Origin of the sequence: Shewanella denitrificans OS217 (assembly GCF_000013765.1) — a bacterium.
In the GTDB taxonomy this organism is placed as follows: domain Bacteria; phylum Pseudomonadota; class Gammaproteobacteria; order Enterobacterales; family Shewanellaceae; genus Shewanella; species Shewanella denitrificans.
This window is the reverse complement of the sequence record NC_007954.1, coordinates 1,325,514-1,383,184: the sequence shown is the minus strand read 5'-3', so window position 1 is coordinate 1,383,184 and position 57,671 is coordinate 1,325,514. Positions and strand designations below refer to the sequence as shown.

The 57,671-nt window shown below is 42.9% G+C and carries 36 protein-coding genes and 2 pseudogenes (2 of these 38 cut by a window edge); 10 read left to right on the top strand and 28 right to left on the bottom strand.

Annotated elements, in window-relative coordinates; translation table 11 throughout:
* The 4 genes from SDEN_RS06185 to SDEN_RS06170 form a co-directional block, all read left to right on the top strand.
* On the top strand, positions 1-483 hold the 3' portion of the coding sequence (locus SDEN_RS06185) for a YjaG family protein (protein ID WP_011495636.1). It extends 114 nt beyond the left edge of the window; 483 of the gene's 597 nt are visible here — the last part of the coding sequence; its start codon lies beyond the left edge, outside the window; the stop codon is at positions 481-483.
* A 99-nt stretch (positions 484-582) separates the two neighbouring features.
* Positions 583-1,581, top strand: coding sequence for an AEC family transporter (locus tag SDEN_RS06180; RefSeq protein ID WP_011495635.1), 999 nt, complete (start codon positions 583-585; stop codon positions 1,579-1,581).
* Between the two features lie 304 nt (positions 1,582-1,885).
* Positions 1,886-3,823: a DUF1800 domain-containing protein gene (locus SDEN_RS06175; protein WP_011495634.1), complete on the top strand. Its 1,938-nt coding sequence runs from the start codon at positions 1,886-1,888 to the stop codon at positions 3,821-3,823.
* A 32-nt stretch (positions 3,824-3,855) separates the two neighbouring features.
* Entirely contained in the window at positions 3,856-5,202 is a 1,347-nt protein-coding gene (locus SDEN_RS06170; protein WP_011495633.1) for a DUF1501 domain-containing protein, read from the top strand.
* Between the two features lie 127 nt (positions 5,203-5,329).
* Here SDEN_RS06170 and SDEN_RS19745 read toward each other — a convergent pair whose 3' ends face one another.
* From SDEN_RS19745 to dnaK, 5 genes are all read right to left on the bottom strand, one after another.
* Entirely contained in the window at positions 5,330-5,968 is a 639-nt protein-coding gene (locus SDEN_RS19745) for a helix-turn-helix domain-containing protein (protein ID WP_011495632.1), read from the bottom strand.
* A gap of 340 nt (positions 5,969-6,308) precedes the next feature.
* The gene (gene dinB, locus SDEN_RS06160; RefSeq protein WP_011495631.1) at positions 6,309-7,385 is read right to left on the bottom strand and encodes a DNA polymerase IV; all 1,077 of its coding nucleotides are present in this window, start codon (positions 7,383-7,385) and stop codon (positions 6,309-6,311) included.
* 73 nt (positions 7,386-7,458) lie between these two features.
* Complete coding sequence (locus tag SDEN_RS06155) at positions 7,459-8,856, bottom strand: DEAD/DEAH box helicase (RefSeq protein WP_011495630.1); 1,398 nt, start codon at positions 8,854-8,856, stop codon at positions 7,459-7,461.
* Between the two features lie 111 nt (positions 8,857-8,967).
* Positions 8,968-10,101 (bottom strand): molecular chaperone DnaJ, encoded by a 1,134-nt coding sequence (dnaJ, locus tag SDEN_RS06150; protein WP_011495629.1) that lies wholly within the window; start codon positions 10,099-10,101, stop codon positions 8,968-8,970.
* Positions 10,102-10,226: 125 nt separating this feature from the next.
* Entirely contained in the window at positions 10,227-12,143 is a 1,917-nt protein-coding gene (gene dnaK, locus SDEN_RS06145) for a molecular chaperone DnaK (RefSeq protein WP_011495628.1), read from the bottom strand.
* 284 nt (positions 12,144-12,427) lie between these two features.
* Between dnaK and SDEN_RS06140 the strand changes: the two genes are divergently transcribed.
* On the top strand, positions 12,428-12,769 hold the full coding sequence (locus SDEN_RS06140; RefSeq protein WP_011495627.1) for a hypothetical protein: 342 nt from the start codon (positions 12,428-12,430) through the stop codon (positions 12,767-12,769).
* A gap of 190 nt (positions 12,770-12,959) precedes the next feature.
* Here SDEN_RS06140 and proB read toward each other — a convergent pair whose 3' ends face one another.
* From proB to SDEN_RS20805, 6 genes and pseudogenes are all read right to left on the bottom strand, one after another.
* The gene (proB, locus tag SDEN_RS06135; RefSeq protein ID WP_011495626.1) at positions 12,960-14,072 is read right to left on the bottom strand and encodes a glutamate 5-kinase; all 1,113 of its coding nucleotides are present in this window, start codon (positions 14,070-14,072) and stop codon (positions 12,960-12,962) included.
* Between the two features lie 162 nt (positions 14,073-14,234).
* A pseudogene (locus SDEN_RS21015) lies at positions 14,235-14,387 on the bottom strand (transposase); the annotation flags it as partial.
* 32 nt (positions 14,388-14,419) lie between these two features.
* A complete protein-coding gene (locus tag SDEN_RS06130) occupies positions 14,420-15,742 on the bottom strand; it encodes a hypothetical protein (RefSeq protein ID WP_041405707.1) in 1,323 nt (440 codons plus the stop codon).
* Between the two features lie 123 nt (positions 15,743-15,865).
* The gene (locus tag SDEN_RS06125) at positions 15,866-25,279 is read right to left on the bottom strand and encodes a non-ribosomal peptide synthetase (protein ID WP_011495623.1); all 9,414 of its coding nucleotides are present in this window, start codon (positions 25,277-25,279) and stop codon (positions 15,866-15,868) included.
* Positions 25,276-30,141, bottom strand: coding sequence for a non-ribosomal peptide synthetase (locus SDEN_RS06120; RefSeq protein WP_011495622.1), 4,866 nt, complete (start codon positions 30,139-30,141; stop codon positions 25,276-25,278). Before SDEN_RS06120 ends, SDEN_RS06125 begins: the two co-directional genes overlap by 4 nt.
* A gap of 174 nt (positions 30,142-30,315) precedes the next feature.
* Positions 30,316-30,432 (bottom strand): annotated as a pseudogene (locus SDEN_RS20805) (IS5/IS1182 family transposase); the annotation flags it as partial.
* Between the two features lie 423 nt (positions 30,433-30,855).
* On the opposite strand from SDEN_RS20805, the gene SDEN_RS06115 reads away from it, so the two are divergent.
* Genes SDEN_RS06115 through SDEN_RS06105 form a run of 3 tightly spaced genes read left to right on the top strand, consistent with a single transcriptional unit; the run spans position 30,856 to position 33,022 of the window.
* Positions 30,856-31,242, top strand: coding sequence for an acyl carrier protein (locus SDEN_RS06115; protein ID WP_011495621.1), 387 nt, complete (start codon positions 30,856-30,858; stop codon positions 31,240-31,242).
* 2 nt (positions 31,243-31,244) lie between these two features.
* Complete coding sequence (locus SDEN_RS06110; RefSeq protein ID WP_011495620.1) at positions 31,245-31,640, top strand: GNAT family N-acetyltransferase; 396 nt, start codon at positions 31,245-31,247, stop codon at positions 31,638-31,640.
* Positions 31,641-31,645: 5 nt separating this feature from the next.
* Positions 31,646-33,022 (top strand): sulfatase-like hydrolase/transferase, encoded by a 1,377-nt coding sequence (locus SDEN_RS06105; RefSeq protein WP_011495619.1) that lies wholly within the window; start codon positions 31,646-31,648, stop codon positions 33,020-33,022.
* Positions 33,023-33,485: 463 nt separating this feature from the next.
* On the opposite strand, the gene SDEN_RS06100 is transcribed toward SDEN_RS06105, so the two are convergent.
* The 17 genes from SDEN_RS06100 to SDEN_RS06015 form a co-directional block, all read right to left on the bottom strand.
* Positions 33,486-34,610 (bottom strand): ISAs1-like element ISSde9 family transposase, encoded by a 1,125-nt coding sequence (locus SDEN_RS06100; protein ID WP_011494935.1) that lies wholly within the window; start codon positions 34,608-34,610, stop codon positions 33,486-33,488.
* Between the two features lie 69 nt (positions 34,611-34,679).
* Complete coding sequence (locus SDEN_RS06095) at positions 34,680-36,047, bottom strand: serine hydrolase domain-containing protein (protein WP_011495618.1); 1,368 nt, start codon at positions 36,045-36,047, stop codon at positions 34,680-34,682.
* Between the two features lie 44 nt (positions 36,048-36,091).
* Positions 36,092-36,673, bottom strand: a complete 582-nt coding sequence (locus SDEN_RS06090) for a pyridoxine/pyridoxamine 5'-phosphate oxidase (RefSeq protein WP_011495617.1) — start codon at positions 36,671-36,673, stop codon at positions 36,092-36,094.
* A 108-nt stretch (positions 36,674-36,781) separates the two neighbouring features.
* A complete protein-coding gene (locus tag SDEN_RS06085; protein ID WP_011495616.1) occupies positions 36,782-37,555 on the bottom strand; it encodes a hypothetical protein in 774 nt (257 codons plus the stop codon).
* 51 nt (positions 37,556-37,606) lie between these two features.
* A complete protein-coding gene (locus SDEN_RS06080; protein ID WP_011495615.1) occupies positions 37,607-39,307 on the bottom strand; it encodes an Sden_1168 family B12-binding radical SAM P-methyltransferase in 1,701 nt (566 codons plus the stop codon).
* A gap of 27 nt (positions 39,308-39,334) precedes the next feature.
* On the bottom strand, positions 39,335-39,988 hold the full coding sequence (locus SDEN_RS06075; protein WP_011495614.1) for a thymidylate kinase-like protein: 654 nt from the start codon (positions 39,986-39,988) through the stop codon (positions 39,335-39,337).
* Positions 39,982-40,821, bottom strand: coding sequence for an aspartate/glutamate/uridylate kinase (locus SDEN_RS06070; protein ID WP_011495613.1), 840 nt, complete (start codon positions 40,819-40,821; stop codon positions 39,982-39,984). The genes SDEN_RS06075 and SDEN_RS06070 overlap by 7 nt, the downstream gene beginning before the upstream one ends.
* The gene (locus tag SDEN_RS06065) at positions 40,822-41,913 is read right to left on the bottom strand and encodes a 2-aminoethylphosphonate--pyruvate transaminase (RefSeq protein ID WP_011495612.1); all 1,092 of its coding nucleotides are present in this window, start codon (positions 41,911-41,913) and stop codon (positions 40,822-40,824) included. It lies immediately after the preceding gene.
* Positions 41,910-42,794, bottom strand: a complete 885-nt coding sequence (locus SDEN_RS06060) for an Sden_1164 family protein (protein WP_011495611.1) — start codon at positions 42,792-42,794, stop codon at positions 41,910-41,912. The genes SDEN_RS06065 and SDEN_RS06060 overlap by 4 nt, the downstream gene beginning before the upstream one ends.
* Positions 42,778-45,006, bottom strand: a complete 2,229-nt coding sequence (locus tag SDEN_RS06055) for an FAD/NAD(P)-binding protein (RefSeq protein ID WP_011495610.1) — start codon at positions 45,004-45,006, stop codon at positions 42,778-42,780. Before SDEN_RS06055 ends, SDEN_RS06060 begins: the two co-directional genes overlap by 17 nt.
* Before the next feature lie 8 nt (positions 45,007-45,014).
* The gene (gene aepY / locus SDEN_RS06050; protein ID WP_049762955.1) at positions 45,015-46,151 is read right to left on the bottom strand and encodes a phosphonopyruvate decarboxylase; all 1,137 of its coding nucleotides are present in this window, start codon (positions 46,149-46,151) and stop codon (positions 45,015-45,017) included.
* Positions 46,148-47,785 (bottom strand): phosphoenolpyruvate mutase, encoded by a 1,638-nt coding sequence (gene aepX / locus SDEN_RS20660; RefSeq protein ID WP_011495608.1) that lies wholly within the window; start codon positions 47,783-47,785, stop codon positions 46,148-46,150. The genes aepY and aepX overlap by 4 nt, the downstream gene beginning before the upstream one ends.
* An 81-nt stretch (positions 47,786-47,866) precedes the next feature.
* Complete coding sequence (locus tag SDEN_RS06040; protein WP_011495607.1) at positions 47,867-49,027, bottom strand: hypothetical protein; 1,161 nt, start codon at positions 49,025-49,027, stop codon at positions 47,867-47,869.
* A gap of 266 nt (positions 49,028-49,293) precedes the next feature.
* Positions 49,294-49,437 (bottom strand): hypothetical protein, encoded by a 144-nt coding sequence (locus tag SDEN_RS20500; RefSeq protein ID WP_157599839.1) that lies wholly within the window; start codon positions 49,435-49,437, stop codon positions 49,294-49,296.
* Between the two features lie 372 nt (positions 49,438-49,809).
* Positions 49,810-50,574 (bottom strand): efflux RND transporter periplasmic adaptor subunit, encoded by a 765-nt coding sequence (locus SDEN_RS06030; RefSeq protein WP_011495606.1) that lies wholly within the window; start codon positions 50,572-50,574, stop codon positions 49,810-49,812.
* The gene (locus SDEN_RS06025) at positions 50,574-53,627 is read right to left on the bottom strand and encodes an efflux RND transporter permease subunit (protein ID WP_041405702.1); all 3,054 of its coding nucleotides are present in this window, start codon (positions 53,625-53,627) and stop codon (positions 50,574-50,576) included. The genes SDEN_RS06030 and SDEN_RS06025 overlap by 1 nt, the downstream gene beginning before the upstream one ends.
* A gap of 824 nt (positions 53,628-54,451) precedes the next feature.
* Entirely contained in the window at positions 54,452-55,330 is an 879-nt protein-coding gene (locus tag SDEN_RS06015) for a hypothetical protein (RefSeq protein WP_011495604.1), read from the bottom strand.
* A gap of 361 nt (positions 55,331-55,691) precedes the next feature.
* Here SDEN_RS06015 and mtgA point away from each other — a divergent pair, with 361 nt between their 5' ends.
* Both mtgA and SDEN_RS06000 read left to right on the top strand, forming a co-directional pair.
* Complete coding sequence (gene mtgA, locus SDEN_RS06005) at positions 55,692-56,381, top strand: monofunctional biosynthetic peptidoglycan transglycosylase (RefSeq protein WP_011495603.1); 690 nt, start codon at positions 55,692-55,694, stop codon at positions 56,379-56,381.
* Positions 56,382-56,451: 70 nt separating this feature from the next.
* Positions 56,452-57,671, top strand: the 5' portion of a protein-coding gene (locus SDEN_RS06000) for a B12-binding domain-containing radical SAM protein (RefSeq protein ID WP_041405699.1). The gene runs 715 nt beyond the window's last position; the window shows 1,220 of its 1,935 coding nt (coding positions 1-1,220); the start codon lies at positions 56,452-56,454; its stop codon lies off the right edge, out of view.

Sequence of the window (57,671 nt, the reverse complement as noted above, 5' to 3'; positions counted from 1 at the left end):
GAAGTCTGTGAGTTTGGTGAGCCAAAAGTATTATCTACCGCCTTAGAATTGTTATGGCAGTCTCAGTACGACAAGAAACTTAAGTTTAATATAGACGTGCATCTACAGCGCCTCGAAGACAACACCCCTGATCCGAGTCAATTTGAAGCTTATGGTGTCTATCCCGCCATGGATGCTGCGGTCGGTATTGGTATGTTGATGGCCGCTATTGATGGCAAAAATGAAGAAGACATCATTAATATCAGTAAATTATCATCGAGCACTGTGGCCAACTATATTGAAGCCATTAGCGATGTTAGCCTAGCCGATGATGCCTTGGATGACTATGTGTTTGCCCACGAAGTGATGCAAGAAGAAAAAGAACTGCAAGATGCCTTATTAGCTATCATAGAAGCGAATCCTGATATCAATGCCGAGCTTGTCAAAGGCCTGCGCAAAGATGTCATCGAAGCGGGTGTGTCTAATATCGGCATCAGCTTATAACGAGCACAGGGTCTAGTTAACTCGCTATTCCATGAGGTGCATAACTGGCTTATGCACCTCACTTAATCGAATTGGTATCATTTTAAGCAGGACCTAGCAATGAGCCCAACTCTCACCCCCATAGCCGCAGTTTTTGGCATTATGCTACTTGGGGCCATAGTTCAAAAAAGTAAACTGCTCCCCAGCGACAGCGACAACATACTCAATCAATATGTGTACTATGTGGCGTTTCCCGCCATCATGTTTATCGCCTTAGCCCAGACCCCGTTCGCCTCCATTACTCAGTGGGGTTTTATCTGCGCCTTAAGCCTTAGCATGGTGTTCACCTATGTGATTGCCCTAGGGCTATCTTATTGGGCCAACCCTGAAAAATCGGCACTTGCCGCGATCCGGGCCCTGAATGCCACCTTTGGCAATACCGCCTTTATTGGCATTCCCTTACTGGGCATGTTATTTCCCGATGACAAAAGTGCCTTAGTGGCTGCCGCTATCGCCAGTTTATTGTCTGTTGTCATGTTTGCCTTTGCCTTAGTGAGCATAGAAATCGCCACCAGTAAGGCATTAACGGGCAAAAAAACTGACCAACATCAGATCCAAGCCTCCCATCCTTTAATGATCATGCTGCACGCGCTAGGCTCAAACCCCATAGTGATTGCCAGTGCCTTGGGGGTTGGAGTCTCTGCAGCCGCCCTAAATCTCCCCGAGAGCCTCAGCCAGATGTTGCACCAAGTGGGTAACACTTCAAGCCCTTGCGCCCTCTTTGCCATAGGCATGGTGCTTACCAAAGCCATGCACAGAGACTCAGGTAGCCTTCGCTGGGATAAGGCATTCATCATAGAGCTTAATCTGATTAATTTTCTTAAGCTCATCCTTCAACCTTTAACGGCCTATGCATTACTCAGCCTATTTAAGGTTGAGGGTCAATGGCTCACCATGGGAGTGATTTTAGCGTCATTGCCTACAGCGGCGAGCGTGTATTTATTGGCTCAGCGCTATCAAGTTCACACATCCCAGAGCGCCTTTGCCATCTTGATAAGCACAGTGCTAACCTTCATCAGTTTGCCTATCATTGAAAGCCTGTTATCTAAGGGGTTTTAATTCACCTTCTCCAAATTCAGCCGCCTATGACGGACTGATAAGCCAATTTGCAAACTATTATTTAACTAAATTAAAAAAAATTTCCCCCTGTGTCAGCCCTTTGGCTGACGTCAATAACTTGCTCGTTGAGCTATTCCACTGAGTCACATCACTTTTTAACACAATTTTAACACGCCTTAATCCTCGACATTGAAGTGTCAAAAAAGTGTCTGAAAAATCTTTTTTTATGCCATTGCAAAATGCTCAATTGACCACCAGAATCATTGCCATATGACAAATACGTCAACTAAAAGTGGTAGCAAACATGGCATCTAACTCCTATTCATATCAGCTTTTATTCAGTGCAATGCTACTGCTCAGTGCATGTGGTGGTGGCTCGGATGATAGCGCATCTGAACCAAATTCTGCCCCCATCACCCCGCAGCCAACAGCCCAGGCTCCTGTAGTGAATGTCATTCCGCTGGCAAGCCCAGCTCGCCAAGGTACGGCGATTACCATCAGCGTTACGGCAAGCGATGCCGATGGCATCAAGAGTTACTTATGGCAACAAATTGCAGGACCAAGCCTTGTTTTGAGCAAGACAGATGAAGCGAGTTTAACCTTCACCCCAGTGGTGACTGATGTCATTCGCTCAGATCAGTACAGTTTCAGGGTGCAAGTGACAGATAATCAAGGCAATAGCACCAATGCTGATATTGACGTAGAAGCCAAGCGCGCCATGACAGATAAACAAGCGGGACGTTTATTGCATCAAGCCACATTAGGCCCCACTAGTGCTGACTTAAATCACGCCACCGGCATTAGTGAACACGAATGGATAGCCCAGCAGATAGCCCTGCCCGCTAGCCTACATTCGCCTTTGTTAGAAAACTACCCTGGCAAGGATGCCCCCGCGCAAATTAATCGTCTCGATGCCTGGTGGAAAGCCTCACTCACGGCGCCGGATCAATTGCGTCAGCGCGTGGCGTTCGCCTTAAGTGAAATTTTTGTGGTCTCAGATGCGAACAACGCCTTGAAGAGTGAGCCTGAGGGCATGACAGGCTATTATGATTTACTGCTTCAGCACGCCTTTGGCAATTACCGCGATTTACTCGAGGCGGTGACCTTGTCCCCTGTGATGGGCAGTTATTTAAGCCATTTAGGCAATGAAAAAGCCAATACAGAACTCAATATACGCCCCGATGAAAACTTTGCTCGCGAGGTCATGCAGCTCTTCACCATAGGCCTTAAGCAATTAAATCTCGACGGTAGCCCAATACTGTCAAGCACAGGTGAGCCAATAGCCAGCTACAGCCAAACAGAAATAGAAGGCTTTGCCCATGTGTTTACCGGCTGGACGTTTGCCGCCAGTGCCCGTTGGAATAGACCCAGCCGTAATTTCGTTCTGCCCATGGAGCCTTGGGAGGATTTTCATTCCCAAGAAGAAAAAAGTTTACTGAATGGAACTGTCCTTGCGGGCGGGCAAGCGGCCAAACAAGATTTAACCCAAGCCTTAGATAATCTGTTTGACCACCCCAATGTGGGGCCTTTTATCGGTCAGCAGCTTATTCAACGTTTAGTCACCTCAAACCCTAGCCCGCAATATATTCAAAGAATTGCCCAGGTATTTAATGATAACGGTCAAGGTGTTCGCGGTGATTTGGGCGCCACCATTAGCGCTATCTTGCTCGATGATGAGGCCCGTCAGACCATTGGAAGCTTGCAATATTTTGGTAAAATTCGTGAGCCTTTACTGCGTACAACCCACCTGTGGCGCGAGCTTAACGCAGCAAGCCCCAGTGGACGTTACTTTACTTGGTCCTTAGATGACAGCCACGGTCAGACGCCGTTAGGCTCACCTTCAGTGTTCAACTTCTTTAGGCCCGATTATCAAAGTGCCGATCTCCTGCCGTTAGATTTAGTCGCCCCAGAGCTTCAAATCGCCAATGACGCTGCCTTGATTGGCCAATTCAACAGCCAATACGGTGGGCTTGTGTGGAACATCAAGGAGCTGAGTCAAAATCCTAGCGAAAATCGCATTATGGTAAGCCTGCAAACTCACGTGGATATCTTGCAGCAACAGGGGCTTGAAGCACTGCTCAACCACTATGACAGGGTGTATTTCAGCTCCTCTATGACGGCGGAGTTCAAGGAGCGTTTAAGGCAAATCCACGATATTTGGAAATCATCATCTCAGTATCAACAAGTGGCTTACCTCTTGTTTACCATTACGATTTCACCCGATTATCTAGTGCAGTACTAATTTTGAAAGATCCACAGCCCCTTGGAGCTAGCATGAATAACTTTACCCGACGCGATTTCCTCTCACTCTGTCTTAAAGGTTCGGTCTCCATGGCGGCCTTAAGCAGCCTGCAACTGCAGGCCATGACTGGCATGGTCAATAGCGGTCAACTTAACGACTACAAGGCGCTAGTCTGTGTGTTCCTGTTTGGCGGCAGTGATTCATTGAATATGCTTATCCCGTTAGAAGGTGAGCCCCTCAAGGCCTATTTAGCCAGCAGGCAAAACCTAGCGGTAAGCTCCCCACTGGCGTTATCTCCCACAAGCCCTGTGGATGGCGGCATTGGTTTTCACCCCGCCCTCGCCCCCTTGGTGCCGATATTTAATCAACAGCGACTGGGGGTCGTTCCCGCTGTGGGCAGTTTAATTAGTCCCTTGAGCCTGAGCCAATACCAACAAGGCGGCGCACAAGTCCCTAAGTTTTTGTTTTCTCACAACGATCAGCAAGCCACTTGGATGCAAGGCCGGGAAAAATCTAGCCTAAATTACGGGTGGGGCGGCCGATTACTTGAGATACTAGAGCAAAACACTAACTTTGCCGCCAATATCTCCCTTGGAGGTAATAACTTGTGGCAAACTGCGCCCAACACCCGCCCTTTTGCCATGAGTCAGTCTGGGGTCACTAAGATACATGCCTTTAATGGCGGCGGGAATAAAACCTTAGCGTTTAGAGCACAGCTGGAGCAAATGCTGGCCGCGGCTAGCCATCCATTGGGGGCCAGTTACAGCGACAAATTAAGTCAATCTATCACCAATACTGAGATGCTTAACCTAAGCCTAGCCAATGCCACTAATCTGGATAATCTCTTTAGTGATACGTCACTATCGAATCAACTTAAAGCCGTGGCTAAGACCTTATCTGTGCAGCCACAGCTTAATGTCGGCAGACAAGTGTTTTTCGTGACAATGGGAGGGTTTGACACTCACGACAACCAAGTCACCACGCAACCGGCCCTCTTAGGACAGCTCGCCCAAGGGTTAGCAGAGTTTGATGCCGCCCTCAGCCAGCTTAATTTACAGGACAGTGTAACAAGCTTTACCATGTCTGATTTTGGCCGCACCTTAAGCTCAAATGGCGATGGTACAGATCATGGCTGGGCGGGCAATCAACTGGTGATGGGCGGGGCGGTAAAAGGCGGCGAGATCTATGGGCAAGTGCTGCAGCAAGCATTAAAGAGTCAATATGATGTGGGCGGTGGCAGGCTTATTCCCCAAATAGCCAATGAGCAATACTTTGCTACCTTAGCCAATTGGTTTGGTGCATCCAGTAGTAGCCTGAATGATCTTTTTCCTAATCTAAGCAACTTTAACCAGCAAACACTGCCCATATTTGCCAGCTAGTGATAAATAATCATTCAGACGAGCAAAATTTACCGGTATAAAGAAAAGCAGCTAACTCAAGTTAGCTGCTCCACTGGCTTCATCCATGGGTTGGATTGAAAAAGTCGGTATGACTCCTTCATACTTTTTACTTGTGCATCGTCTTGCTAAACATGCCTTTTCTTGTGATGGCATCATAGATAACACCCGGCAATAGGCAAGGCAGCCCCACGGCTATAATTAACAGGATGAAACTGATCTTATCTAATCGTGTTTGGGAAATCGTGCTGCTAAAAATGGCATCACGTAAGTGATGAACCCATTGTATCGCCTCACTGTCCACCCATAATAAATATAGGCCCAATGACAATATTGGCACTAATAGGCTTAAGTGGATGATATTGGCCTGAGTGCTGCTTTTTTTAAACCAATGCTTCAACCAGTTGTTTGCCCCGCTGTTATCAGTGCTTGGGTTACCCATAAGGTCATCGCCAGTGTTAAGCGTCGAAGGAGACTTAAGTCCACCTTGTGAGTCAGCACTCACATTGCTTGCTGTAGGCTCATCGATATCCGCCTTAAGCTCATCAATGCTCATTTCAAACACAGAAGCTAAAGATTTAACCGACTCCAATGAAGCCGTTCCTGATTTTTCAATCCTCTGTATAGTGCGTAAGCTTAAGCCCGTGACTTCCGCCAAATGACTTTGACTCCAGGCCCTGGCTTCGCGCTCTGCGATAAGTAGATCTTTTTTTAATTCCATATTCACTATTACATTATCTGAATTCATTAGTTGGCACTCTATTTAATAATAAGTGCATGAATAATAAGTAAACAACCCACACTTGGGATACGACAAACCTATGACATACCTGCGCAATAACTATGACATACCTGGACAAACCTGCGAAATAATCCTGTCATCGCTATGACAAAAACGGCAGAACCATCAACTCATCATAAAATAGGGTTCACTTAGGCCATTGTCATTTGGCGCGCAGAGGCTAGGTAGTTATATTCTGCAAGATATAAAGCTGTAGGTATTTGCCTCACTGACTCTAGCCTGTTTAGCATTAGTGAACAAGTTGAAAACGTTAGATTATTTTAAAAAAATCGATGAATGATAACCCTTACAGACCTAAATCAAGCTGGGCGCCGTAAAAGGAAGGCGCGTGCTCATTGACTTGGTTATCACTCAGGCCCACACTCACCCCCAATAAGCGAATGCCACGGCCTTGACTGCGGGCTAACGCTTGGGACAGTAACTCGTAAAACAAGTTAATGTTTAGCTCATCACTTCTGTGCTCTATGGTGGTTTGCTTAAAGTCTGAAAACTTAAGTTTCACCACTTGCTTGTGAATTTGCCTCTGTTTAGCGCTCTTAGCACAGCGGCTGCCCAGCTCTTGAATAAGCCCTGGCAGAATTTGATGGCATTGCTCTAGGCTATAAATATCTTGGGCTAAGGTGGTTTCTACCCCTACAGATTTTCGCAGCCTATCCATACTCAGGGCCCTAGGGTCTATGCCATGGGCGCGATCGATTAACACAACGCCAAACTTACCAAAGGCATGGATCAGTTTATCTTTTGGGTATTGCTGCACATCTTGGCAATTAAGCAGGCCCAAGGCTTCGAGTTTGGCTGCGGTGACCTTGCCTACCCCAGGAATTTTAATTAAGGGTAAGTCTTTCACGAACGCCGGGATTCGTTCTGGGGTAATCAAGTATTGGCCATTGGGTTTATTTAAATCTGAGGCAATTTTGGCTAAAAATTTAATCGGTGCTATGCCGGCTGAAGCCGTGAGCCCTGTGAGTTCGAATATCTCTTCACGTATGGCCTTCGCCATCAGGGTAGCGCTGCCTTTACAGTGAGGGCTGTCTGTGACGTCCAGATAGGCTTCATCCAAGGACAGGGGCTCTATGATGTCTGTGTAGCGGGCAAACACGCTACGTATTTGCGCTGAGACTGACTTGTAGACGTCCATCCGACCTGGCACTAATACCAAGTCAGGGCAAAGCTGCAAAGCCTTGTGGCTCGACATGGCCGAGCGCACCCCAAATTTTCTTGCCTCATAATTACAGGTACTGATGACACCTCGGCGATCACTTCGGCCACCCACGGCCAAAGGTTTTCCTTTAAATTCAGGAAAGTCACGCATTTCAACGGCGGCAAAATAGCAGTCCATATCGATATGAATGATCTTACGCATAGGTTAATCACAGTAATGAGGGAAACTCATATTACTGTATAAAAAAACAGTGATCAACTGCTATCGTGCCGAGTTACTTTTTGCTTTGAAAGTCTTTAATGCTCTTCTTGTTCATGCTGCGTCGATTAGCCTGTTTATCCCTTGGGGCACGCTTAGGTTTGTCGGTATGACGAGCATTAGCCGCCGTTTCTGGGGCAGGTTTATCTGTGACAGGAAACCCTGCTAAAGCATCGAGCCTTAGCGGTCTTTGAGTAAAGGCTTCTATTGCCTCAAGGTATTGAGACTCCCCATGGCACACCAGCGAAATCGCTAAGCCTTTAGCCCCTGCACGGCCGGTGCGGCCAATACGGTGCACGTAGGTGGCCCCAGACTCTGGCAAGGCAAAGTTAATCACTTGGGGCAACTCTGACAAATGTATCCCTCTTGCCAGTAAATCTGTGGCCACTAGCACTGTGACTGTGCCTTGCTTAAATTCTGCCAGTGTTTGCTCACGGATGTTTTGCTCTTTATCACCATGGAGGGCTTTGGCATTCAGCCCTGCCTTGTTGAGCTTTTTGGCTAGGCTGTCGGCATCATCCTTACCATTAATAAAGACTAAGGTCTGCAGCGATGGCTGTTTAATGCCTGTTTGTTTATTGCCTGCTTGTTTCAGCGGGGCATCTTTTAGCAGAGCGATCAGCGCCTGAGCCTTGCTGCCTTTATTGACTAAATAGGCCCGCTCTTCGATTTCTGCCACTTGGGTACTGGCAGCCTTGGCTTCAATCCGCTGGGGTTTGTACAGCAAACTGTCGGCAAGTTCTCTCAAGGGTACTGGCAAGGTCGCCGAAAACAGCAACTTTTGGCAATTAGCGGGTATGAAGGCGATAATTTTTTGAATGTCAGGCCAAAAGCCCATTTCCAATAAACGGTCAGCTTCATCGAGCACTAAGTGTTTGATGTCACTTAAGCTCACGGCTTTCTCTTGCACTAATGCCAGCAGCCGACCAGGGGTCGCTATCAACAGCTGTGGCCCCTGCGCTAAGGCATCAATTTGCTTATCTAGGTCAGCGCCGCCGCACACTATGGCGCTAGTCAGGTTTAGCTTCATCGCCACGGTATTCAGCTCATGATGAACTTGCTGAGCTAGTTCTCTGGTGGGCACTATGACTAAGGCACTGGGCTTATCTTGCGCCACGCTTTTCTCTTTTGCCTGCAACAACAGCTTTTCTAATATTACCAAGCCAAAGGCTAAGGTTTTACCGCTACCCGTCTGGGCTAATGCCAACACATCCTTACCCTTAAGCCCCGCTGGAATGGCAAGTCGCTGAATGTCTGTGGCACTGACAAGTGCCTTAGGTAAAGCAGTGACTAACGCCTTAGTGAGCCCAAGCTGGCTAAAAGATACAGATTGAGCAAGCTTAGCCTGTTGCGGGGGCAGATGGTTTAACGAAGACGAGGTAGGTTCAGATGGCGAGCTGTTTTCACGAGGCATTAGATGATCAATATATTCAAGGAAGCAAGCTTGGCAGTCTACCCATTAAGGCATAAAAAAACCACTCATCATCTGAGTGGTTTCTTAGGTTTGGCTGAATAACTAAAAGACTTAGCTATTTAAGTCTTGAAAGAACTTCTTCACCCCATCGAAGAAACCTTCAGCCTTAGGGCTGTGTTTCTTAGAGGCTCCCGCCCCTGTGAGGCTGGCTTCAAATTCGCGCAGTAGCTCTTTTTGCTGCTCGCTCAAGTTAACCGGGGTTTCCATCACGACTTTACAAAGCAAATCGCCGATAGCATGACTGCGAACCGACTTAACCCCTTTGCCACGTAAACGGAACATGCGACCAGTTTGGGTTTCAGTTGGGATCTTAAGGCTGACTTTGCCGTCTAATGTCGGCACTTCAATCTCACCACCTAAGGCGGCTTTACTGAATGAAATCGGCACTTCACAGTAGAGGTTATTGCCATCGCGAGTGAAAATTCCGTGCTCGCGCACGCTCACTTGGACGTACAAATCACCTGCTGGGGCACCAAATTCTCCCGCTTCACCTTCACCGGCTAAACGAATTCGATCACCGGTATCAACGCCAGCTGGGATTTTAACCGATAAAGTTTTGCTCTTCTCGACCCGGCCTTCACCGTAACACTTGCCACAAGGATCTTTAATGATCTTACCGCGGCCATGACAGGTCGGACAGGCTTGCTGCACGGCGAAGAAACCCTGGCGCATCTGCACTTGGCCTTGACCATGACAGGTACCACAGCTTGAAGCCGAGGTGCCCTTTTTCGCGCCACTACCATCACATAAATCACAGGCCGCTAAGGTTGGAATGCGCAGCTCTTTGGTGAGTCCGCGAACGGCCTCTTCCAAAGATAACTCTAAGTTGTAACGTAAGTCGCTACCACGAGCCGCTTGACGTTGACCACCGCGGCGACCACCACCAAAAATATCACCGAACACATCACCAAAGATGTCACCGAAATCACCGCCACCATGACCACCACCGCCACGGTTAGGATCGACGCCTGCATGACCAAACTGATCATAAGCGGCTTTCTTATCGCCATCGGTCAATATTTCATAGGCTTCTTTGATTTCTTTAAAGCTGGCTTCAGCCGCTTTATCACCTGGGTTTCTGTCCGGGTGAAATTTCATGGCTAAGCGCTTATAGGCTTTCTTGATGTCACGCTCACTCGAATCGCGACCCACACCTAATACTTCGTAATAATCTCTCTTTGACATAGTGTTGTTTTTCTCGAATATCCCAAGATAAGGGGCTAAAACTTACCTTAGATTAATTGGACAAACGGGCGTTAGAGGTAGACCTCAACGCCCGTAGTAGTGAAGCTAACTGTAAAAACAGTTAATTACTTCTTGTCGTCTTTAACTTCTTCGAACTCAGCGTCTACTACGTCGTCATTGCTTTGACCGGCATCTTTCGCTTGGGCTTCTTCGCCGCCTTGAGCTTGAGATTTAGCTTGAGCGATTTCCATCAGCTTAGCAGAGGCTTCGATCAGCGCCTGAGTCGCTTTTTCGATGGCTTCAGCATCTTTGCCTTTAGTCGCTTCATCAACCGCTGCCATAGCCGCTTCGATTTTTTCTTTCTCGTCACTTGCTAATGCATCACCAGCTTCGGTCACTTGCTTCTTAGTTGCATGTACTAGGCCATCGGCTTGATTACGTGCTTGAACTAAGGCTTCAAACTTAGCGTCTTCATCGGCGTGAGCTTCAGCGTCACGTACCATTTGTTCAACTTCTTCATCCGACAGACCAGAAGAGGCTTTAATGGTGATGTTTTGCTTCTTACCGGTTTTCTTGTCAGTCGCTGACACATGTAAGATACCGTCAGCATCGATGTCAAACATCACTTCAACTTGTGGTTGGCCACGTGGTGCAGGCTCAATACCTTCAAGGTTGAATTGACCTAAAGACTTGTTAGCACTCGCTTGCTTGCGCTCACCTTGAAGCACGTGAATGGTCACGGCGCTCTGGTTATCGTCAGCCGTTGAGAACACTTGCTGCGCTTTAGTCGGGATAGTGGTGTTCTTGTCGATAAGCTTAGTCATTACGCTACCCATGGTTTCGATACCAAGAGATAGTGGTGTAACGTCAAGTAGCAATACGTCTTTAACTTCACCAGACAATACGCCAGCTTGAATTGCAGCGCCCACAGCAACCGCTTCATCTGGGTTAACGTCTTTGCGTGGCTCTTTGCCGAAGAAGTTTGTTACCGCTTCTTGTACTTTAGGCATACGAGTCTGACCACCGACTAAAATCACTTCGTTGATTTCAGAAACAGACAAATCAGCATCAGCAAGGGCAACTTTAAGTGGCTCTAAGGTGCGTTGGATTAAATCTTCAACCAAAGACTCTAACTTAGTACGAGTCACTTTAACCACTAAATGCTTAGGACCTGATGCATCGGCAGTGATGTACGGCAAGTTAACTTCAGTTTGGTTGGTGCTTGAAAGTTCAATTTTTGCTTTTTCAGCCGCTTCTTTAAGACGCTGCATCGCCAGCGGGTCTCTACGTAAATCTAGACCTTGATCTTTCTTGAATTCATCAGCTAAATAGTTGATTAAACGGTTATCGAAATCTTCACCACCTAAGTGGGTGTCACCGTTTGTGGCCAGTACTTCAAAGGTCTGGTCGCCATCGTTGCTGTCGATTTCGATGATAGAGATATCGAATGTACCACCACCTAAATCGTATACTGCAACTATATTGTCGCCTTGCTTCTTGTCGATACCGTAAGCAAGCGCAGCCGCTGTTGGCTCGTTGATGATACGCTTAACTTCAAGACCTGCGATACGGCCAGCATCTTTAGTGGCTTGACGCTGTGAATCGTTAAAGTAAGCCGGTACGGTAATAACCGCTTCAGTCACTTCTTCACCGAGGAAATCTTCAGCTGTCTTCTTCATCTTTTTCAAGATTTCAGCAGAAACCTGTGGTGGTGCCATCTTGTTACCACGTTGCTCAACCCATGCATCACCGTTATCAGCGCCGATAATTTTGAATGGCATGATATCAACGTCACGTTGAACTTCGTCATCTTTAAAACGGCGACCGATAAGACGCTTAATGGCAAAGAAAGTGTTGTTGGGGTTAGTCACAGCCTGACGTTTTGCAGGTTGGCCAACAATGATTTCTTCATCGGTATAAGCGACGATAGAAGGCGTAGTGCGATCACCCTCTGCGTTTTCTAGAACACGTGCTTTACCGCCGTCAAGGACAGCCACACATGAATTTGTTGTGCCTAAGTCGATACCAATAATTTTGCCCATGAGGTTCTCCGGTAGTTCAATTTAATTTTGTTTACTGTTTATGGATATGGGGCGCGGGGTTGCGCTTTTCAAGTGCGCAAGCCTGATTTAATGAATGCCGCTCATATCTTCCTTAGTACCCTATATTGGGACAGGGGAATCGAATACAAGGGTTAAAGTAAAAAATTATCTAAAATGATTAAACAAAGTGTCACTCATGCCATTGATAGGTTGAAAATACAGCAAAATCGCATTATAACTAAGGAGGTGTTGACGGATTAATCACTATAAGATTAGGAGGACACATGGCAACTGGACTGCCCAGATGGAAACTCTCGGAGCAAACCGAACATAAGATAAGAATGGTGGCTCTGCTGATGACCGCCAGTATCATTACTTTTGAAAAATTCTACGGAGATAGCTCAACCCAATACCCGGCCATGTACCTTGCCATCTTTATCTGGCCCGCGGTCTACTTCACGAATAAAGTTCAACGAAAATACTTCACGTACGTAATGGAATACGCCCAAGCCATTCGCTTGGCTTCTGTAATGATGAGCCTGGCTTTTTTAGGGGTATGGGGAGTCACAACGTTTAACCGCATTACCTTAGGGGCCATCTCAAACGCCCACATTTATTCCCAATAAGCTTTTATCCTGAACGCTTGCTTGCCTTCAACAACAAAGCGCCAGTCACGGCATGACTGGCGCTTTGCTATGGCTGAGTTTTGTTTCAACCGAGCTTTATTTCGACTGAGCTTTGTTTTAACTGGGCTTCCTTTCAACTGCGTGTTCGACGCCATTAGCTCAACTGCCAACGGGCTAACTTGCTAACTTGCTAACAGTCCAGCACCACCATGTCATTGCGGTGCACCACGGCATCGCCATAATCATAACCTAGAATCGTTTCAATCTCATCGGAATGCTTGCCGCAAATTTGACTGACATCTTTAGCACAATAACGACTTATGCCTCGGCCCAAGGTTCTACCTTGAGTGTCGACGATACGCAGGGTCACCCCACGAGCAAATTCTCCTTCTGCTCTAATAATCCCTTTAGACAATAAACTGCGGCCTTGATTAATGACCGCGTTTGCTGCGCCATCATCAATGACTAAGCAGCCCTTGGCGGCGGGACCTGCTAATATCCACTGTTTACGACTCTCAAGCGGGCTGTCGATGGCGCTAAAATGAGTGCCGACAGATTCTTCTTTATTAACGACTTTAATGATCACATTTTCATGATGACCAGAGGCGATAACCACTTCAATTCCCGCATGGCGAGCAATGTCTGCAGCCTCAAGCTTGGTGGCCATGCCACCCGTGCCAAGAGCTGTACCCGAGCCACCCGCTAACAATCGCAGGCTATCATCGATATTTTGCACTTGAGCAATCAGCTTAGCGTCAGGATTTTTCCTTGGGTCACTGTCGAACAAGCCTTTCTGATCCGTCAATAAAATAAGCAAGTCCGCGTCACACAAAAGCGCCGCCCTGGCCGATAAATTGTCGTTATCACCCACTTTAATTTCATTGGTGGCGACCGCATCGTTCTCATTGATGATGGGTACTATATTGCTACTTATCAGCGCATTGATGGTATCGCGAGCATTGAGGTAGCGCTCCCTATCTTCAAGATCTGCACGGGTCAACAGCAGTTGCCCCACATAAATGCCATAGAGGCTAAACAGTTGCGACCAAGCTAAAATCAACTGACTCTGGCCCACAGCGGCTAATAACTGTTTATGGGCCATGGTGTCCGGCAATATGGGGTAAGACAAGTGCTCGCGCCCAGCGGCTATGGCGCCCGAAGTACACAAGACCACTTCCACGCCCGCTTTCATCAATACTGACATCTGCCGAGCCAGCTCCACCATGTGCGCCTTATCCAGCTTTTTACTGCCAGAAGTCAACACAGACGTCCCCAATTTAATCACCACGCGGCGATACGCCATAACTCACCCTCACCCATTAAGTCATACAATTTCACTGGCTCCGATTTGTCACGCTTCAAGCGTTTCTTCGGATTAATCCGTAAGTTCAGCTCCTACTCGCGGTAAATCCTATACTCCCGCTTATAGTTCCTTCACGTTACATAAAAAATAATAACACAGGGGAGAGGCGTCCATGCCACCATATTTGGCGGACCATTTGTAGAAGATAGCGGAGCTCATTCCGTGCTCACGGCACAGTCCCTCAACTGGCGTACCAACTTCAGTTTGCTTAAGGCTTTCTAGGGTTTGGCTGTCGCTAAATGTTGATATTTTCATGTTGAAGGTTCACTAATTTTGACAACGCCTAGTCATTTTTGCGCGCTGTTCAACATGTATGATGCTTTGATAACTGTAAACAAACCTCTTCTGGAAATATATAAAGATACAATATGCAGTAGTAACAATGATGATGCCAAACCTAGTATTCCTCCCAGATTATTGCCAAGCATTATCATCGGAATGCCCAAACCAACGAACCTTATAAAGTTGAGGCGCATAGCTTCGCGAGGGGAGTAAAGCACATTTAATAACTGAGAAAACAAGATCACTGTGCTCTGAATTGCTGTACCAAGAATCCAGAGAGCTACAAACATCAATAATGTCTGGTCTAACTTCCCATCTAATGTTGAAAATGAATTAAAAAGGGTCAGTGACCCAAATAATATACTAACCAAGATGACACCAATCCCAAGCAGAAATTTAGTTCCCTGATGAATATATTCATCTATCAAAGAGGTATTTGAATTCATTTTCATTTTGTTAATTTCGGGTATCATGACGCTGATAAACGCAGCTGACAACATCAATATTAATTGTTCTATGCGGGTTAGGTAGGCATATATTTCGATAGTTTTTTCTCCTTGCTGAGCGAGTATTTTAGTCAACACGAAAATAAACACGACCGCCATAGATTGGCTTAGGCACGTTGTATAGAAGATTTCGGCAAAGCGTTTATAGATAGCACCAAAATCCAATGGAGTGTCATGTGCTTTACTCTTTTTTATGTGGGAAAACAGTAATACTGATAAACCGCTAAATGCTAAAATTGCAATCGCAGCATTAGAATAAACAACACTTTTGAGTGGCTCAATTTCAGTTTTAACACCAATTAGCCAATAGCTAATGCCAAAACCGACTACACAAGCCAGAATTTGTATCAGGCTTGACGATTTATACCTTCCGACAACTCTTAATATTTGCCCAAGTAATACTATAGTGTATTGGAACGGGAGCCAAAAAATAAGGCTTACTGTAAAAGCATGTAATTTTATTCGGTATCTCTCCGCATCGAACCAGAGTATCAGAGGATCGAGTAACATCATCAAAAGCAATGACATAACGACCCCAAGTATAAGTGCAGCCAATAGAAAAAATGGCAAAACCTTGGCATATATATGCCCTTTTTCCATCCACGTTGATGCTGTTCCCATGACAGCATTTGTCAATGCTAATGCAATTACGTTGGCGAGAATGATAATCGGAAATACTAGTGCAAATGCTTGTAAACTTTCAGCACTGTGCAATTCGAGCAACCAGCTATCCCACAGTGCCTTAATTGAAAAAATCCCGATAGAAATGAATATTGGAAGTCCGTTTGTTATCCAATGTCGGTAATTACTGGTGTCTACCATTCGCGTTTTCTCATTTTATAATTCAAAGATTATCTTTCAACCTTCAGTAATAATTATTACTGAAGGTGACGCATTGACTGCTGGTGCACATATGGGTTTCCTCATCAATAACTCTTGCTATGGCTAAATGATGATCTCATTATTGAGTTCCTCCTGAAGCTCGATAAGTGATTCGATTAATTCTCCTAATGAGACAGGGTTTGAATTGGAAGATAGCTTTTCAAAAGAAATCTTGACGCTAAAATCAGTGCGAATACGATTTAGTAGTGAACTGGCCAACGAAGGGGTCCCCCCTGACTCGAAGAAGTCAGATTCATATCCCACTTTTTTGTCCGGTAGAAAGGAAGTGAATTGTGAACAGCACCACTGCACGTATTCTGAATGGTTTTGTTCATCATCGGTTACCGCACAATTCGAATAAGGCTTAAATAGAGTATTCAAAGCTTTCTTATCCTGTTTACCCGATGGAGTGGTAGGCATTTTCTCTATTTGTTGAAAATGTGTCGGTACCATGTAGTTGGGTAAATTTTTCTTCAGCCTTTCTTTCAGCCGGTTGATATTGACATCACGTTCATCGCTAACAAAAAAGCAAACAATTTGGTCGGTATCATCATGCTTTATAACCAATGTACAAGACGCTAATACCTGTTCATCGGCTAATACCAAGTGACTAATCTCTTCCAATTCAATGCGGAATCCACGGAGTTTAACTTGATCATCAATTCGCCCAATATATTCCAATTGCTGTTGTTCAACCCGACGTACCAAATCGCCGGTTTTATAAAACACCTGACCGTTGTTATGGCGGATAAAACGCTCTTCGTTCAGGTCGGGTTTATTCCAATATCCCTTGGCTAAGCCTCTTCCGGACAAATACAATTCACCAACAAAGTAGTCAGGTAATAATCTTCCTGAATGATCAGAAATAATCGCTTGTGTACCTGGTAAAGGCTGACCAATTAACATGTCATCGCACTTTTCTTTTTCTACTTCAAACCAAGTGGAATAGGTCGTATCCTCACTTGGACCATACAGGTTGAATACCCGAATGTGTTCAGATTGCTTATACAGAGCCTTGGCTAATGAAGGTGGAAGTGGTTCACCTGCGAGATTGACAATCCTGATACTTGAAGATAAAGATTGATGTTTTAATACTTCAGTCAGAATAGAGGGCACGACATTGAGCAACGAAATGGCATGCTTGTGCATGTCATCAACTAATTGCAGGGAGTTTTCAGCAAAGTAAACACTTCCCCCAAGACTCCATGTGATAAAAATTTCAAACACTGAGAGATCAAAGCAAATGGATGTGCCTGAATACACCAAAGAGAAGTCTTCAGGGACATACACACTTTTCGCCCACTCTTGCAGAGAAGCCAGACCATCGTGCCTTATTGCAACACCTTTGGGCTGCCCGGTCGAACCAGATGTATAAATAATATGGGACAAATCGTCCGCCGTTATTGTTACCGGTTGCAGCTCAATATTTGGTAACGGTTTTAATAAACTAGGTAAAGATATCCACTGCAAACCTGAAGGAAGTTCACCGCTGAACGTGTCTGGTGGAATATCGTAAATAACCACACTCGGCTGGGCATCGTATAATATGTACTGATTTCTACTAACAGGGTATTCTGGGTCTAGGGGCACATAAACTGCCCCAGTGATAAGTATGGCTAATAATGTTACTGGTAGCATTGCTTGTCGCCTGACTAACACCGCAACCCGATCGCCTTTTTTAATACCTGCATGTTGCAAATGTACAGCCATCCGTTGCGCTGATTCTACCAACATGTGGTAAGTCAATTCTGTTTGCCCGTCGGTTACAGCGATTTCATTTTCATGCCGATGAGCTAAGTTAATAATTTGTTTTGGAACACTTAAAAATGTGTTTGAACAGCCTAGTTCTGTCTTGGTAATTGTTTGTGTAAGCTCCAGTGCCCCAATGCTAACGTCCGGATTTGCATGAACTTGCTGAGCAAGAAATAATAATGCTTCAACCGTCTTTTCGAGCATATTTATACTATAGGCTGATTTGCGATATTCAATTTGTGCATAATCACCTTTCGTAGAGAAAGACAACGTTAAACCCAAATCAAACTTCACATCAGGATTCACTCCCACTTCAAGCTCATTATTTCCCAACTCTGGTTTCGTCATTGAAAACAACACCTCAGACAAGGTATCTATTTCCTTGCCTTGTTGCTTTTGCATGCTCAACAGAGTGCCTAAAGAAACTAATTGATGACAAAGGTCGTTAGTGATCTCGGTGTGCTTTTGACTAATGAAATCTCTAAAGGAAATACTTTCAGTCCAGGCTGAATGCAGTAAGAGAGTATTGGCAAAAAAGCCAATACTCTCTGATTCATAAGCATGTAATCGCTTGGCAACGGGCGTGACTAAAGTAGCATAATTTACCTGATTTAGTCTTCCAAGGAGTAAGGTTGTTAAGCTGGACCAAAGTGTGAACTCGGTGGTATTCAGTTCTCTTGCTAATTGGGTAATATTTGCCACTAACGTTGGATCTAAAGGAATGCTAAGATTTCTGGATTTTCTTGATTCATTTGGTTGAGATAAATAAGGTAGGACAGTAGGAGCTTCCAAAGCTGCTAAACGATCTTGCCAGTACTTTTTTTGCTCCTGTATCAGTTCCCTATACTGAGTTGTTTGCTGCCATTGAATATGTTGAAAGAAACCTAGATCCCTCTCAATACTCCGACCTGACAGTAGCTGATTAAAAGCCGTAATCAGAGGAAGCAACGACTGTCCGTCAAAACAGATATGGTGAATATTCAATACAAGCCAGTGATTGCTAGTATCTGTCTCGATAAAATGAGCGCACATTACACCTTCAGCCAAATTAATGGCTTTTTGGCCAAGTCCTACTTTGCATTTTTGAAGTTGTGCGGTATTGACGGATATATGTTCAACTAGAATGTCATCTATTGAACGGATTTGTTGACTAACTTCACCGTTTAGTTCTACCAGTTTTAATCCAAGTGCCGGATTAGCTTTAACTAATTGGTTTACTGTAGTTTGTATTTGTTCGTAGTTAATTGTCTTCGGCACTGGGAGAAAAATAGGAATATTATAAGCTATTGATGGCTGGATAATTTCTGTTAACCATAGCCTTTTCTGCTCCGTTGTTAGCGGGAATAATGATTGTGCACTTAGCTGAACTTCCGGTTCTTCTACTGTGGCCGTTGTTTGGCTGGAGGAAATGGCTTCAGCTAATTCACTCAATATCGGATTTTGTAAACATAAAGACAAGTCTATCTGCTGTTGAAATACACGTACCAGCTCATTATGGGCTTTGAGGAGCAGTAACGAATTACCACCGAGCTGATAGAAGTGAGCGGAGTGATTCAGTGTTTTGCAGCCCAGTACAGACTCCCACACTTTGGTGATTTGACGTTCAGTTGGCGTCAGTGAGCGGGTATTTAATTGATGCTCCAAAAGCCACTGCTCATACCATGCCTGTAAGGTGTTGCGGTCTACTTTGCCGGTTCTGGTCAGAGGCCACTCTGTTACCGACAACAAGACGCCTGGCAACATATAACCAGGCAAGGTCGGGGAAAGATGAGTGAGCAACTCCGTGACATCAGTCACCTCTGATGTATCGGGAACCACTTCCCGTTCCTGTTGAACAAACCCGACAAGTCTCTGTGCTCCACCGGGTTTGTTTGGCGTAATCGCGATAGTTTCGCCCCGTTTAATCCCGTCAATAGCAGACAGAGCACGGTTTATAGCTTCAAGCTCGACACGGAAACCATTGATTTTAACCTGCTGGTCAGCCCGCCCCAAAAAGCGTATTCGCCCCAGGCTATCTACATACCCCATATCCCCAGTACGATAGGCTCGACAACGTCTGTCCGGTAGTTCCAGTTCCACAAATCGGCCAATCTCCTGTTGCGGGTCCAGATAACCGGCTGCAAGCCCGGCCCCGGTTGCAACAATTTCCCCGACACAACCGGATAAAACAGGGGTATTATCCACATTCAATAAACAAACCCCAGTTCCTCGAATCGGTGTTCCTACAGGTAAAGGCTCATTGACTGGCCAGTCGCGGGGAATGGTATAACAGCAGGTGAAGGTAGTGTTCTCAGTCGGGCCATAGCCATTAATAATGCAAATATCCGGGTCACTGGCATAGACCTTTTGTACATGACCGGGTGAGATGACATCCCCCCCGACAAGCAACTGTTGCAATCCGGAAAATGCTCGTACATCAATATCAACCAGTGTATGGAATAATGCAGCAGTTAACCACAGGGTATTCACCCCTTGGTCAGTGATCAGATGTTGCAGCTGTACCACATTCAGCTGTTTGTTTGATAACAATTGTACCTGACCACCATTAAGCAGTGGCCCCCAAAGCTCCAGCGTAAAGGCATCGAAAGTTAGGGCCGCTGCAGATAGCATGCATGTATCAGTATCCAGATGCATATAATCAGGTGAGCAGACCAGACGTATTACCCCCTGATGGACACAGCAAATACCCTTAGGCTCACCTGTGGTACCAGAGGAGAAATTAATGTACATGGGGCTGGTTCCGCTGAGGAGAACTGGCTGAAAAGTGTGTTCCGGTGCCTGTAATAAATCATTGACCGACAGCCTAGTCAAAACATCAATATCACTGATATCCCGGCCGGTAAGGCAATAGCGCATCTGACAGCGGCTGGCCAGTTGTGCGAGACGGACGTTGTCGTCATCTTCCGACAAGGGAACGTAAACGCCCCCCGCCATTACAATCCCGACCAAACCGATAACCATTGGTATCCCCCGGGGAAGGCAAAGACCAACCCGCTCCCCAGGTTTAACTCCGATATGCTGTAACTGCCCGGCAATTTTCAGGCTTTGAGTCCATAGTGTCTGATAGGTCAGCTGTTCATCGTCTTGAATAAGCGCTGTGGCTTCGCCCCGAGCCTGTACCTGTGCCAATAAACGGGTGATAACATTGCTATCGGAGATAGTAGGCTCTGGTACTTCAGGCCACTGTCGGGTCCAGTGTCCCTGTGACCTGATACTATCAATAAACAGGGTTTCAAGCTGCTCGATGGTATCTGAGCTTAGTATAGCGGGGTCATATTCCCACTTAAGCTGATACCCCTCGTCAAGAGGAACAATGGATAGGTTTAATGGAAACTTTGACTTCTCTAGAGTGGTCTCGCGACGTCCGAGCGGTGCGCCTGCCAGCATCGGGGCTGAAACAATCCCGTCCTGCCAGGAAAAAACCGACTGCTGTAGTGGATGACGCCCCCCTTCACTCACCAGATCCAAATCATTCAGCAGAGCATTAAAGTCACAGTGAGCAGCCGCAAGGTCCTGATGCCAGTGTTGCTGAAATGTTTTCAGTGTTTCCTGTCTCTGATAGCGCACCGGGATCATGGACACCAGGTAACCGATGATGTCCAGTAACTGCCGCTGTTCGCGGTTAACGTAGGGAGTACTGACAACGATATCATTTTGACCAGTAAATTGACTCAGAGTACAAGACCATAAATACAAGGCAGCACAGAACATGGATACTTGCTCTGATTGTGCCAAGGTTCGCAACGCAGTGACGTCTTCAGGTATTAATCGGGAATAGCGCAGGTGCTCAGGTGCTGAGTTGATGTTTATATGGCTCGTATGGCTCAGGCTGTGCCATTCAAAGGGGACATAACCTTGCAAGCGTGTTTGCCAGTAGTCATGTTGTTCAGTTTGGCCAGAGAGCCAGGCCAGATAATCACAGTAGTCTGCGGGGGTTTCTGTGTCCGTTGTGGTTTGGGTATTATCACCGACATAGTAGTGATTAACTTTTTGCCATAATTGACCAATGGACCAGCCATCCATAATAATATGGGGAAAGTTTAACAAGATAAACCGTTGCTCGCCGGCATCAAGTAACCGGGCGACAAACAAGGTATCGTTCACTAAATCGAATTGCCTCGCCTGCTCTTGTTGATAGGCTTTGATGACAGTGGTTTCCAGCGAGTCAGGAGAAATCAACTCGACCTGTGCTTGCCAGTTAGTATCTATTCGGGGGCGTAACAATACCTGTTCGCCATTATCGACAAATATACTGTGCAATGCATCATGCTGCTGATAAACCTGAATCAGTGCCTGACACAGACGCTCTGTATTTACCTCAACGGGAAGGGCGTAACATACCGGGATGTTATAGTGTGCTGCTTGCCCCATTTGGTACAGGGGCCATAAAGACAACTGTTGGATTGATATCCCTACACCATGAGATTTTACGGCGTTAGTGATAGGCTGAATATAAAATTCGGCGGCTTTAATCAGATCTTGTTGTTGCATTTGTTGAATGTGACTAGCCAGCTGGCTTAGAACGGGCCGCTTTAATACATCTAATATGCCAATGTTCAATTTGAATATGCTAGCCAATTGACTAACCGCTTTAAGTGCAAGTAACGAATTACCACCGAGCTGATAGAAGTGGGCGGAGTGATTCAGTGTTTTGCAGCCCAGTACAGACTCCCACACTTTGGTGATTTGACGTTCAGTTGGCGTCAGTGAGCGGGTATTTAATTGATGCTCCAAAAGCCACTGCTCATACCATGCCTGTAAGGTGTTGCGGTCTACTTTGCCGGTTCTGGTCAGAGGCCACTCTGTTACCGACAACAAGACGCCTGGCAACATATAACCAGGCAAGGTCGGGGAAAGATGAGTGAGCAACTCCGTGACATCAGTCACCTCTGATGTATCGGGAACCACTTCCCGTTCCTGTTGAACAAACCCGACAAGTCTCTGTGCTCCACCGGGTTTGTTTGGCGTAATCGCGATAGTTTCGCCCCGTTTAATCCCGTCAATAGCAGACAGAGCACGGTTTATAGCTTCAAGCTCGACACGGAAACCATTGATTTTAACCTGCTGGTCAGCCCGCCCCAAAAAGCGTATTCGCCCCAGGCTATCTACATACCCCATATCCCCAGTACGATAGGCTCGACAACGTCTGTCCGGTAGTTCCAGTTCCACAAATCGGCCAATCTCCTGTTGCGGGTCCAGATAACCGGCTGCAAGCCCGGCCCCGGTTGCAACAATTTCCCCGACACAACCGGATAAAACAGGGGTATTATCCACATTCAATAAACAAACCCCAGTTCCTCGAATCGGTGTTCCTACAGGTAAAGGCTCATTGACTGGCCAGTCGCGGGGAATGGTATAACAGCAGGTGAAGGTAGTGTTCTCAGTCGGGCCATAGCCATTAATAATGCAAATATCCGGGTCACTGGCATAGACCTTTTGTACATGACCGGGTGAGATGACATCCCCCCCGACAAGCAACTGTTGCAATCCGGAAAATGCTCGTACATCAATATCAACCAGTGTATGGAATAATGCAGCAGTTAACCACAGGGTATTCACCCCTTGGTCAGTGATCAGATGTTGCAGCTGTACCACATTCAGCTGTTTGTTTGATAACAATTGTACCTGACCACCATTAAGCAGTGGCCCCCAAAGCTCCAGCGTAAAGGCATCGAAAGTTAGGGCCGCTGCAGATAGCATGCATGTATCAGTATCCAGATGCATATAATCAGGTGAGCAGACCAGACGTATTACCCCCTGATGGACACAGCAAATACCCTTAGGCTCACCTGTGGTACCAGAGGAGAAATTAATGTACATGGGGCTGGTTCCGCTGAGGAGAACTGGCTGAAAAGTGTGTTCCGGTGCCTGTAATAAATCATTGACCGACAGCCTAGTCAAAACATCAATATCACTGATATCCCGGCCGGTAAGGCAATAGCGCATCTGACAGCGGCTGGCCAGTTGTGCGAGACGGACGTTGTCGTCATCTTCCGACAAGGGAACGTAAACGCCCCCCGCCATTACAATCCCGACCAAACCGATAACCATTGGTATCCCCCGGGGAAGGCAAAGACCAACCCGCTCCCCAGGTTTAACTCCGATATGCTGTAACTGCCCGGCAATTTTCAGGCTTTGAGTCCATAGTGTCTGATAGGTCAGCTGTTCATCGTCTTGAATAAGCGCTGTGGCTTCGCCCCGAGCCTGTACCTGTGCCAATAAACGGGTGATAACATTGCTATCGGAGATAGTAGGCTCTGGTACTTCAGGCCACTGTCGGGTCCAGTATCCCTGTGACCTGATACTATCAATAAACAGGGTTTCAAGCTGCTCGATGGTATCTGAGCTTAGTATAGCGGGGTCATATTCCCACTTAAGCTGATACCCCTCGTCAAGAGGAACAATGGATAGGTTTAATGGAAACTTTGACTTCTCTAGAGTGGTCTCGCGACGTCCGAGCGGTGCGCCTGCCAGCATCGGGGCTGAAACAATCCCGTCCTGCCAGGAAAAAACCGACTGCTGTAGTGGATGACGCCCCCCTTCACTCACCAGATCCAAATCATTCAGCAGAGCATTAAAGTCACAGTGAGCAGCCGCAAGGTCCTGATGCCAGTGTTGCTGAAATGTTTTCAGTGTTTCCTGTCTCTGATAGCGCACCGGGATCATGGACACCAGGTAACCGATGATGTCCAGTAACTGCCGCTGTTCGCGGTTAACGTAGGGAGTACTGACAACGATATCATTTTGACCAGTAAATTGACTCAGAGTACAAGACCATAAATACAAGGCAGCACAGAACATGGATACTTGCTCTGATTGTGCCAAGGTTCGCAACGCAGTGACGTCTTCAGGTATTAATCGGGAATAGCGCAGGTGCTCAGGTGCTGAGTTGATGTTTATATGGCTCGTATGGCTCAGGCTGTGCCATTCAAAGGGGACATAACCTTGCAAGCGTGTTTGCCAGTAGTCATGTTGTTCAGTTTGGCCAGAGAGCCAGGCCAGATAATCACAGTAGTCTGCGGGGGTTTCTGTGTCCGTTGTGGTTTGGGTATTATCACCGACATAGTAGTGATTAACTTTTTGCCATAATTGACCAATGGACCAGCCATCCATAATAATATGGGGAAAGTTTAACAAGATAAACCGTTGCTCGCCGGCATCAAGTAACCGGGCGACAAACAAGGTATCGTTCACTAAATCGAATTGCCTCGCCTGCTCTTGTTGATAGGCTTTGATGACAGTGGTTTCCAGCGAGTCAGGAGAAATCAACTCGACCTGTGCTTGCCAGTTAGTATCTATTCGGGGGCGTAACAATACCTGTTCGCCATTATCGACAAATATACTGTGCAATGCATCATGCTGCTGATAAACCTGAATCAGTGCCTGACACAGACGCTCTGTATTTACCTCAACGGGAAGGGCGTAACATACCGGGATGTTATAGTGTGCTGCTTGCCCCATTTGGTACAGGGGCCATAAAGACAACTGTTGGATTGATATCCCTACACCATGAGATTTTACGGCATCACTTATTTTGTGAATAGTCATTGGAGCCATTTCAAGTTGTTTCAGGTAACCAATTAACGTTTGTTTGTGTTGTTTGAGCTTTCGGATCGCATCAGGTGAAATAGGGGATACGGTAGATTTAATCGTCAATTGTTCATTATTAACTTGAACCACTATCCCCTGTTGCTTAAGTTCAGCGAGTAACTTCCGAATACTCATATTGTCATTTCCTCTACAAATTCCATTTCGGATGTTTCGCCTGAGGTTGCGTCAATAAAGGCGGCCACAGCTGTGATACTGCCGAGTTCGATGAAATCGATGGCTTTTAGCGATACATTCATTTCTCGTTCAATGCTGACACATACCTTCATTGCCATTAAAGAATTACCTCCCAACTTATAAAAATTGCGTTGGGTATCAATTCGGGGATAGCCAAGATGGGAACTTAATATCGTTTCGAGCTGTTCTTCCGTAGGTGTTTGCGGTGTATTGATAACATCAGATGGTTGCAGATCTGTCGGTAATGCTTTTTTATCAACCTTGCGATTCGGCGTTAACGGTAATGTGTCAAGCGTAATAACTTTATGAGGGATCATATAGCCGGGTAGCTTTTGACGACATTGTGTCAAAACGGTTGATTCATCACATTCTCCAGAAAAAAAAGCAATCAGTTGTGGTGTTTCAGCGACATTTCGGATAACCACAGCTACCTGATTAACTTCGGCTAACTGTTTAATAATCTGTTCTATTTCCTCCAACTCGATACGAAACCCTGACAGCTTTACTTGCTGATCTGCTCGTCCGTGAAATTGCAATTCGCCGTACCCATCAATGGAAGCTAAATCGCCAGTCTGATAAATGCGCTTCCCATTGACAGGATGTAAGACGAAGCGCTCATTTGTTAATTCTGAGTTGTGCAAATAGCCATCAGACAAACTCGCTCCACCGATCCAAAGTTGTCCAATGGCACCAACCGGTACTTGATGCAATGCATCATCAAGTATATAAATCTGGGTATTGGCAATAGGTGACCCTAAAGAAGTACTGCTGTTTTGGGAATTATCATCACCTGTTGAAAGTTGTTTAAAAGAAGACCATACAGTGGTTTCTGTGGGGCCGTACATGTTGTAACAGACATTACCTTTTTCAGTTAATAGATGAGCTAATTGAATGTCTATAGCTTCTCCACCACAGAGGATAGTTTGGTCAGTGGTGGGTCGCCAACCATCAGATATAAGGGTCTTCCAGGTACTGGGAGTCGCTTGGCAATGACTGATTTGTCCGCTTTGCAAATAGCGACGTAAGCATCCTATGTCACGACTATCTTCTTGTGAGGTTAAAACAACTTTGGCCCCTGAGATCAAAGGCAAGTAAAGCTCTAACGTTGAAATATCGAAAGAAAATGATGTAATTGCTAGCCAGCTTTGCTCCGGGAGCAAGTTAAATTCTCGGGACATAGCCTGAATGAAGTTGGAAAATGCACCATGGCTGATAACAACCCCTTTAGGTAAGCCGGTAGAGCCAGACGTATAAATACAATACATTGCTGTACTACCTGATATAGAAATAGCCTTACGGCTTTGCTCACTTTTTGCGTTACAAGGGATGCGATTTGCAGAATACTGGTCCGAATGGGTGATCAAATGAGTAATTTGACTGTGCTTAATAACGAATTCAATGCGTGCTGCCGGATAATCAGGGTCCAGTGGCACATAACCTACACCAGCGGCTTGACAGGCCAGCATCCAACTTACATAGTCGATGCTTCTGGGTAAACAAATTCCAACATATTCTCCAGCCGAGAGCTCCAGATGCGATAGATATGTGGCCTGTTGTTCTACTCGGACTAAAAGATTAATGTAACTATATACTTGGCCCTGGAATTCAATCGCCGTGCGATTAGGATGAGCCAGTGCTTGAAAGCGAAAAGCATCAAAAACAGTTCCTGACAAAATTTCTACTTCCGGACCGCAGATTTCAGGCGTATTGGCATTCAATTGACTTAGAGAAATATTGGTGTTTTCCAATGCCTTTTTGAGTAAAGACAGATAATCTTCAATCATATTTTGGATTAACCACTCTGGGTATTTCGCTCGTTTAAACTCCCAAAGTAAATGCACAGGATCGTCGTCTCCCACTTGCCCTTTTCGTGGAATGACAACGACAGACAAGTCAAATTTAGCCGCACTACTATCAATAGCTTCGACAACTTCAGCATGGTTAATTCCCGGTAGGTTGATCTCTGGCATGGGAGAATCATGAAAACCGAAAAACACCTGAAAAAATGGATTTATGCCAACAGGCCGCTCTGGGTTAATTTCCTTAACGAGGTATTCAAATGGGATATCCTGATTTTGCTGGGCTTCATGGACAACTCTACTGCTTTGACTGAGAAGTTGATCAATACTTGTTTGATCTTCAAACTTTGCGCGAAGAGCAACAGTGTTTATCATCATACCGATAATGGAGTCTGCCTGAATCCATTGTCGGTTGGCAAATGCAGAGCCAACACAGATGTCTTTATCTCCGGAGAAACGCGACAACATTAGATAGTAAATTCCAAGCATTATACTGAATGGGGTTTCTCCCCGTTGTTCAGCTAATTTTTCTAGTGCATGCCATTGCTTTCTTGGTAATTGAATACGCAGTGTTTTTCCTTCACGCTGATTATTGGTATCCGTTTTATGTGAAGGTAAATTAATAACTGTTGCCGCACCTTGCAATTGGTTTTTCCAATATTTCAGTTGTCCTTCTGCAGCCCTTGTATTCAACCATTCTGCCTGTGTAATGCAAAAATCTGCGTATTGGGCAGGGAAAGGTAACTCGTCGACTTCTTGCATCAAGACGGATCGATAATAGAAAAGAAAATCTTTTAAAAATAAGTTGTAAGACCAGCCATCATGAACAAGATGGTGTTCTATATGGATGAGAATAGATTCATCATTATCCATTTTTACGAGTGCCCATCTTACTAATGGCAAAAAGGAAAGATCGAATGGCTGGTTCAATTCTTCTTGTAACAGGTGCTCTAAGCGTTGCTCGCGATCCACCGAAGGGAAAGAAGAAAGGTTAAACTGTTGTAATTTTACTTGGTAGGTTTTATGTACTCTTTGTATTCCATCACCAGCTCCGGGAATAAAAGAGGTGCGGAAGATACTATGACGGTCAACCACTTTCTGTAAGGCGAAGGCAATAGCTTCTGCATTCACTTTACCTACAAGCTTTAATTGTGATTTAGCATGATAGGCTCGATCTTTATTGTCCATATTGGCGAAAAACCAGATCGAACGCTGAGAAGAAGATAAGGGCGCATCAAAATATTCCAGGGTTTCATCGACGTGAGAGCTGATTTCAGTAACTTGGTAAGCCTGACGATTGATTGATTGCCATATCCTTTGAGGAGTGCCGTGCTGTTCAAAGAGCTCAAAAGGTAATCCCATTGCAAATTGCTTGTGTACCGCAGCAGAGATTGAAATTGCTGCAATAGAGGCACCACCATGCTGGAAGAAACTGTCTTCCCATCCGATATCTATTCCCATGATCTTTCTGAACAAGAACAAAAAATCTCGTTCATCTGACGAGAGTCCGTCTTGATCCTCGTCTGCTTCAGTTCGTTCTATTTGAGGCAAAGACAAGGCACTTTCGTCGAGCTTTTGATTGCTTGTCAGAGGAAATGCATCTAAAAAAACGAACTTCTGAGGAATCATGTACTTAGGCATTTCCTCACCAAGCAGTGACTGCAGTGTTACTGTGTCTAGCTGGCTTGCATTCTCCGCAACAATATAACCGACCAAAATATCCTGGGCACCGATTTTTTGGATCATGGCATGCGCTTGTTTAACCCCTTCTTGTGCCAACATGTGATGTATAATTTCGTCACTTTCTAAGCGATTGCCATTCAGTTTCAGTTGTTTATCGATACGGCTGACATACTCAATATTTCCTTGTTTATTGACTCTGCACAAATCGCCTGAACGATATGCTCTGACTTCATTTCCTTGTGCATCCAGTATACGAATAAACTTTTCATTGTTTAATTCAGGAAGATTTAAATAACCACGGCTAACCCCTGCACCATAAATGAGTAGCTCCCCTTCTTCCCCATATTGAACAGGTTGAAGACGTTGATCGACTAGCAAACAATGGACGCCGAGAAATGTGGTACCAATATCAGGCAAACCATGTCCATTAGGATTAACTATGCCCACCGTTGCTATTACTGTAGTTTCAGTTGGACCATAGGCATTTTCAACCCGAGTATGCCATTCCTTGGGAGGTCGCTTAGTTAATCTTTGTCCTGCTGTCAGCAACACCTTTAGACTGCGAGGTAATGTTATGTCGGGAGTGGACATTATGACTTCGATTATTGGAGTTGCTATCCAGCTGTAGGTAATTTGGTGATGATGGTAATACTCGATTAACCGATTAGGCTGCATAAGTATTTGATGATCGACGATGTAGATTCTGGCACCGCTAATTAAGCCCGGGATTAGGTCTGCCATTGCTGCATCAAATGCTATATTCGCGGACAGGGTGATTCTGGAGGACTCGTTCAAGCCGAAGTAATCACAGTAAGATTGCATTATTGGCAATACTGATTCGACTCCGACCACACACCCTTTGGGTTTACCTGTCGTGCCGGAAGTATAAATGATATAAGCTATACCGCTTTTTTGTAATGGGGTTTCATGTAACGCTGTTGCATTTGGAAGCCCTGCGTCAAATCGGATTTCCTGGCTGTTAGTAATGTTGAGCTCTGTTAGATTGATTACCCACTGGCTATTCAAGTCATTAGTGATGTGGGTCAAACGAGATATGGGTGTGTCAACGGCTATTGGTGCAACGCCTATCCCGAGTTTCCAGCAGGCTAAAAGTGCTACAATATAGTCTGCTGAACGTTCCGCAATAATAGGCATTGCCACGGGCCAGTGCCGAATATCTTTCCCTAATTGTTCTAGAATATGACTTGCCCAAAGATCCGACTTTGTGTCTATTTGTGAGAAACTCCATTGACCTTGTTCTGAAATAACCGCAGCAGATTTAGAGTTCCAAGGAATCTTGGATAACAATTGTTCCATCATAATTCTCTTTCTTATTTTACAGGTTATAGCTTATGTGGAATTTGGATATTTATTACCTATCCGATTAAGTCGCTCGCTTCTTCCTGCATAATGCCCAAAATCATTCAGAGGCTCGATTTTTCCATATTCTTGCCAAAAACTGATTCTACAGTGCTTTTTTAAGCCAATGGCATATCTTGCCTGTGTCCGCATCAATTGGTCAACCCTAAACAGATTTACCACGGTGACGAAAATCCCCCGTTGGTTGTCATTCTTCGTCAGCCCCTTGTCCCTGGCTTTTACAAAGCCAAACAGATCTGATGCGAAAACACTGGATACGCCACTAAGCTACTGTCTTCAATTCATATTTTCCTAGGCTGAAATAGCCAATAGCACTATGCCTTCTGATTTTGTTGTAATCAACTTAAATATATTCAAAGACCTGTTGTTCCAGCGTTGCCCGATCCGTTAACGGTTCATCCTTGAGTTGTTCAAGGAATGGAAAACCATGGCCATAGCATTTATCACCAAGTGCTGCCGTAGGAAGCAAAATAATAGGCTAGAGGCGATATGGCACATTTAGATGCTTAAGGGACAGACTATGAGTTGACGACTATATTATCGTTCACTTAAAATTAACATGGGGCTTGTTTAAACAGTATTTTACCGTATTATCCTATTAGAAAATTTTAATTAAATCAGGAATGAAGTAGATAGCAAAAAGGAGTTGATAAAATGAGCAGCAAGAAAGTTACGCTATCTGTCAAAAATGGCAATCTGTCAATTACAAGCAACCTTGATGAAGTCCCTTCTTGGTTTCGTGAACTTTTGTCAAGTCATAAACCACAACTTATCTCTATGCTGAATTCGGAAAATAGCGAAAGTGATGAAGTTGAGAAAAGGCTCAAAAGATTATGGGTGAATTTGACTAAACAAGAACCTCAGAAGAACACTTCATTTTTTAATTTAACTACGAGTTCACTTGATATAATTAAACTGAAACAAAAAATATTTTCAGAGTTTAACCTAGACATACCTGTCGGCGATTTATACAAGAAAAAAATATTTTCTGATCAAGTTCATCACATTGAAACTCAAATTGCCAAAGAAGTTAAAGACTAAAAATGTTGGATTTAACACCACATCAGCTCATAGATGGTCAGAAAGTACAACTCGAATTACTGTGTGATAGACACATTGAGGGACTAAAAATTGCGGTCGCTAATGAAAAACTATGGCAAAAAACCTTCGTAAATACTGAGTCAAAGTTATTGCTCTTACAATTAGCATTCAAACATGTGAATGCTTCCCGAGTAGAATTCTTAACAGATTTAAATAATCAAAATTCACAGCGAGCGATTGAACGAATAGGCGGTGTAAAAGCAGGCCTGATTCGGCAGCACATGATTCTTAGAAAAGGAAGAAAAAGAGACAGTGTCATCTATAGCATTCTGAACCACGAATGGACCTCTGTAAAAGATAATCTGAACAGCTTATTCGCTGCATATTCTCTTCCATAACTATTATGACCAATATCATTCTGATTTGTGTAGATCAAATGCGAGCTGATACCATTCGAATCTTGGGTAACCCCTCTATTATTACTCCCAACCTGGATGCTTTATCTTTAAATTCAGTCGTATTTTCTAACCACTTCAGTGCTGGTTCTCCTTGCTCCCCCGCCCGAACAAGTTTACTGACAGGTCAATACCCTGCGACTCACGGATCAATAACTAAAAACCACCGATTGAAAAGCACCACCAATCTTGCGTTAGAAATAAAAAAAATCGGCTTATCTTCCACATTATTTGGTTTTACAGACACTGTTATCCCACCCTATATTCAGGAAAAAGAAGGAATCATGCCCGGGTTTGATGTGCAATGCTATATGAACTTACACAACATTGGGCTATCTGGGTGGGCAAAAGAACTGCAAAAGAAAGGCTATCATGTTCTTCCAAATATAATGGATATATATAGAGCGGAAAAAGCACCTTACAATTACCACGACAGTGATACGGCTTTCTTAACAGATCAGGTCATCAACTATGTGGCGTCACAAGGGCAGGAGTTTGGTTTTATCCATTTATCTTATTTTAGACCACACCCGCCCTTTATTGCGCCAGCACCATACTCCGAATACTATCCCGAGGTTAACTGCCAAAAACCAGAGGTAGATTTAGAAACATTTCTTTCCATGCACCCTTTTCATGAATGTTTATTTCATCAGCTTTATAAAAACACATTTAACAATCTCAGTTACAAACAAATAGAATCAATACTCACAGAACGTTTTAGTCGTGACAAAAGAGCCTATTACGGACTGATCACAGAACTTGACTATCATTTGGGCCGATTAATTACTTTTTTAAAAGATAAAGGTGTATATGATGAAACCTTGCTTATCTTCACCAGTGATCACGGGGAATTGCTGGGAGATAAATGGCTGTATGAAAAAGGGGGCTATTTTGATCAATCTTTTCATGTACCTCTATTAATCAAGCCTCCTAAAGCTTTACGCTCCAAACAAGAAGGTAAAATTGTAGATTCCTTTACCAGCTCGATTGATCTGATGCCAACAATACTGGATATAATAAATGCACCTATTCCCGAAAGCGTTGAAGGCCTATCATTAGCTGAATTGTTATCGGATGGAAAGAATGATAGCACCCGAAAAGACATCATTTATGAACACTACACCACTTTACCTACAAAGCAGTTAAACAGAACGTTAACGATCAAAGATGAATCATTTAAATACGTATATTGCTCTCAATTTGAGCATCTTTTATTTGATTTAAAGTCTGATCCTGACGAGCTTAAAAATTTAGCAACAGAATCCAAACATTTAAACACCGTAGCGTATTATCAAGACAGGCTGCGAGCGGAGAAGTTACTTTAAGTGTATTAGTTCAGACCTAATCTGAAAGTATCTCTTTAAATTTAGTTGGTTACCGGTTTTTAAAGATGGTGAATAAACCAAAAACCAAAACAATATTAAAGATAATCCTCCGGAACGGGCTCATCGACGCACCTCAGCCTCATTAAATAGCTCTCCCTGATAATCATGGCGCTCACTACTAACGCCAAAATGTAGTGTCATAGTGCATTTGGCAACCTTGCTGGATGGAAAAACAATCAGGAAGGACAAATTCGTGAACTGAATTTGACCTGATAGACACCATCTACAAAACCGGCTACTGTCAGATCAAGTCTGGATTATATACTTTACAAGATATCAAGCTTTGTTAGTCAACAGTTTTTATAACCTTCACCACATGCAAAGACGTTCATGTTTCAAACACCTCTTTTCAAAAACATCTTTTTCAAGAGCCCCTTAACCAGGGCAACCGCATGAGTGTTCATTATTTAGTCGGTGCGCATAATCCAGCGATTAACACCTTCTCCAGAAATGCTGGATTCATTAAACAACGCTTTCGTTTACCAACAATACTGAGCTTTGTCGGTTCTTTTTGCAGCATGTTTAGCGACATGTGCCTTAAGTAAGCGAGATTTTCAGCGCCGTTATTTTTGTAGATCTGGCATTCATCTTCGTTCATGCTGACATCCAAGACCCAGTGCATTGACTCGATCCCCCAATGTTCGCGAGTCGCACTTAAGGCTTGCTCTGCTGATAACACTTTCGAACTGATATAGTAACGATATTCAAGGCTCGCCGTCTTACCTTTAACAGCCCTAAAGCTTTCAACCATAACGATGGATTTGAGTGCTTCCCAATGTGTAAAATCACCGTCAAGCTCTGCTGAGCTCAACACAAAACAGGCTCGATTTTCTATACGACCATGGCTTTTTTCTATATTGACATGGTCATCACTTAAGCCAGCCGAACGATGCGAACTAAAGGCTTTATTTATTGCTTTAGCTAAGTTGCCTTGATTGTTTTTTACCGCCAATAGGTAGTCACCACCTTTGTCGATAATCGTTGTAGCAATAGCCGTTTGACAGCCCATAGCATCGATTGTCACTAGCGCTCCGCGCAGGTCTAGCATTTTTAATAGGGTTGGAATGGCTGTGATTTCATTACTTTTTTGCTCTGCTTTTAATTGACCAAGTACCAACTTATTCGCTGAGGCATAAGCGCTTATCATGTGAATAGTACTGCTTCGATCATCGCGATTATATGACCCACGTAGCGTCTTTCCATCAATCGCAATGACTTCTCCATTAGTCAGCTGATGAACCGACTTCATCCATGCGAGAAAGCACGCATTAAAGCTATCTGGCTCAATCATAGAAACTATCCTAGCAATGGTATCGTCAGCAGGGATCCCATCGATGAACATTTTTTGTTTTTTGAACCAAGAATGGTGACCAAGAATGTATTCTCGGATCTCGAACCAGCCATTGGAACTCGCAATAACAGCGCACAGCGAACCGAACAGTACATCGAACAGGGGATAGGTAACTTTTGCACTTTGGCGATGGTCGTCAATGGCACTAAAATGCTGCTTGAATGATTCGATATACATGAGCTGACTCCTGAAAAAGGAGTATAAGATCACAAGCACGTGATCAGGTCAATATTCTTCTAAAATCGCTCAAATAACGTTCACGATCTGGCCTTGGCCCCTTAACAAGGACACGCCATTCCAAAGATAGTTACCATCATTGTTCTGATTCACTTCAGACAGTAACCAAAGGTTGCAAAAATTACCTAACCCAGGTGCAACAAAATGATTATGATCTACATGCAGTAATTCAACGCTTTTATTGTCTCCAAATAACTCGGGGTTATTCGAGGTTAGCTCCACTCTGCCAGCCCCGTCCATCCAATACATTCGATATTGACGTGATGAGTCAGAAAAGCGCAAATCGAATCCTTCCTCCAGTTCAACAGCCTTATTGACCATTCTTTGGTTTGCTTGTTTTATGTCTGGCGTACACCCAATAGTCTCAAGGCTATATTTCCATAACTCATTAAACAAGATTCCGGCAGAATGATAGTTTGCAACAATAACAAGACCTATATTTTCTGTTGGTAAAATACGTATTAAAACGTGTTGTCTGATACCGTCTCCGGAAAACCCATAAGAACCATCTGCATATGCAAGCCAGCCATAAGCGAGACCTTTCATGCTTGCCCATGGACCAGAGGGATTCGCAATATTGCTTTGCATATTCTGCACACTTTGTTCACTTAACACCTGCTTTGAGGTATCACTTATTCCCTGTTTCAAATGCAATTTAGCAATTTGCATGAGCTCAGTTGCACTGAGTGCTAATGCCCCTCCATCTGCCGGAGTAATATCCTTTGGTTCAAACGTTAAATAAGGTCCCTGATAAGATTTATTTAAACACAGTCCAAAAGGCACCTTTGAATTAACCCCCTCTTGACCAGATTCTTGAAATACAATATCTGATGGCCTCAGTATTCGCTCATCTAAATCATCTACCCAGCTTTTTTGACGAAGTTGCTCAATAAGATATGCCAATAGTACATATCCTACGTTGCTATATGAGCAATGTTCACCGGGCTTGGAAATGAAAAGTTCCTCATCGGATTTTTTGCTGAGAGCATCTATGAGATTCACGGTGGTCAGCTTTTCATCTTGATAGTAGAAATTGGCAACCAGGCCACTTTCATGGCAAAGGAGTTGCTTTGCTGTAACCAGTGATAAGGCAGATGAGTTTAACGCGTTTAAGGCAGGCAAATATCCAGCTATAGGTAAGCTCAAATCAAGTAGATTATCATCCACAAGCGCCATTATTTGGCTTGCTGTTAGTACCTTTACTAAACAACCAATCCTGAACTTAGTGTCAACATTATACTCGCCATCCTCGGCACTAATTATACCGGCATTAGCGCTTATCATTTTATCATTGTGATATAAAATGACAGATGCGCCTGCCAATTGATATTCCGCTAAAACCGTTTCTAATGCCGTTTGTAGTTGATCTTTATTCATTATTACTCAGATGCCCTTGTTGTTAGACTCTACAGAAAACCCCCTTACGGTTGTAAGTAGCTTTCCACCCAGATGCCATTTTCTTCAACAAATGCATTTCGGATATGCATTCTGTCTTCCCTAAAAGTCAAAAATTCAAAATACTTAGGCTTAATCAAATATCCACCCCACGTTGGTGGTTTAGGCACATACTGACCATCAAACTTTTGACGATACTTTTCTAGCTGTTGGTTAACACTATTCTCATTATCTAATAGCTGACTTTGTTTTGATGCCCATGTGGTCAGTTGTGCAGAACGAGAGCGTGTATCCCAGTATTGTTGAGATTGTGCTTCACTCACTTTTGAAGCGATACCTTTGACGCGGATTTGAGTACTAATATGCTCCCACCAAACCGTTAATCCGATCTTTGAATTATCAGCAATGGAAACGCCCTTTTTCGATGCGTAATCGGTACAAAAAACAAAACCCTCAGAAATAATTTCTTTGAGATCAACAAAACGCGAGTCGGGAAAGCCATCCTCATCAATCGTTGAAATACATATTGCTCCTTTTTGCTTAAATACGCTCTTTTCTCTTGCTAACTGATACAAATCTTTAAAAACATCAAAGGGGTTATTAGTCATGGCTATCGTTCCACTAAAATTTTCGTGTTCAGACCAAGTGAAGCATCACAAGTCTACTGGTAAATTCCCTTACAAGTAGACCTGAACTTTCAATGAGCTGTTTATTGCTTAATCAAAAACCTTTTGTGCTAACTCTTGTTTGGTTATTTCGTTAAAGTCATTCAACCTTTCAAAAAACAGCTCATTAAGACCTTCATCTGCTTTTTCTTCAATCAACTTAGCCGTATAACCCACATGAATCAGCTCATCTCTCAGCAATGAACGAGATAAAGTAGACACTCGCTCAAAATTTTCTTCCGGACAGAATCTTTCTAAAGCTTTTCTTTGCAACATGTGGTGCATAGCGGTTCTGATTTCCGCAATGTTCATCTGAATGTAATCATCAACCGATGGCTTGCGGGCATATTCAGAATCTTCAACGACATATAAATCCTGTGTTAATGCATAATGCGGAGATAACTTATCTTCGAGTTCCTGACGAAATTCAGGTTCAATCGCATCCGGAAAGGTGTAATCCAACATTTTCAAATACATCGTGGAATGACGGGATTCATCAACCGCATGACGTTTCACCAGTTCTTTTTCTTCTTCCTCATCACAACATGCCGCCATTGACCAAAGTCTTGTTGCTCCATCTCCCTCTCTCTCCGAGTTAGTTACCAAAGATGTCGCAAACCATTGTGCATCTTCTGATGCTTCACGGAACGCATCACCATAACTCTTTTTATCGAACTCCGGCTTCAACCTCTCCAATGCATACTCAATTGCTTCCATATATTTTGGGTAATTATCGGGACTGTCATTATGCGACAAAGATAGACGTGCGACGTTTAAAAAATGATCATATTCAACATCAGCCTTGATTAAATCTTCAATATTCATTTTTTCCCCTTAGTTGTAATCAATAAGTTCTTACTTTTTAATAGCAAACCGCTAAGCCCATTCACTTTCTTTTGATTCATTTGATGCCTCAATAATGGCTGAAGTATTGGCAGATGCTTTTCCTATGCAGATCTTTGCCATTCGTTTTTGGTGATCCTGATACTTTTTATTCCAGGTCTCAGTATCCCGTTGATATATTTTTCGATTGTAGGCACTAAGAAAATTTTCCACTAACGCTTCCAACACTTTTCCATCAATATCTGTTAGCTTTAATGTCGATTGCGCAGTATCAATATAGAGTGAAGTTTCATAGGTGATAGCGCCGTTTTGTAATGACACCTCAAACAGCTCTGAACCGGGAAGAGCCTGAGCAATAAAAACATTCATTGAATTAAATGGTAATGTCTCCACATAACGGAACCCCTTCTCGATATCCTCTACCGTTTCCCCCGGCATTCCGACCACCAGAGTCCCGTGCATGAGTACCCCTCGTTTTTTCAAATAATCCATCAAGACTGGCACACGTTGGAGTTTTACTGGCTTGCGGTGTTTTTCTCTCAAAGTATCGGCATTCCCACTATCCAGTGAGAGGGTTATTTGATAAAGACCCGAACGAATCATGGCATCAAGTACTTGTTCATCAAGGGTGTTTATCATAATTCCGTTTGGAGTACACCACTGAATATTGAGTTTTTCGAGCTCATTAAAAAGTTTAATTGATCGCTTCTTATCAAAGGTTAAATTGTCATCTGCAAACTGAATCTCATCAATGCCGTATTCACGCTGATAGAATTTGATTTCCTCTATAACATTTTCAACACTTCGACTCCGATAGGCTTTATTGAAGTTTGTACTTGAACAAAAAGTACAGCCAATAGGACAGCCACGAGAGGTATATATTTGCATAACCCGATTACCGCGAGGGTAAGGTGAAAATGGTACGTTGTGATGAAAATATTTTTCCAGTGGAAGCTTATGATATGCAGGAAAAGGCAGGTCATTCAGATCTTGAATCTGGGTATACTGAGGATTAATAAAAACGTCCCCATCATGCCAGCCTACTAGTCCGTCAGCATGGATATCGAACCTTCCCTGTTGAAGGTTTTCAATAAAGTGAATGAGACGAAATTCACCTTCTCCACGAATAACAAAATCAATAACTGGTTGATCATCCCATTGTCCTGCATCCCGAATGAATTGTTCCGGATAAATAGAGGCATGCATTCCTCCAGCCATGACCACTTTGTCCTTTGCCACCTGCTTAACAATTTTTGCGTAGCGGTACAGATTCTCTATATCAGATGAATATATCATCGAAAAACAAATTACATCATGATCGCTACTTTCAATACGTTCAGCGAATTCCTCCTCGGTAATGCCCAGACGGTAAATATTAGGTGCAATTAATGTTTCTGTTTCATAACCTTCAGCAATGCAGTCCAGAATATCAACTTCATAGCCATGTTTGAGCATATTGGCAGCGATATAGCAAAGACCTAAAGGCGGAATGAGTCGCTTAACTGCGCCTTCATACATACACATAGGAGGCAATACCAGTAACACTTTAGGTGGCGCAGAATAACCTTGATTGTAAACTTCATATTTAGGTGGTTTCCGAGCACAGGGTGTTCTGGAGGTTTCATCTTTTGTGCCTAAATATTCTCTAAGCGAGCTGTTCTGAGGTACATTAATTTCAAGCGCAGTTTGCTGGAGTATTCTGATAGGAATGGTATCGTTATTTTGTTCTTTCATTCTTACTTCTTCCCTGCCTACTATGGCTCAATGACTTTTAGTATCAAAAAAATGTTCAATAGCTAATCCGGACACTGCTGCTGCAACTTCCTCAACCGGTCTGGAAGTATCTATTTTGTGCCATTTATTGCTGTCAGCCCAACATAATAACTGAGAACGAATTTTGCTTTGATGCTGGATAAAGCTATTGTAAGAGCGCGTTTTATCCATTCCGCATTCATAATAATTTAAATCAGCAAATCCAGATTTTTCTTTACGTTCATAAGCTAGTTCTGGTGACAGATCAAGCAGAATGGTCAAATCCGGTTTTGGAAGTAATTCAATAATATTCAAAACAAATTTTTCAGGTAATCCATAAGCCACCTCTGCTGCTGCATGTTTCATCCAATAGCTATCTATAAAGGTGATGTGAGGAGAGGCTGGGTCATAAGATTCAAGGACGCCGTATATTGTCCAAAGAATAAATAAGAATCGAGAGGGTCCTTCCATTTCTGCGACACACTGCTTTACCTCAGGAAGTGGCGCACTGATAAATCGACTTTGAGGAAATAGCGAAGTATCTAACATATTCCATCGGTCCAACGTTTTAAAACGCTTACCATGATGGGCCACTTCTTGTAAGAGTAACTTTGAAACCGTACTTTTACCTACACCATCAGCACCCGTAAGAGCGATTAACATAATTCCTCCATTTTAGGGTTTAAGCCAACTTTTTCAGAAGAATTAAAGTGGGTACCGCTAATATTACCCGAGCAGATATCACTAACTCCGGTAGCCAGGAATGTTGCTGCGGAACAGATAACTGATGAGACCTCCATTTCCGCTAGCCGCATCGCAGCATCGACCTTTCCTTTCATACTGCCGGTAACATCCAGTCGCCCTGTTGCAAAAATTGCATCAGATAAAGAGGGATAAAGCTCTGGTGTTATCTCATCAAACATTTTTCCACCCGTATGTTCATAAACACCGTCAACATCAGATACAAAAATGCACTTAGACACCTTAAACATCTTGGTCAGCAACTCTGGGATCCGATCACTCCCAAAAACGAGTTGTCCGAGTGTCGTGTCGTAAGCGGAACCACCTGTGAGTAATGGAATATCATTAAATTGTAAAGATTTTTCAATCGCTTCTGAAAACACTGATTTGACCTTGCCGTCTTGGCACATAAATAATGAGCTGGATTGAAATGGGTGCATCTCAAGACTGTTTTCATAGCTGATTTGCATGAAATCAACCATCAATTTATACAAACCAGTAGTTAAACGGGAGAATTGAAGATTAGAGACTGTCCCATTGCCCCTTGCGGAGGCTAAACCATACTCGTGAACGGGAGGATGACCATATGCACCGCCTCCTAAAACTAACAATATTGGTGTCGCAGACTGCTGTTTTAGTGCAATGACTTTTTGAATTAATGCATTACACATGTCACGTTTCAGTGTATAGGGTGATTCCCTATCAGTAATAATGCTGCCACCGAACTTAATAATTAAACAGGCATCTAATTCCATCTAACGTCCAACCTTTATCGTTAAATACTCTTCAATAGCAGTTGTTAATGACCTGATATCATCACTTGTAATATCGCCTATGCAACCTACACGAAAGTACTTGATTTTATTTAATGCTCCGGGATACAAAAACAAACCTTTAGTTTTAAGAAATTGATAAAATGAAGGAAAATCATTTATGTAAGGTTCAAGTAAATAAGAAACAATAATCGGGGAATGAATAGACTCAGGCACTAAACACTTGAATCCCAATTTTTTCATAGCAATAACTAACGATTGATAGTTTTCCTCGTAGCGAGCTTTTCGCTTTACCTGACCACCTTCCTTATGAAATTGTTCCAACGCGTAATTGAATGCGCTAACAACATGAGTAGGAGGAGAAAATCGCCACTGTTTCTTCTGATTCATATAGTGCCACTGGCTATGCAAATCAAAGCTAACTGAATCGCTATTACCTTCAGCAGCCTGCAACTGCTCTTTGTTAATACAGGCGAATGTAACACCAGGCACCCCCTCAAGACATTTATTGGCAGACCCAATAATTGCGGTGGAAAATTCACTCTGAGCAAAAAGGGGCAAAGCACCAAAAGTTGATACCGCATCTACAATTAAGCGTAATTTATATGCTGATGCGAATTCGTTAATGGCTTTGATATCATTCAATACACCAGTACTTGTTTCGCAATGAACAAACGTCACAAAGTCGTATCTGCTAGGTTCAAACTCTATCTCTGCCAGCGATTTTTCATCAATTGCCTGGTTATAAGGAATCGAAACCAGATCGACATCCAAACCAGAACATTGAGCAATCTCATACATTCGATCGCCATAAACCCCATTGGATAGCGCTAATATCCGGTCCTTCTTTTTAACTAAGGTTTTCAGGGTAGCCTCAATCGCATAGGTCGAAGGCCCCTGGAGCAGGACACACTCAGTGGTAACAGGGAAGCGATAGATATCACCTATTTGTTTTATCACCCCAGCCGTTAAATCTTCAAAGTCCTGATCTCTGGAAGGCCAATCATTTAACATCGCCTCTTTGGTTAGAAACGAGGTGGATAAAGGTCCGGGAGTAAACAATTTGGTATTCATGAGTGTGCAAAGATCCGTTTATCGTTAACTAAAATTTTCGGCAACACGACCTCGTTAATATGTTCTCTGTCTTCAAGGCTATCACATTCAGAAAAAACCAGATCTTTCGCCACAGATACAACAATAAGTCGTTCTAAATTAAAAAAATACTGCCAAATTTCTTCATGCTCCGATTTTTGTCGGGCATAACCAAATGCTTTCGGATTTGAAGGAGAACCACATAACCAGGTTGTAAGGCTATGTAAGAGAGGGAGATCATCAGGGCACAATTTAATGATGCCTAAGCTTTCACCTGCCAGATACAAGTTTTTTGATATTTCGCTCGTAATACCTTTACCAATTAATTTGGGTTGTTGATTTTGGAGATACACCCTAACTTCTTCTTCATCCTCTGAAATATTGGGTGTAACAAATAGGGCTGAGCCTGCATTAAAATCGACGACAAAATTGGCTAATCGTTGCTCAAAAATAATGTCGCCATCCATAATAAGGAGATGTGGCATCTCTTTTGAGACACTGGCTCGCAATTTGTCTAACCCATAATTTAAACTCAGTGAAGACCCTGTTGAAGACACATCACTTTGATTCACGACCAGCGAAATATAAGAGCTTTCCAAGTGCTTAAAGTATGCAAAGTTATGAGAATTAACGACCAGTATAAAATGACTAACGCCGGCTTTACCAAGAACATGTAAAAGCCGCTCTATAAAAGTAACTTCCTCTCCATTAATTTCAAAAGGAATCAGTGATTTGGGTAATTCATGTTGCATCCTGCGCCCAATGCCAGCAAGCAATATGATAGCAATAGTGTCAGAATTCCTTACGCTTAGCTCGCCTCTTTTACTCTGGCTATTATCGTTACTATTATCGTAGTTTTGCAACTTCTACTGCTCCTGTTTCAGATATTCCCGTACACGGAGTTATTCTTAAATTGTCGATAAAACCATTAGCCCAATTAATGGCATCATTAAGAATATGATGATTTTGCGCCGGACGTGCGGCTCCAATTTGAAAGAAATATTTTCCCTCTGTAGGAGGCCCTAAGAGCGTTATTCCTGTTTCAACCTGTTCGTGTTCATTTTGCGGATGAAACTGCTCGGTTAACCTGATGCCGCCGGGCCGGAAAGATGGAGTGAGTTCATACTTATTTTCCCATTGCTGAATCAAGCCACGCTTTTGCATATTCCTGTAAAGGGGCATTACGTCCGCAGTGGCATGGAATTCATGGATTTTTGCATTCACTAAAATATCTACATCGATCCGGACTGTTCCATCATTACTTTTCAGACTGAAACTTCCTTTCTCCTCTTCTAAAGTGATCTCTGGATGACTGCCGATTGATACATCAATAATTCCGGCCTTTATCAAAGCCAGCATTTTCTCCATGACTTCCGTGCCAGCCCCATTACCTAATCGGTTATGAATACGCATATATTTAGAAAGAAAAATTTCATGTGATTCCGGAGTTAAGCCGCCATCATCAATAGCATATGCAAGTACCTGCCTGAGGTCTCGCCAAACTCCATCACAAAGAGCTTTTACAGGATTACGAAGATTATTCTGACGAGCAAATTTGTTGTCTTCTTCCATAAACCTGACCAAGGCTTTCGTATACTCCTTTCCAGCCGGTACTCCGCGAATGGGTTGATAAACATTTTCCCAGGAATATTTGTGCTCAGTCACACAACGTGAGTGATCCCATGGAGAGTTTAACTGTTGGTAAACAATCGAATAAATCTCAGACCCAATTTCGTACTGACTTAACTCTTCACTAAAATCAATACCACTAAAAAATTTAAAATAATAAATTATTGCAGACTGAACTATCGGATCAGGGTAAGTCGATTGTTCTGTATATTGCTTACCCAAAACAACTTCGATGATAGTCATTAACTGTCCCACTTCATCATCAATATATGATTCAAAAAATGCGATTGCTTGTTCAGAGCAGTTCGAAAATTTCGCATCTCCGTTTAAGAATCTTTCAAAATGATTTTGTAATCTCGATGTCAGAAAATCAGAAAACTCCTTACCAAACAGTGTCTTATAATATAGGTGGGCTTGTTCCAAACGAATGATTGGCCAAAGGTGAAGTTCAAAATCGAGTTTATTTTGTCTTCCGAATCCACGGTGCTGACGCAGGAGATCGACTGAGTGACTGGTTAAAAATTCGCCTTTGTGTTCCAGGTTTTCTATATCTTTTTCTTTCTCATTATGTGGTCGAGTTGTCGTAAATAACCCACTGCGACTAAAACCTACTAGCCGGGGCTCCTGTCCGGATGGAATGTAAACACATTCATTTCGTTCATTCGTCACAAACCGACCTCCTCGTCCCTCTGTCAAATACAGAAAAACATCAATGGCTGTCAATCCAAGTCCTTGTACTGCTACGGTTTTTGATGCATCAATATTATGCAATTTTTGATCTAAGGGATAAGCATAGTTTACAAACCTTAAGTCCTTATGCTTATTAGCATGGCTGACTAGTTTGTTTATAGAGGATGACAATTCCGGTCGATTTGAAGAGTGCCCTGTAGCAAGTAAAATATGATCGCACCTGATAGTGCCATTACGAGTTGATTCTACAAGGTAAGTATTAGCTGCCTTTTGAATATCCACCACTTCATCTTTAATAAGATGAACTGTCACATTCTCAAGCCCTTTCAAAAGCTCAATATAACGATTGAAACATTCCGTTAATGCTTCTCCATGTAATGCTCGTTGAGGCCAATCCTGAGCACCTATATTATAAGTTTTATCCCCCGTTTCTCGATATTTTCGTTGGCACCACTGATGAAGTGTTGGACGGAAAGACAATTGCAGTAATGGACCTGCATGAATATTAGATTCATCAGCTGCAAAGCAAACTTGTCCGGAAATTCGATTCAAAAAACTTGTTTTAGGTTGAGCAGGACTGTGTACCTCACCAGCGCCAAAGTAGCCCGTCTTGTCAAATATATAAATGGTGCAAGCTCGTAGCTCATTTCGGTAGTGATTGAAGTTTGCTGCCAAACGTTCTACGGCATAAGTACATGTTGGCCCACCACCAATAATTGCTAATACGCTCGAATCTGCATTATTCACTTTTGGCATGACACTCTCTATAACTTGTGTTTGGTTAGAAATGTCCTGAATCTGAAAGCAACTTCAGATGGAGAGACTGTTGGTCTTGCCAGATTTTTTAAGCTACCCGGTGCAATTTTCATATGGATTAAATTAGGGCCAGATTCTTTAACAGCGTTCGTAACTGACTTGCGCAGCCCCTCAATAGAATTAGCCCGGTAAACGTTACAATAGCCACAGGCCTTTGCAATCTCCGCAAAATCAGTTGTCTGAGAGTGAGTAAATTGCCCCCCGGTTGAATCGTAAACTCCATTGTCAAAAATGATGTGAATCAGATTTTCCGGTGATTGATTACCGATCGTCGCCAAATTACCGAGTTTCATAAGAGCTGCGCCATCGCCATCAAAAATGACAATCGGTAATTTTGAGTTCAACGCTACCCCTAATCCGATAGCAGAAGCACACCCCATTGATCCAACCTGATAAAAGAAACGTTCCTGATCTCCAATAGTGAAAAGTTCCCGCCCGGTTTTGCCTGTGGTGGCAATAATAGCGGATAGTTCAGGCAGGGTATCCAAACAAGCTTCAATAGCTTTGTATCGGGTAGGTATCCCTCTGTTATCAAGGAAGTTCTGTACTGAAGTTGTCACTATTTCATTTGATGGAGTGACATCAAATGCTTGCGAAGACAAAATACCAGAGGGTATTAACAAAGCGTGAGACTTACGCTCATCTAATTGCGCTGCAAGCGTTCTAAAGCTCTGCTCTAATCTCACTAAATCCGTTGAAATTTCTTCTGCACCAAACTCCAATAGACTAAGCAACGAAGGCGTGATTTTCCCCATGAACTCATGCTGAGGTTCATCCTTCATACCCGGCTTCCCTCTCCAGGTAATCATTAAAGCAAGAGGGATCTGAAAAGGAATATTAAGTGATGTCAGTGGGTTAATAGCATTTCCAAGACCAGAGTTTTGCATCATAACTCCAGCTCTTTCTCCTGCTAGCCATGCTCCACTTGCGATACCAACAGCTTCGCCTTCTGAAGTTGCGGTGACACTTCTAATATCATCACTTCGGGAAAATACGTTATATAAAGGATTCAATATTGAGCACGGCACTGAACTCCAAAACGTTATATTTTGTAGTTTCACATGTTCAATAATAGCTGAGTTCATACTGCCTTAGCCTCTGCACGTTTTGCAAATTCCAAATCCATTGCGGTGTTGATGTCTATCCAACCACCATTCACGTACTCACATTTTACTCTTGAGCCTGTTTTCAATAATTGCCCCAATAAATCACTTATCGACGCAGAAACTTCTCCGGCATCAATAAGCTGCTGAAGTGCTTCATGTACTCTTGCAACCCCTTTGTCCATAATCTTCATCACTCCAATCCATTGTCCGTGAGCATTCAAACGATCACTGGCATCGACAATAGCAAGTACAGAAACGCCCTCGTTCTCAAAAGGATTCGGGGAATAAGAAGAAGAGCACTGAACAAAACACCCGTCATGATTATCTATTTGTTCGTTGCTTTTATCGACATATATAACAATGTCTGCATCACTGTCATTTTTGGGTAATTGATTAATGATGTAACCGTCGAGAATAAGATCCCCATAAGCAACTATCGTTGATTTCTTGATTTGGCTAAGTGCGCAATATAATGAGTAACATTCACCAGTCGCTTCATATTCACTATTGGCAATGTTCTTGACGTCATAATGATTTATCTGTTCTCCTTTATAGCCAGAGACCACGCTAATATCATTAACACCAACACTTCTGAACCGGTTAATAGCATGTTGAAGCAGAGGTTTACCATTAATTTCAATTAAACACTTAGGACGATCTTCAGTCAGTGTTTTGAGATACTGCCCTCTTGAAGCAGCAAGAAAAATAATATTGCTACTATCGGCTTCCTGAAGATAGCGTTTTTCAATCTGCTCCATTTCATGTTCACCGTTTAAGCGAAATATTTCAGCTAATGACGCAACTTTATTCTCAACAGACACTAATGATTTTTCTTTGAAAACAATCTCTGCGGTTTCCCGGATGGCTTTAACAGAAGCTCTGAGTGAATGGTTGGCCCATATTACAGTTGAAACGCCTGCCTCTTCGAACACGTTAGTCGGCGTGTTGTAATATTTGGTTGGCACGATAACTATTGGACAAGGAGCAGTAAATAAATTGCAGAATTCAAGTACTTCATCTGCATTTGACGATTTTGAGTGAATTAATATTGCATCAGCACCAGCCTCGTAATAAGCCTCTGCACGACGTAACGCTTCGTCAATACCATAACCAGAGATGAGTGCTTCGGTTCTGGCAATAATAACAAAATCCTCATTCTCTCGGTGATCGATTCCCGCTTTTATTTTGCCTGTAAACTCTGCAATAGAAGCCAATTCTTGCCTTTCTCCGATAAAAGAATTCTGCTTAGGAAATATCTTATCTTCAATACAACAACCGGATATATTTCGCTGACACAACTTTTTCACTACCCGACGAAAACTGTTGTAATCACCGTAACCTGTGTCCACATCAAGTAAAATCGGGCAGTCCACAACGTCAGTCATATATTCAACAGCATCAATTACCTGAGTCCAGGAAATCTCGTTCCTGTCGCGCACCCCAAGTGAAGATGAAATAGTTAAACCAGAAGCCCAAATTCCGGAAAAACCTACCTCTTCAATTATTTTGGCAGAAATCGCGTTATGCGCTTCCATCAAATACTCGGTCGTTGGAGATAACAGAATATCCTTTAAAGTTCGCTTTTTGTTCTGGTGTTTATATAAACCTTTCATTTTATTTTCTTTAATTTATTGTATTTCAATTAATTCAGGTATGGTGTATACCATCAGTTCAAAATCGAGCGACTTCCTAGATTACTCCGAAAAAGGACTCTCCGAAAACAGATTTGCTTGATGAAATTTACTGATCAAATTGTTTAATACAGCTCTTTCCTTATCATCAACCTGCTCGGGATAAACACCTCTCAATGCTTCTTCTGACAAAGCAAGACCGTCGAACTGCAACGCTAGGCTAAATTCTGCCAGGTTGGCCTGAATGACTTCACCAAATTCGTTTAATCTCGCCATGTATATTTCACCATCATCAATGTGAAAATCGACGTCGAGTTCGAGACAAGGTAATAATTTCGAATCGTCACGACTGATATTTGAAGTTATAACTTGCTTGATCTGATGAAATGAACTGAGCAACTCTGGATAAACTAGTTTCAGTTCTGCATATAAAAACATCAATCGACAGTAATGAACTACTTCTTCTGCTTTACTAAGAATGGCCTGAGGTTCGCTTTCTGGTAATGTATGCAAATACCAAATTAAATCTGCTGCCTCTGTCTCCACATATTTGCTATTGATTTGAGAAATCCCATTATCTAACAAGGTCCCCAATAGCCGGCTCCTCCACTTCACAAGTGGATTAGTCAAATAGCTGGCAGCTAATAATGCGTCAGTTGCATGTCCTAACAATTCAATAGATGCATAAGCAAGTGAACGGAAATCCTTACTTAACTTATGACCAACCATATCAACTTGAATAGTTCGTGAAGTATGACGAGCGGAATGCAGCTTAAGTTTTGCTAACTGCTCTTTATTAAACTGCACTATTTCATTTCGTTTGGCATTATTATCGTCATCCAAAAATATGCCATTTAAATAACGATGAAGTAACTTTCGTTCTTCAGGTGTAAAGTCAGCAGAAAAGGCTTTGTCCCAACCATGATTCACCCAAGTATTAAATCGACTTGTTAATTCTAAAACAGTCGATTTTTTCTTTATCTCCATATCGACCAAACAACTGCCCACTACCCAGGAAATGCTTTTTTTATCGGAAATGGAGTTTATATCACGTTCAGTAATTAAGATTAAATCAAAATCTGATTTTAATGTCGCTAGACCTTCAGAAAGTGAGCCAACGACCAAAAGAATATCTGTCTCAATCAACTGACCTTTACTTTTTGCTGTTGCGACAACTTCTTCAATACTTATTTGTTTTTGACAAAGGAATTCATATAAGTTCATAATCAATTACTTATCCATTTCTTCAAATTTTTCATCAGCATTCCACTTAAATGGATGCTGCGCAATTGTTGACTCCACTCATATGCTGCTTCCCTTTCTTGTTCGCATTTGAAAATCACTAAATTGTATTATTTTTTATTACAGGGACGCTGAACAACACATATTAAAAATGTAAGCTAGAACACTATAATAGCACTGAGCAACATATTAATAATCAGTGCTATACACTTCAATTTATATTAATTTAAAACCGTTAAATTAATATACTATTTAGATGTGTTTGGCTTAAAAGGTGCGTTTACAGCTACAAAACCTCTGTCTGCTTTAACTGAACCTTTTGAACCAACTTGACACATCTGAAGCTTACCATTTTCGAACTTACCACTGATTTTTACATTTTGATTTTTCATATTTACTATCCTTAATAAATTGTGATAAACAAGCTACAACGTTTAAATCGCTGCAACCCTTTAATTCAATCACATAACTGCTCACTCCGCAATACATATTATTTTAATTATCATGGCAGAATCAAATGATGATAACCATGCGCAAGTGTTCTTTGATTAAATATCAAAAAAAATATGACCGCGCACAGGAAATGATGGGAAGAGCAACCGGCCAAAGACCTACATCTACCCAAAATTTGACAGAACTAGTTCGCCAAAATATCAGACTTCTGATTCAAATCATTATCATTCAGCACTTGATTCTCTAAATATATTTCTTACTGAGTTTGATTAAAGGATATATATTAATAATTAATCATAATGTTACATGCCCTACTTTTGATTCGACTGCTGTACAATTGTCACTTGCAATGCTTGCCCTGGCAAAGCATTACCACCAATAATTTTGTAGCTTAACTCGATGACATTATTACGGGAGTTAACCTCCCGTACTACATAATCTAACTCCAATGAAATATTGTCATTATTATCAACAACATAAGCATGATTAAAATCTAGATCGTTGTAGAGATGCCAAGGTACAAATACTTGTAAATATTTAGATGCCGGGTTATCAATAGTCGCTAACAGTTTTCCGCTCTGCACCACTTCAAAAGCCTGAGTTTCTCGCTCAAGTATGACTCCATCGAACGGTGCTTTAATAGTTTTCTTATCTATGATTAGTTCAAACTGAATGATTTGTTGCTCGACATGATTCAATTCAATTAGCAAGTTAGTATATTCATTACTTTTAGCGCTCCTCTGCTCTTCAGAAATGGCGTTGTTTTTTGCCAGAATTGTGTAACCATTAATAACGCGATCAAGCTCTGATATTTTACTTTTTACGTTGTCGCGCATTGAATATAACAAACTAAGCATTTTCACGTCATAATGGCTTTCAATTTCAGCAATAACCTGCCCTCTCTTAAAAGACTGGCCTTTATCTAAAATAAACAATAGCTGACCAGACTGTTCAGAAGACACAATCAACTTATCCTTTGAATAAACTGTACCAGGCAATTTAACTTCAACAGCCGATGTTGACCATGGTGTAAAAAAAAGGAACGATGATAGAATAAATAAAAATCTGTTTGACATTATAAGCCCTTGTTAACTATTTCAACTTCTAAATTTTGAGGGAAGCCGAGTGTTGGACGCTCTAAACCAAAAATTCTAATAGTGGCGGCAGTTAGAAACAACACAGTTAATAAGTTCACAACAATTCCTCCGACGATTATGGCTGCGATACCTTGATAAAGTTGTGACGCTTCCGAAGGAAATAACAGTAACGGTAAAATCCCCAAAACGGTCGTTAATGAACTGATCACTATTGCTCTTACCCGCTCATTAACCGCGAACAAAATCGCATCGCAATCACTACAATGAGCACTTACATTATTAGCAGCATCAACCAGTAAAATAGAATTATTAGCAACAATACCTAGCATAATTGCAAACCCTAGCATCGTCAGCACATTAAAGTCTGACATGGTTACGAAACTTAAAAAATTGTATGCAAGTATGCCTCCAGCCAATGCAGGTATTAAAGATAGCAGTACGTACATGCTGAGTTTTATAGATCTAAATAGAAATGCAAGAATAACAATAAAAGATAACACAATAAAAAATAGCAACAATGCCAAAAACCATTTAGTTTTAGATAAACTTGATGCACTTCCCTCTATCCCGATATACCCTTTATCTCCCATTAATTGCCTAATAGCTGGCGCAACATCCTGCTCAAGAACAGCCAAAACTGATGATACCGTCCTTTCATTACTTGTAGGTCGCAAACTTATGGTAAGTGCGGCACTTCCGTTAAGGCGGTTTAATGACGGTAGTACATCAGAAGTCTTAATGTTCGTTAGCGAGCCCATATATGTTCGGACTCCATTACGTGATACATACGGAATATTAGCAACGTCTTGATAATTATCTTCAATGGTGATGTAGGCATTAACAACTTCATCATCACTTTTCCATTTACCAATGAAATCAGACTTTCCGATTGTTCTAAATAAGTTTGTTAGCTCGTCGTTAGTGATACCTGAGTCACGAAGACTCAGCAAATTAGGTGAAAATTCATATTCCTTTACAAACCTTTCCACATCGGGGATGACTCTAATTGAAATATCTGGAAGTGCACTTTCGATAATATTGCGGACTATTGAAATGTTCTCAGCAAGCCATTGCTGGTCGCTAACATATAAATTAATTTCAATATCGTTGGCACTCTCGAGTCCCCCTAAAAGCTCTCCCTGTAAAACGAGGACTCGGTTACTAGGCAGGTGTTCTTTAAGTGACTGCTGGAGATATGGAATTAACGCCGGGATCTGCTTACTATCGTTCAATCTTACCGCGGCCGTAGCGAAATGAGGCCAAGCAATAACATAATTATTTTTTACTATAATTTCACTTGGTACAGCCTGCAGTATATCATTTATCGGTCCAACAATATTGTGCTGGACAGTTTCGATCCTCAAGTCTCCTGATAACGGTATGTAAACATCAACGGTGTCTCGCTTCACCGATGGTAAATAACTCAATGAAGGAATAAAAATGCTTAGGGAAAGCAAACTGCCACCAACCAAAAATATAACAAAAAAAACACTGCTCCGTTTGCTTTTTATTAAGCTGCGCACAGCATTAGTAACAAATGGGAAAGCAATTTCAGAGCGAGGTTCCGGCTGACCGAAATACTCAGCAAAAAACGGCACAAGCAATACGGTAAAGAACAGGGCGAATAATAACCCTGAAGCAATAACTAAACTTAGGCCTTTAAAGAGCTGGCTTTCTGCGCCTTGACTGAAAATTATCGGGATGAATACAATTACAGTGGTAATAGTCGAGACCAACAGGGCTGGCACTAATTTATTAAGCGAAGAACGGGTTCTTTCTAGCGAGGAGCGCTTATCCGGCTTAAGCCGATCAAGATACTCCACTATAATTAACACACCATCAACAAACATGCCTGTAGCGAACGTTATTCCAGCCAAGGAAATTACATTGATTGATGTTTTAGTCAGATATAAAACGATTAAAACGCCACAAGTCGACAATAGTATTACTAACGTAGCTAATATTGTCGGTTTAAACCGCCTAAAAAAACAGTAGGATACGAATGTGGTTAGAATGAACCCTGTAGCTAATGATCCTATTATCCAAAAAATGGCACGTTCAATAAAGATGCTAGTATCAAAAGATAAATTATATATTAAACCAGCTGAATCCAGAGTCACAGCCTCTTGTGCCAGTACTTCGTCAACCTTTTTTTGTACTTCGATAAGGTTGGCATCGGCATAGCGTAGAATACGCATCGCAATAGCTTCTTGGCCATTAAATCGAGACACAGCGGTTTGCGTTATTGGACCAACTTCAACCTGTGCGACATCCTGCAATAAAATGGATACTCCATCGACATGCGCGATAGGAATCTGTCGAATATCTTCCAACAATGTCGTCGGCTTGAACTTGGCAGTGATCACCCTTTCGTTTTCATACAATTGAATAACCGGTTGAGTCAACAACCCACCAACAATTTGTCGGATTGCATCAAAACTAAGATTTAACTGATATAATTTATTCATATCCAAGCGAATTTGAAGCTGACTTTCCAAGGCAGGGTTAAGTTCAACGGATTCTACACCCGGCAATAGCTTGAACTTTTGCTTAGCGAGGTTGCTTATAACTGACAATTGCTTTGGTGAAAACTCACTACTCTCTGACGTGATAAAATAACTCCCAACCACTCGATTGGACACGTTGGTGCCACCATGATGAAAAGTCAACGGCTTAACATTTAATGGTAGGGTGCGAGCTCTTGATAATAAAGCGGCTAACTTGCTTTCGGCTTCTTCAAGGTTGGTACCAAAAGAAAAGGTCACTTCAAACGAAGCTCTTTCAGGCCGTGTAGTGACTTTGAGACTTTCAAGCCGCTCTAACCTACCTAAAATAGCTTCTTCATAGGGTTGAACTACGTCAGTGATTAAAAAGTTTTCTGATGCACCTGGCCAAATAACAAAAAAAGAAATCTTGGGAGGTTCTACATTTGGAAGTAGTTGGATCTTATTATTGTATGCGCAAAGCACTCCAAGAAAAACAGTAAGTACACATAAGATTACTACCATTTTCTCGTGAAAGAAATATTTCAAAAATCTACATCCATTTAAATTTTAGTGAATAACTTATCTATTGCTGAATATAACACCAATAATTAAGCATGGCGAGTAACGACCCAAGGCAAAATCGCGAACTTTACTGGACATAATGCGATGTAATTCCGCTCTAATTGTTTTTCAGATAACCATCTGCTTGAATCAAAATTACGGCATGTCAAAATACAATAAGTCGTTTTGGGTTAAAAAGGACACATTCATGCGTCCGTCCAGCCCTGTGTAATGACTCAGCCAATTTTTGGACAAGTACCTGTCGGTGAACTGTTACAGTAGATACGATTTCTGACGCGAAATTGGAGATATCGAGCCAATGCAAGTCGAAAAGATGACTTGGGGCGTCATAGTGCTACTCAAGCTTCCCTGAATGATGTTAGCTCCTGCTTTTTAGCACGCTACCGCCCGTGGATTTGGGCTTCCAATATGCCCGAAACAATAAATTCCTTTTCATTCAGGTAACATATTTTCCCATCAAACAGCTCTAGTCGTTTTCTATGTTGCCGTGTAAATTCTGTAAGCGACTAAACTGCTAGTTGCCACATAAGTTTTCAGTGAAAATCTATTTTTTCAGTTTTCCGTTGATAGTCAGAGACTATTCAATACTCGAAAAAAGCAGTCACGATCTACTATTTTTACAGAATCTACTTCGCTTAATCTCTTCGTAATCTTGCAACCTATCCACACCAACTTCCACATTAAAATAACCTATAGCGACCATTAGCGCTACAAATTTATCATTAAACCAACAAATCAGAGTAATTTTAGAGCAAGTAATGACCTTTTCGCTTTTTGTCTGCTTACCGTTAGCTATAAAAGCCTTTACGGGCATTAGGGTCATCACTATCAAACGTTATCCCCTCATTCTTTGCATGTTCTTCAGCAAGTCGCACGTAAAAAGGGCCAACTAATTGCGATATAATTGCTGCTCGTTCTGCTATATTTGGTATTTCACCAGAACTAATTATTTTTTTTGCTTTTTCAATTCCCGCCGACACTTTTTCTTCTATTTTTATTTTATTCTCCAATGCAAGTTCAGCTTTTTGGTTTTCAGGCTTTACTACTGTATCTTGCCAACCATCATGAAAGCCTGCAATAGCTAAGCCAACCGCACCAATTACGACACTATTAACATAACCATAAGCATTTGTTAGTGTTATTTTTAATACTTCTGCAAAACTCTCTTCACCAGAAGCCGAATTACATACTCCACTTAATAAAATATGTCTATGCTCCTGGGGTAACCCAAGATTATGAAGGTTTCCCGCCATTTCCTGAGGACCCCAATGGGTATCCCCCCCGATTATTTCAGAGTTTCCATGCCCAACTAGGTAAAGAAACTCTCCTGTGTTGACATCTGCGAGACTAGGATTACTAGCTAAGTGTTGAATCTTTCCACCTCCTTTATTTTTTGAAAGAACATCTGCATTGCGAAGCATGATCCAATCAGGGTTATTTTCCACCATTAGCACTCTTCTTTGTATAGGATCTATAGGATCTATAGGATCTATAGGATTATGTATCATCCTATTGTCCGCCAAACTCTGAGACTTTCTTTGCACTTTAGTTTCAGGGCGATTATCCGCAAATCCAGCCCCTTGCTTTCCATTGCTCTTTTTCTGAGTAACAGAATTAGCAGTCGCCCTGCTTTTATTCTCTTTTGGCTTCTCTACTTGAGCATACATGTCTAAATCCTTTTATTTGTTCAGCTGCCTTAGCGTCATGTATGGTGCTAAGCAGGCTAATTTAGCAATGATTTTTTCGCATCTTTATAAGCTAGTTAGCAAAGGTGGGTTTTACAAAAAATTAACATCGAAAAACTCACATTTAAAATTTTATGCCCTTGCTATGGATGCGCCTGTGGTTCATGACAATGCTTGAATATGTGATTGGAACAGCCATTCAGCCTTAGCCCTTTATTCACCTTTGGTCTTGATGCTCAATACCCTATACTCTTGCACATTGCACATTTTGCAGTTCATAAAGCGTGAACTTTGAAGCCCTCCACAGCCTCCTAGGCTAGTTAACCCTTAGATGAGACAATGAATGACAGTTCGTAGACGCGGTTTTATGGCTTGGACTTGGTTTATCACATGGCGTTTTTTGCTAGTTGTGGTTTTATTATTGCTTGTGCTCTTACTGGTGCTGAGATTTGTGCCGCCGCCGACCACTTCATTTATGCTGCAAAGCGCGTACCCTGTCAGCCAGCATTGGGTAAGCATAGATGAACTGCCATCGCACCTTCCCCTGGCTGTAGTTGCCTCGGAAGATCAGCTGTTTCCTAAGCATTTCGGCATTGATTTTACCTCCATCACTAAAGCCCTTAACCAATATGACGACGGCCAAGGCCTTCGTGGTGCCAGTACCATCACTCAACAAACCGCAAAAAATCTCTTACTTTGGCCCGGCAGAAACTTGGTCCGCAAAGGCCTAGAAGCCATGCTGGCCGTGAGCCTTGAAGCGGTTTGGGGCAAAAAGCGCATCTTAGAGGTGTACTTAAACGTGGCAGAATTCGGCAAAGGGATTTATGGCGTGGAAGCCGCCAGTCGGCATTATTTTAATAAATCGGCACGCTATCTATCCATTAACGAAGCCGCGCGACTAGCCGTGCTGCTGCCAAGCCCCCGCAGCCGCTCCCCTCACCATTTAACTCCGTATCTGCATCAACGAGTGGCCTGGGGTGAAAAGCAAATGCGACAACTTGGCAGTGGCTATCTAAAAACCATCCTTAATTAAAGGGATTTGAGCTATTTTTACTGCTAGAATGCGACCAAATTTTTATCCGATTTTACGTTCAAGGCAGGCTATGACCGTTCTTCTAATGACTCCACCTATGACCCAGCTAAATACCCCCTATCCGGCAACGGCATATTTAACGGGGTTTTTGCGCTCACGTGGCTATGAGGCGGTGCAGCGAGATCCTGCCATTGAGCTATTTCTTGAGATGATGACGGCCCCTGCGCTTGAGAGCATTCGCCAGCACGTGGAAGAAAACTTCGAGCATTTTGAAGACGATGAATTGCCCGATGCCATCTTTAATTTTCTGGCTGAGTTTGACCGCTACCATCTGACCGTTGAGAGCGCGATTCGCTTTTTGCAGGGCAAGGATCCAAGCCTTGCCATGCGGATAAATTCCCGCCGCTTTTTACCCGAAGGCCCAGCCTTTGACGCCATTGCACAAATGGAAGCGGTATCCGGCGATGTGTTGCAGGCCGCCTTCGGCAATCTTGGCGTGCAAGATAAGGCCAAATATCTCGCCACCCTGTTTATTAACGATCTGTCGACCGTCATCACTCAAGGGGTTGATCCCTACTTTGAAGTCAGCCGTTATGGTGAGCAATTAGCCGCAGCCAACCCAAGCTTTGATAATCTCTACGAAACCTTGATGGGTGAGCCGAGCTTCAGCTCTGAGATTTTAGAACAACTAGTCGAGCAGTATCTGGAAGAAACTCAGCCAAGCGTCGTCGCATTAACCGTGCCTTTCCCCGGTAATATGCTGGGCGCCTTACGCATTGCGCAAACCTGTAAAGCCATCAATCCTGAACTTCCTATCGTGCTAGGCGGTGGCTTTATTAATACTGAGCTTCGGGCACTGAAAGATCCTAGGGTGTTTGAATTTGTCGATTTTATCTGTCTGGATGATGGCGAGCGCCCCTTTATCACCCTACTTGAATACTTTGAAGGCAAGCGCGAAATCGATGAGCTAGTACGCACTTACTTTCTCGCTGAGGATGAAAATGGTCAGCCCCATGTGCATTTAAATCAAAATGCCCAGCTGCACGATATCCCCCAAAGCGAAGTCGGCGCGCCGGTTTACGATGGCCTGCCCTTGGATGAATACCTATCTTTATGTGAAATGCTCAATCCCATGCACAGAATTTGGAGTGATGGACGCTGGAATAAGCTCACCATAGCCCATGGCTGTTACTGGCGTAAATGCAGCTTTTGTGATGTCAGCCTGGACTATATCGACCGCTACGACACCGCTGGCGCCGATATTCTGGTTGACCGCATCGAACAACTTAT

What these genes read in the sequence shown, in the direction of transcription:
- SDEN_RS06180 (WP_011495635.1), top strand. Translation starts at nt 583, where the DNA reads ATGAGCCCAACTCTCACCCCCATAGCCGCAGTTTTTGGCATTATGCTA.
- SDEN_RS06175 (WP_011495634.1), top strand. Translation starts at nt 1,886, where the DNA reads ATGGCATCTAACTCCTATTCATATCAGCTTTTATTCAGTGCAATGCTA.
- SDEN_RS06170 (WP_011495633.1), top strand. Translation starts at nt 3,856, where the DNA reads ATGAATAACTTTACCCGACGCGATTTCCTCTCACTCTGTCTTAAAGGT.
- SDEN_RS19745 (WP_011495632.1), bottom strand. Translation starts at nt 5,968, where the DNA reads ATGAATTCAGATAATGTAATAGTGAATATGGAATTAAAAAAAGATCTA.
- dinB (WP_011495631.1), bottom strand. Translation starts at nt 7,385, where the DNA reads ATGCGTAAGATCATTCATATCGATATGGACTGCTATTTTGCCGCCGTT.
- SDEN_RS06155 (WP_011495630.1), bottom strand. Translation starts at nt 8,856, where the DNA reads ATGCCTCGTGAAAACAGCTCGCCATCTGAACCTACCTCGTCTTCGTTA.
- dnaJ (WP_011495629.1), bottom strand. Translation starts at nt 10,101, where the DNA reads ATGTCAAAGAGAGATTATTACGAAGTATTAGGTGTGGGTCGCGATTCG.
- dnaK (WP_011495628.1), bottom strand. Translation starts at nt 12,143, where the DNA reads ATGGGCAAAATTATTGGTATCGACTTAGGCACAACAAATTCATGTGTG.
- SDEN_RS06140 (WP_011495627.1), top strand. Translation starts at nt 12,428, where the DNA reads ATGGCAACTGGACTGCCCAGATGGAAACTCTCGGAGCAAACCGAACAT.
- proB (WP_011495626.1), bottom strand. Translation starts at nt 14,072, where the DNA reads ATGGCGTATCGCCGCGTGGTGATTAAATTGGGGACGTCTGTGTTGACT.
- SDEN_RS06130 (WP_041405707.1), bottom strand. Translation starts at nt 15,742, where the DNA reads ATGGTAGACACCAGTAATTACCGACATTGGATAACAAACGGACTTCCA.
- SDEN_RS06125 (WP_011495623.1), bottom strand. Translation starts at nt 25,279, where the DNA reads ATGAGTATTCGGAAGTTACTCGCTGAACTTAAGCAACAGGGGATAGTG.
- SDEN_RS06120 (WP_011495622.1), bottom strand. Translation starts at nt 30,141, where the DNA reads ATGATGGAACAATTGTTATCCAAGATTCCTTGGAACTCTAAATCTGCT.
- SDEN_RS06115 (WP_011495621.1), top strand. Translation starts at nt 30,856, where the DNA reads ATGAGCAGCAAGAAAGTTACGCTATCTGTCAAAAATGGCAATCTGTCA.
- SDEN_RS06110 (WP_011495620.1), top strand. Translation starts at nt 31,245, where the DNA reads ATGTTGGATTTAACACCACATCAGCTCATAGATGGTCAGAAAGTACAA.
- SDEN_RS06105 (WP_011495619.1), top strand. Translation starts at nt 31,646, where the DNA reads ATGACCAATATCATTCTGATTTGTGTAGATCAAATGCGAGCTGATACC.
- SDEN_RS06100 (WP_011494935.1), bottom strand. Translation starts at nt 34,610, where the DNA reads ATGTATATCGAATCATTCAAGCAGCATTTTAGTGCCATTGACGACCAT.
- SDEN_RS06095 (WP_011495618.1), bottom strand. Translation starts at nt 36,047, where the DNA reads ATGAATAAAGATCAACTACAAACGGCATTAGAAACGGTTTTAGCGGAA.
- SDEN_RS06090 (WP_011495617.1), bottom strand. Translation starts at nt 36,673, where the DNA reads ATGACTAATAACCCCTTTGATGTTTTTAAAGATTTGTATCAGTTAGCA.
- SDEN_RS06085 (WP_011495616.1), bottom strand. Translation starts at nt 37,555, where the DNA reads ATGAATATTGAAGATTTAATCAAGGCTGATGTTGAATATGATCATTTT.
- SDEN_RS06080 (WP_011495615.1), bottom strand. Translation starts at nt 39,307, where the DNA reads ATGAAAGAACAAAATAACGATACCATTCCTATCAGAATACTCCAGCAA.
- SDEN_RS06075 (WP_011495614.1), bottom strand. Translation starts at nt 39,988, where the DNA reads ATGTTAATCGCTCTTACGGGTGCTGATGGTGTAGGTAAAAGTACGGTT.
- SDEN_RS06070 (WP_011495613.1), bottom strand. Translation starts at nt 40,821, where the DNA reads ATGGAATTAGATGCCTGTTTAATTATTAAGTTCGGTGGCAGCATTATT.
- SDEN_RS06065 (WP_011495612.1), bottom strand. Translation starts at nt 41,913, where the DNA reads ATGAATACCAAATTGTTTACTCCCGGACCTTTATCCACCTCGTTTCTA.
- SDEN_RS06055 (WP_011495610.1), bottom strand. Translation starts at nt 45,006, where the DNA reads ATGCCAAAAGTGAATAATGCAGATTCGAGCGTATTAGCAATTATTGGT.
- aepY (WP_049762955.1), bottom strand. Translation starts at nt 46,151, where the DNA reads ATGAACTCAGCTATTATTGAACATGTGAAACTACAAAATATAACGTTT.
- aepX (WP_011495608.1), bottom strand. Translation starts at nt 47,785, where the DNA reads ATGAAAGGTTTATATAAACACCAGAACAAAAAGCGAACTTTAAAGGAT.
- SDEN_RS06040 (WP_011495607.1), bottom strand. Translation starts at nt 49,027, where the DNA reads ATGAACTTATATGAATTCCTTTGTCAAAAACAAATAAGTATTGAAGAA.
- SDEN_RS20500 (WP_157599839.1), bottom strand. Translation starts at nt 49,437, where the DNA reads ATGAAAAATCAAAATGTAAAAATCAGTGGTAAGTTCGAAAATGGTAAG.
- SDEN_RS06030 (WP_011495606.1), bottom strand. Translation starts at nt 50,574, where the DNA reads ATGTCAAACAGATTTTTATTTATTCTATCATCGTTCCTTTTTTTTACA.
- SDEN_RS06015 (WP_011495604.1), bottom strand. Translation starts at nt 55,330, where the DNA reads ATGTATGCTCAAGTAGAGAAGCCAAAAGAGAATAAAAGCAGGGCGACT.
- mtgA (WP_011495603.1), top strand. Translation starts at nt 55,692, where the DNA reads ATGACAGTTCGTAGACGCGGTTTTATGGCTTGGACTTGGTTTATCACA.